This window comes from Streptomyces sp. NPDC048185 (genome assembly GCF_043202495.1).
In the GTDB taxonomy this organism is placed as follows: domain Bacteria; phylum Actinomycetota; class Actinomycetes; order Streptomycetales; family Streptomycetaceae; genus Streptomyces.
Genome location: NZ_JBIDAN010000005.1, coordinates 170,598 through 224,825 on the forward strand (window position 1 = coordinate 170,598; position 54,228 = coordinate 224,825).

Consider the following 54,228-nt stretch of genomic DNA (forward strand, 5'->3'; position numbering starts at 1 on the left):
ACCAGATTTGCAGGCCGCCGTCGTCGTTCTGCCACAGGATGTCTGGCCGGCCGTCGGAGTCGAAGTCTCCGGTCGCGACGATGCGCCAGGGTGGTGCGACGAGGATGTTCTCGCCGTTCTCGTCAACCAGCGCGGCGCGGTTCCTGATCCCATGGCCGTCCATGAACCAGATTTGCAGGCCGCCGTCGTCGTTCTGCCACAGGATATCCGTCATCTCTTCGTGGCCCCTTCAAGCGTTACCTCGCAGGCCTCAATGCGGAATTGAAGCCCTTTATCACCACTATGGCGGCTCCTAGACGTGCTCGCCAGGTGAGCCGGTTAGCGTAGTTGACTTCAGCGACTAAATAAATCGCCCAGATGTCACCTGCCGGACCAGCCCGCTGGTAGACCCCCGCGAGCGACTGATTCTCGCCTGGGCAGACGACGGGCAGAGGGGATGGGTCGGACGTACGTAAGCGCCCGCCATTCAAGGGATCATTTTCTGGCGCCACGTCAACACGCGCTCACCAACGGGAGAACGAATTCCATACACGGAGAAGCGAACGTCCGGTGGGCGACCATCTCGACCAGATCGGTGCCCCCCCTTGACCGCCTCCTCCTGGCGAGCACGGGCCAAGTTCCGGATCAGGCTCTGCTTCGTACCTCACGCCTCCGCATGCTGCGTCCATTCCAGCGGGTACCTCGCCTCCCACTCCAGGAAGAGCAACACATAGGGCAGCCCCACGACGTCAGATCCCCGCCCAGCCCCCCGGCTGGCTCGGCCGGGGCAGGCCCTGACCCAAGTCCTGTTGCGGGGCTTGCTCTATGGCGGGTGATGGTCGGCCCACACCGCACCGCATGGTCCGGGCCACCGCCCCAGGCCGGATCCCACGACAGAGAGATCCCTTGATGAACGTCACGCCCAGCCGCACCACCCACCTCTATGCGGGGGGGCAGATCCCTTCGGCCGCCGGGCCCGCCCCCCTTCCGGGGCGGGCCCGGCCCTCCGGCACCAACAGGCCCGGCACCAACCGACACCCCACCGCGAACCCACCACCCATCCATGGGTCGTTCGCCCCTTCCCGGAAGGACCACTCCCATGCCCCTGCCGTCCTGGCACCAACCCCACCTCCCCGCCGCCACACCATCGCCGTACACGTTCGAGTCGTTCGCTGACGAGGTGGCCCGCCTGATGGGTCTGCCCCCAGCCTGCGGACAGGGGATCGCGAGCTCAGCTCCGAGACCGATCACGTCTGGCTGCGTGGAAGTCGGACGTGGGCGGGACGATCCTCGTGCTGGACCGGCCACAGCAGAAGCAGCGCGAAGCCCTCGTCATCAAATTGACGTGGTGCCTCTCCCCGGACCCGGCGGATATCGCCGCGATGGTGCGGGTGTACCAGCGGCGCAGCCGCATCCGAGCACTCCGGTCCCGACTCCGTCGCCTACTGCGCCGTGACTGAGCTGGCGGCCGCATCTGTGAGCTGGCCTGACCGATGAGCCCACGGCCACGGCCACATCACCCCACGGCCCCGCTGTGCCCGGCCCTGCCCCCTGGACACCCTGTCTCGGGCGTGGGGCCGTCCGCCATTACCGAGCCCGGGCCCACCCCGCACCGCCGCGCCGCGCCGCGCCCCGCCGTGCCCCGTCCCACCCCTCCTGCCGTCCCGCGCACCGGCGCCCCGCTTCCCGACGCCCGGCCGTCCGCCGTCGCGGGCCCGGTCGCTGCTTGCCTGGCTTGCGACCGGTCGCTGCAGTGTCCTGCTCGTCAACCGCCACCCCCTTTGATGGGAGTTCCACTGTGACGACTGCCGTGTCCCGTCCCCGCCCCGTGACCGCCCGCATCACCACCCAGCCCGACACCCCTGACACCACCGCCGCCTCCGGTACCCCTGCCGCCGCCCCCGCCGTTGGTGATGGGCTGGGTGTGTACGCCGTCACCGTCTATATGAACACCGCCCCGCACAGCTTCGGCGGCTACCAGCCCCACCACCCCCTCGCCATAGCCGCCCGCTCCGACGGCACGCCGCTGCTTCTGGTCTTCCGCGCCAGTGACCGGATCTGCAGTCACGAGGCCGCCGCCGAAGCCGCGTTCACCGTCGGCAACCGCCAGGGCCCCGACGGCACCGGCCAGACGTGGCCCGCCGACATCCGCTCGGTCTCCGTCGGCGACGTCGTCAAGGTCACCAGCCCCGACCACTGGATCATCCACCTCTGCGTCGCGAACCTCGGCTGCACCCCGGTTGCCGAACCCACCCACCTCACCCCGCTGGCCGGGTCCCGCGTCACCAGCCGCCCCTGACCACCACACCCCGCCCCCGGCCCTGTCCGGCACCCGCAGGGCGGGGCCGGTCCGCGCACCCCGCCGGGCCTGCCCCCGGCACGGCTGGGCTTGTGCCCCTAACCGGCCCCTGTCACATGCTGCGTTCAGCCGGGGGCGCCCCCGCACGAACCCCCTTCTCGTGCGCCGCGCCGCCCCCGGCACGACCGGGCCGCGCCGGGTGCAGGATTCCCCCTTTCCTGCCCCGCGCGCGGCCCGGCCCCGTCCCCAGTCGAAATCCTGAAAAGAGTGCCTTTGCCGATGATGTCTCACACTCGTCCGCCCGCGCGCCGCGTCACCCGCGTCAAGGCGGCCCTCATGCTGGCCGGGCTCTGCGCCCTGACGTGCCTGGCGCTCACCGCGTCTCTGGGCCGCCTGCCCGTCTGACCAACCGCCCCGCCCCAGACCGGCCCCCGGGCCCGCCGCCCGCCGCCGAGGGCCCGCCCCCTCCGGGCCCGCCGACCGCGCCCACGCGGCCGACCCCCCCCGCGGCCGGCGTGCTCGGGCCGGTGCGCCCGGGTCGGCGTGCCCCCTGTTCTCCCGAACGCTTGAGAGGCGACCACCCAGATGAGGACTGCCCCCGCCCCGTTCTTCCCCAACCGGTTCGCCGAGCGCCGGCATGCCTGTACCACGTGCACCCTGGCCGCGGCCTCCGCCACCGCCGTCCAGGACATAGAGCGATGCTGTCCCGAGGGCCGACGCCTGTCGGCATGGACGGACACCCGTCACATCCGCACTGCGATGGGTCCGTACCCGCCGTCGAAGCCCAACGACACCCGCACCTTCCTGTGGTCCCGCTGCACCCGCTGCGGCTGGTACGCATGCTTCCTGGAGGACCAGCAGGCCATGGAGCACACCATGGCCGTTCAGGAGCACGCCCGCGATGCCTGCGAGCCGGACGGCCAGATGCTGCTGCCCACCGACGGGTGGTGACACCGACGACGAGTACACCGCCCCCGCACGGCCGCGGCCGCCCCAACACGCGGCCGTAGCGGCGGAGTTGTGCTGCTAACCGCACGGTGCCCCATCCTTCATTCAGCCGGAGGCGCCCCGCACGAATCCCCCTCTCGTGCGTCGCGCCGCCCGGCACTACCGGACACGAGCAGCGGCCACCCCCACCTCCCTCCCGACCGCGCCGTCCGGCCCGCCGGGCCGCAGGACCCCCACCACCCCCTTCCCTGCGGCCCGGCACCCCGCCCAGCGGCGCCTGCCATGCCCCCGCCGCGCCCGTGCCGCGCTGCTCCCGGCCTTTCGCCGGGACGTCGCCGGCCGTGCTGCGCGTCGCCGACATCGGACGCAAGTGCTGGCGGACGTACGAGCCCGCCCACCGGGTGACGCCGGCCTGGCAGACGATGCAGCTCCGCCCGTCCCTCGCTATGTGCTGGGGCACGAGCTGGCCCACGCCACCCGGCCAGCCGGAGCCCCGCACGGCATCCAGCGTGGCACTGCGCCGCCTCGCCCAGGAGGGGCGCACCGCCTGGATGGGCGACATCCGCCCCCAAAGCCCCCGCCGGAGCGCAGCACCCGCGCCCCGGCCCCACACCGCAGAGAAAGGGCGCCCCAATGCCGGAAGCCGAGTACGTGACGTTGACGGTCGTCGTGAAGAGGGGCGGCGACGAAGGGGACCCCTGTGACGTCCTGCTCGAAGCACACCTTGACGTGGCCTTCGTCGGCCAGCAGGACGGAGTCACCCCGACCGCGCACTTCCTCGGCGCGGACCCCCAGAGCTGGGTCTAGGGCCTGTCCGATGGGTCTGCAGAGCGACCTTGGTCGGCTCTTAAGCTGTGGCGCTATGGATAACCAGCTCACCCATGAGGCCAGTGCCTTCATCAATTTCCGGAACTATAAGTTCCAGGATCCGAGGTCACACGGCTATAGGTGGGTCGACATCAAGCATCTGCGGATCCCGGCAGAGTCCGACGACGCCCAGGAACTGCTCGCGGCGCTCATCGGGCATGAACAGTTCCGGGACGACTACGCAGGTGGTGGAGTCCTGCTGGAGGGATCCAGGCACGGCCCGTATTGGCTGAGCCTGATCACCCCCGACGTCTACGAAACCGTCAGCCGGGAGAAGAGCACGCACATCCTGTGGGGGTGGGCGAACAAGTTCGAGGACGTGCCTGCCAGGCTGGAGGCGGATCTGCAGCAGGAGGTGTTCGACCGCTTGGCAGCGGCCGAGCGCATCTACTACCCGAGCGGGCTCGGGGATGAGGCCATTCATGACTGGGGGCGTGTGCACGAGGACTTCCACGAGTTCGTGCTCATCGACCGCTCAGCTGGACGGATCACTCTCCTCGTCGCGGCCGACGACTGAGTCGGTGGGCATGGCTGCGGTGGAAGGGCATTCGAGGAATCAGGGGCGGAGCCACAGGCGAAGTGCGGCCAGAGTCACCGTGCCGTGGAATACGTAGGCTCTTTTATCGTACCGAGTCGCTACGGCCCTGGATCCCTTGAGAGCGTTGATGCACCGCTCGACCTCGTTTCTGCGGGCATACCGGGACCGGTCGAAAGCGATGGGGCGACCGCCTCGGCTTCCGTGTCGTCGGCGGTTGGCTCGCTGGTCTCGACGTTCGGGGATCGTGTGCTGGCTCTGCCGTCGTCGCAGGTACTGGCGGTTTCGACGCGAGCTGTATGCCTAATGGGACCTGAAGGTCGGCACGCGAGTCCTGATCACGGTTGAGCAGGCTGCCCTTCAGGGCGCGGAGCGAGCCTTTGAGTATGCCCGGACCATCGAGTCCTGTTGACAAGACGAGGTCGACTCCGCGCCCGTCACGCGATATTGCGACGTTTGGAGAGCCCAGACCGGCCTCCAAGAAGGCCGGAACGGTCGTGATGGTGCAGGTCATGGACGTCTTACGTCGTCGTACCCGCTCTCCGCTCCTGATGCGGTTCGCTGGTCGCAGTCCGAGCCGGTTGTGCGGACCACCTCTCTCCACTGCCTGAGCTCCAGCTCTGATGCAGACCGAGGGCCGCACGACTCGCTGGGGTTGCGAACGGCTGGTGGGATGACGTGCCTCGAGCACTTCCATTAGGGAGCACGCGCACCCTGCACAGGCTCTGACCTGAGGCCAAGAGCCATGACACAGGAGGGCTGCATGGAGATGACCGGGTTACCGACGCCCGTGTTCTGCGGAGTGGATTGGGCCGAAGACCACCACGACATCGCGCTGGTCGACGCCGGGGGAAAGCAACTCGCCAAGCAACGGATCAACGACGATGCGGAAGGATTCGCGCAGCTCACCGCGCTGCTGAGCGAACACGGTGATCGGGCGGACGCCCCGATTCCTGTCGCGATCGAGACTTCCCGTGGTCTCCTCGTCTCCTGCCTGCGGGCCACCGGACGGCCGGTCTACGCAATCAACCCGCTGGCAGTCGCCCGCTACCGGGACCGCCACTCCGTCGCCCGGAAGAAATCCGACGCTGTCGATGCCGCTGCCCTGGCGAACATCCTTCGCACCGACATGTCCGCCCACCGGCCACTGCCAGCGGATTCCGAGCTCGTCCAGGCCGTCGCCGTGCTCGCCCGGGCCCAGCAGGACGCCGTCTGGGACCGCGGCCAGGCACTGAACAAGCTCCGCTCCCAACTGCGCGAGTTCTACCCCGCCATCCTGGAAGCGTTCGCCGCCCACAAGCACGGTCTTTATGCCCGCGAGGCACGAGCGATCCTCGCTGCGGCCCCGACCCCGACAGCTGCCACGAAACTGACACGCCGTCGCCTGCAGTCCCTGCTCAAGCAGGCTGGCCGAGTACGCGGCATCCAGGCCGAAGCCGACAGGCTGCACGCAGTCTTCCAGCAGGAGTACCTCCACCAGCCCCCACTGGTCGAAGAAGCCCTCGGCCAGCAGACATCTGCCCTACTCAGGAGACTGAACACTGCCTGTCTCAATGCCGACCAGCTTGAGGAAGCCACTGCTCAAGCTTTCGAGAAACATCCGGACGCAGCGATCATCCGCAGCTTTCCAGGTCTCGGATCCTTAACCGGTGCCCGAGTCCTCGCGGAGATCGGCGATGACCGGGCCCGGTTCACGAGCGCGAGCTCGCTCAAGGCATACGCCGGAAGTGCTCCGGTCACCCGCGCCAGTGGCAAGAGCTGCAAGGTCATGAGCCGCAAGGTCAAGAACCAGCGACTGGCCGCAGTCGGCTACGTGTGGGCATTCGTCTCCCTCACCAAATCACCGCGGGCAAGGGCCCACTACGACCGCCGCAGAAGTGCCGGCGACCGCCACGTCGCGGCGCAGCGCAACCTGCTGAACCGCTTCATGGGCATGCTCTTCCACTGCCTCCAGCACTGCCAGGTCTACGACGAGACTCAGGCCTTTCCGAACCCACTACCGGAACACCTTTCCACCGCCGCAGCTTGACGCTTATCCGCGTGGGATGTCTTGTCGGCCAGGACCACCTCCGGCCTGGTGCGGGGCCGTCCCGAAGGGCGGGGAACGCGCAGGCGGGCCATGACGTCCGTGAAGGCGGGTGCGTCTGCGGCCTGACCGGCGGTGAGGACGAACGCCAGGGGCCGGCACCGGCCGTCGGCCGCGAGGTGGATCTTCGTGGTCAGTCCGCCGCGGGACCGGCCGGTGGCGTGATCGTCCGGCTCGCCGGCCGGGGCCCCTTTTGCGGGCCCCGGCCGCGTGCTGGTGAGCGCGCACGATGGTGGAGTCCACCGATACCGCCCAGCTGACGTCTTCGTCCGCGTCGGCCTGGGCCACCAGGGCAGTGAACACCCGCTCCCACGTTCCGTCGACGGCCCACATCCGCAGCCGGTTGTAGACGCCGCGCCAGTTGCCGTACTTCTCCGGCAGGTGCACCCACTGGGTACCGGTCTGGAACTTGAAGGCGATCGCGTCGATCACCTCACGATGGTCTCGCCAGCGGCCACCCCGCTTCAGCGTCCGGTCCGGGAGCAACGGCTCGATCCGCGCCGACTGCGCATCAGTCAACGGCACACCCGGACCAACGACCGGCTGATCCAAACGAAATGGCCTAGTGCCTGATCAGTGAGGCACTCCTGCTCGGCGCGTGCGCAGACTCCTTGAAGGCCACGTATGTCTCCGGCCAGCAGGCCGGAGACACTGACCACGATCAGGCCGGGAAGAATTCGCCGAACTTCACGAGCTGGGCCAGGTCGCCGCGCGCCTGCACACAGTCGCGCTTGTACTCCTTCGCTAGGTCCGTGCAACCGGCGACGATCTGCTCCAGGAGGCCCGAATCCATCGTGAAACGGCAGGTGGGCTTCGGGGGCCTTCCTTCCTGCAGATCGCAGGTCCCATCCTTGATGACGAGGTAGTAGTCCTTCCCTTCCCCCGTCTCTTCGTCCAGCACGTCGAAGGCAAGGGTCACGTTCTGGCCGCCAGCAGCCGACGGGTTGAACTTGTTCTGCAATGCCTTCATGGTTTCGGCTAGGGCCATGGTCTGTCCTACCTCTCACGGGTCACGGCCGGTCCGTCAGAACGGTCCGGTTCTGCACAAGATGGATCTTCGGCAGGCTTCGCCCGGATCATTAACGGCAGCTGTCTCCGGGGTGGGCGCCGGTGCTATTCCCAGGTGCCGTCGATGGCCCACATCCGGTTGTAGGCACCTCGCCAGTTGCCGTACTTCTCCGGCAGGTGAACCCACTGCGTGCCGGTCCGAAACTTGTAGGCGATGGCGTCGATCACCTCACGATGATCGCGCCAGCGGCCACCCTGTTTCGGCGTCCGGTCCGGGCGTGAAGGCTCGATCCGTGCCCACTGCGCTTCAGTCAACGGCAAACCCGGACCAACGACCGACTGATCCAGACGAAATTGCCTAGCCCGCGAGGCCCTCGCTCCTGATGGCGGATAGCGGCACCTGCGCACTCGGCAAGCGGGTCGTAGGAAAAGCAGATGCCGAATCACGGGCCGTGCGGGCAGCATGCGTGCATGTCTACCGAAGTCAGCGGGATGATCGAGTGCCGGCCAGGTGCCCGCCTCTGGGGCCCCGACGACGAGGACTCCGTGTGGCCCGCCGCCATCGACCTCTTCCTACTCAGCAACGGCAACGCCTACGACGCCCTCGCCTGCCGCTTCGGCATCCGGAACCACTTCGGCTTCCGCCCTCTGGCCGAAAGCCGCGGCTTTCCGAGCGACGCATCCGAGAGGCTTCAGACCGAGTACGCCGCGTACGGCGGATCTCCTGACACCCACGGCATGACATGGATCACGTGGGCCGAGCTCGCCTCGACCGACTGGCAGGAAACAGACAGCTCCGGCACGCGAAGCCGAGAATCGGTCGCCGGAAACGAGACCCACTGGGGGCCGGTCTGGAGCGTGATGCGGACACTCAGCGAACTCCATGGAGCAGAGCATGTGCGACTCGCTACCTGGTTCCACTGACCTCGACTCCGCGGCGAAGCGAGACGAAGCGCCGCTTGCCCGATGGGAGACCGGCGTGACCGAACGCGACGTCATACTCAACGAGCTTGCCCAGGGGCTCCGCCCGATGTCACAGGGCATCGCATGGTTCGACGCACTCGCCCCAGAGGAGCAGTCCGAGGCCCTGCTGTTTCTGCGCCACCACTGTGTCCAGGCACGTGCCGTGGCCGAGGACGGGCCGGAGGGCATCCGCCGTGCCGGTCTGCGCCCGACGCACACACCGGCGGTGCTGATCACACGTGGTCGGATAGACGATCAACTGGGGAAGATCGCCTCTCTGACTCCCCGCGACGAACGCCGGAAGGCCTTCCGGCTGCTGGTCGCGGTGCTAGCAATCGCAGACGGACGACGCCGCGAGCGCTACTGCTCGAACGGTTGCAGTCACTGGTGGCACAGGCTGTCCGCCGCTGACTGAACCCTCCGTCGGCATCAGCGCCCAGTTGGGCTCCCGTATCAGGCGCGTACGTAGCCCAACGGACCGGCAGCAGCGTTGGAGTCACTACCGCGGCAGCTCGGCCAGTTCACGTGAGGGTCACGCGCATCCCGCCCTCGGTCAGAACTTCGATCACCAGGGCGACCAGGTCATATTGCTCACCCTCTGGCGCCAGGACGCGGGACAGGTACTCGCGTGCAGTCGCAGCGTCCCGCCAGACCAAGGTCGCGACAGCGGTATAGCCGAAGTTGCCGCGCAGACAGTCCACGAGGGCGTCCAAGCAGCCGCCGAAGTAGCCGCCCGGCCCGTTGACGGCCTCGCCGAGTGCCAGGTAGAGGCCCGGTTCGTCCGTGATGTGCCGGCCATCCAGCTCGTACGCGTGTCCGGCACGGTTCTGGTGCTTGAGCCGACAACCCCGCTCCCGGACGAGATCGAGCCAGGCCCCACGCTGGCGGGTCTCGAGCCCGGCCCAAGCACCAGGGGCGTCCGGCGGGCCGGCAAGCCAGCGCTCCCATACTGGCCGGGCGTATCCCGGTACGGGTGCGAGGTATCCGTCGAGTTCCAGATCAATCAGCTCCGTCCCGCGGGAGGACGGCTGCCACGTACGGACTTTGGGTCGCAGCAGCCGATCGGTGAGCGGTTCGCCCCGGTCGTCCCGTATCTCAAGCCAGACCTCCTCCAGGTCCAGCGTGTGCCGGGTGCCCGTAGCCAGTGCCCGCCGTAGCCGATCACTCGGGACAAGCCCCCGCAGGACGAGAGGAGGTTCCTCTTGCTCGGGCGGCAGGACGCGGGCGAACTCCCGGCAGGACCCCAGCCACCGGTACCCGTCGTGCAGCCGGACAGGCCCCCGGTGCCCCTCGGGCGGGCCCACGTAGTCGTCCAGACCGGTGAGCACAAGACCGTCCGTTCCCGGGTACTGCCCGAGACTCTCCGCGTCCTCCAGCAGCCAGGCATCGAGCGTTCTGTCCTCCGGTACCAGCCACACCCTGCTTCCGACCCAGCCGCGCGGGACCTCAGCTCCATCCGGAGCCCAGCCGAACAGCTCGTACGTCCCGCGCAGGGGTTCCCGGAACAATCCCTCCACCTCGGCGCAGACGCCCCAGACGTGGCCGCTTCCTGTGTCCGTCAGCGCGTACCGTCCCTGCCCGCGATGGCCCCTGTCCATATGCACGGGGGGAATCATGTCCAGACCAGGGGTAGTCCGTGAAGCTCGTTTCGAGATCAGTCACGGTGAACCGTTCCGGGTCGGATGGAGGCTGAGCGCTCGATCTGGCGGATGGCGCCATCTGAAGCGCTCAGTGCACACCCGCCCCTAGCCGCAGGGTTGCGCCGCTAACCGCACCGTGCCCCACCCTGCAATCAGCCGGGCCCCGGGCAAGAGCAGCGGCCATCCCCACCCCCCTCCCGGCCGCGCCGCCCGGCCCGCCGGGCCGCAGGACCCCACCACCCCCTCCCTGCGGCCCGGCACCCAGCCCATCCCCCTCCCGGCCCCGCGCCCGCACCCAGGGCGCGGGGCCCTCCGCGTCCACGCGCCGCCCAGGCCGCCGGGCCACGCCCAGCCCAGCCCCGCTCTTCCGGTTGCCGGTTGCCGGTCTAACCCCCGGCACCCGCAAGAAGCAGCCCATGCACCCGATCCCTCAACGCTGCGCTCACCGCCCCGTCGCAGGCCAACTGGTCGTACCGTACGTATCCCTCATCCACGGCGGCCACGCGGCATTCGGCACCCTCGACGCCGACCGAGCCCGCACCGCCTTCCTCGACCGCCTCTGCCAGATCTGCGGCCACCGGCTCGACGAACGATGCTGGCTGATCGTCCGCCCCGCCGACACCGCCCGGAGCCACTCGCCAGAACCGGCACTGCACCCCGAATGCCTGCCCTACACCGCCGCAACCTGTCCCATGCTCAACGGCCAGGCCACCCACTACCGGCAGCGTTCCGTCCTGGCCAGCCACCCGGCCGGACGGCCCTGCACCGACCCGTCCTGCCCCTGCCCCTCCCGCACGCCCGACAACGGCCACGCCGCCCGCAGCGGCCGCCTGGCCGACCGGTACGAAGCATGGATGATCGACACCCGCCACTACCAGCTCGTACCGCAGCCGGACACACCCGACGTCCCAGCGGGCATCAGCCTCAACGTGCCCATCCTGCGCAAGCGCACCCTGCGCAAGCGCACCCTGCGCGAGGCCACCCCGACAGCCGCCCGGTCCTCCTTCCTCGACCTGATGCGCTCCGCTCTGGAACTCGGCATCGCGGCCGACTGCCCAGCCTCCGCCGATAGCGACAGCTGACCGGCGGCCCCTCACGGCCCCGTGCCCGGACCCCGTCCCGGCACGGGGCCGACGTGTTTCCCTCCGCCGGGCCGTGCCGGCCGACGTATCCCCGCCCCCGCCGTGCCGTGCCCGGCCGCCCTCCGGGCACGGCCCGCCCGCCCGCCGCCGTCCGCGCGCGCCCGGCACCGGCGTACGCCCCGCCCGCCGCCCGCCGCCCGCCGTCCGCCGCCCGCCGCCCGCCGCCCGCCGCCCGCCGCCCGCCGCCCGCCGTCCGCCGCCCGTCGCCCGCGCGCGGCTGCTTACGGGTTGGTTGCGGGGCTAACCCTTCGCCCGGTCACCGTCCTGCCACCGCCCCCCTGCCGCGCCTCTCCCAGGCGTCGGGGGACGGGCCGCCACCCACCAGGACCGAAAGGCCACCCCCTGTGACCACCCACACCGGCACCCACACCGGCACCCACCCCGGCACCGGTATGGACGTATCGGGCATCGCGATCCGTCCCGTGCACGCCGACGAGCTCGACACGTTCTTCGACCTCATCCAGCTGATCGACCTGCACATGCCCGCCGACCAGCTCCCCGCCCTGAAGAACACCATCAACACCGCCCTGAACATCCACGACGGCGGACCGTTCTCCCACGGTTACAACCACTTCCTGTTCGCCACCCTCCCCGACGGCACCCCCATCGCATCGGTTCACGTCGGTCCCGCCCGCTGGATGATCAACCCCCAGATCCCCGCCCGCATCCGCCGCACCTTGATCGACCGGGCCAGCAACATCGACACCATCGCCGTCCACCCCACTTATCGCGGCCACGGCATCGGCAGCCGCCTGATCACCCACATCGAAAACGACTTCCGCAACGCCGGATACCGCGCCCTGACCCTCCGCCACGAGTACGACAACAAACGCTTCTTCACCACCCACGGCTACACCAGCCTGCCCCGCCTCGCCGTCGACCTGGCGCCCGCCGGACTCTTCACCGACCACGACCCCGCCTGGAAGTAAGCCATCAAGCCCCTCACCCCCACCGCCCACTTCACCCGCCAGCGCGGCTACACCACCCTCACCGGCCTCCTCGACTAACCCCGCCAGGCCCCGCGGCCACCGGCCTCGTCCCCTGCCACGCCACGGGGGCGGGGCCGCACTCCTACGGCGGGGCAGCCGCACGAGCCTCGCCCGGCGCCCGCCACAGCTCACGCCCCGCCGCCCCACATCACGTCCGCACCGCGCCCGCGCCGCCCGTCGGGCGGGGGCTTGCCCCGCTAACCTCCCGCCCCCGCACCGTGACCCCACCAACCGGCCCCCACCAGCCGGGCCGGACCACCACGAAAGGCACCCGCCATGGACAGCACGACGACGGTCACCGTCGAAGACATCCCCCTCACCCCCGAGACGCCGTCGGCGAGCATCACCCCCGGCCGCCGCATCCGCCTGATCCGCATCACACCGGTCTGCCTGACCAACCTCACCGGCACCACCCAGGCCCTGCCAGACGGAAGCCGCAGCAAGACCCGCTTCGACGTCCTCCTCGACGAAAGCAGCACTCAAGCCCTGCGCCAGGACCACCGCGTCGACAACACCACCAGGATCGACCGCCCCGCCCCCAACATCGAGCGGTTCCTCCTGCACGGCATCCCCACCATCTGCATGCTCCTCGCCGAAAACGACAGCTGACCCCCCCGGTCCCGCACCCGGAACTGTCCGGGGCGGGACCGCCCGCACACCCCGCGCCCGCCGTCCCGCGCCCGCCTAGTGCTCTGACCGGGAAGGTTCGCCGGGTTGGCGATTGGAGCGGTTGGATGGGCGGCGACGTCCGTTCCGACCGCTGGAGGTGTGGTGGCTGAGCCTGTGCGCGTGCGCAGACTGACCGACCAGGAAGGGCAGAAGCTGCAGCAGATCGTGCGCCGGGGAAGTACCAGCTCGATGCGTTACCGGCGGGCGATGATGCTGCTGGCCTCGGCGGGCGGGAACCGTGTTCCGGTGATCGCCCAGCTGGTCCAGGCCGACGAGGACACGGTGCGGGACGTGATCCACCGGTTCAACGAGATCGGCCTGGCCTGCCTGGACCCTCGATGGGCGGGAGGCCGTCCCGGCCTGCTCAGCACTGACGACGAAGACTTCGTCGTCCAGACGGCCACCACCCGCCCCACCAAGCTCGGCCAGCCCTTCACCCGCTGGTCGATCCGTAAACTCGCCGCTTACCTGCGGAAAGTGCACGGACGCGTCATCCGTATCGGTCGTGAAGCGTTACGGTGCCTGCTGTTACGCCGCGGCATCACCTTCCAGCGCACCAAGACCTGGAAGGAGTCGCCCGACCCCGAGCGCGACGCCAAGCTCGACCGCATCGAGCACATCCTGGAGCACTTCCCGGACCGGGTCTTCGCCTTCGACGAGTTCGGGCCCCTGGGGATCCGACCCACTGCAGGCTCCTGCTGGGCGAAGCAGAGCAAGCCCGACCGTCTGCCGGCAACCTACCGCCGCACGCACGGCGTGACCTACTTCCACGGCTACTACTCCGTCGGCGACGACCGGTTGTGGGGCGTCAACCGCCGCCGCAAAGGCACCGCCAACACGCTGGCCGCGCTGAAGTCGATCCGTGCCGCCCGGCCTGACGGCGCCCCGATCTACATCATTCTGGACAACCTCTCCGCCCACACCGGAGCGGACATCCGCCGCTGGGCGAAGAAGAACAAGGTCGAGCTGTGCTTCACCCCGACCTATGCGTCCTGGGCCAACCCGATCGAGGCGCACTTCGGCCCGCTGCGGCAGTTCACCCTGGCGAACTCGAACCACCGCAGCCATCCCGCGCAGACCCGGTCACTGCATCGCTACCTGCGCTGGCGCAACGCCAACGCCCGCCACCCCGACGTCCTCGCCGCACAACGCAAGGAACGCGCCCGCATTCGCAGCGAGAAGGGCATCCGCTGGGGCGGCAGACCAGCCCTCGCGGCGTGATCAAGAACGGTCCACGCCTTCCTCGCTAGAGGCGGCGTGCCGCAACCACCGCTGAACTGGCGGGCGTTGTGAGTACTTCAGTGGCATCCAGGGCCGGATGAGTGAGGTAGAACAGGCGGAGCTCATCCACTTCGCCGCCGAAACGAGGCGGCCAATGGGGCGATGGGGTGAAGTCGTCCAGGATGAGAAGGCCACCGGGAGCCAGCAGCTCGACGACCTGGTCGGGGTCGTCACGCTTGCCTCCGCCGTCGCAGAAGAAGACATCGAAGGGTGCGTGCTGCTCAAGCAGCCGCCAGTCCCCGGTGAGGACGCTGACGCGGTTGTCGTCCGCGAAGAGACCAGCCGCTCGACGCGCAAGCTCCTCGTCCCGTTCCACGGTGACCAGGCGGGCACCGGCGCCAAGCCCGCTGTGCAGCCAGGCGGTACCCACGCCCGAGCCGGTGCCGCTCTCCGCACTGACTCCGTGGGGTTTCGCAGCAGCGGCCAGCCTGAGCAACCTGCCCACCTCAGGGATGCAGCTCTTCTTGAAACCCGCCTCTGAGGCGACACGCTCCGCGGCCACCACGCGAGACGGAACCGCACGCTCTGCCATGATCACGAATCCCCCTTCACCGTAAACATGACGCTATCCGCCGTCAGAGGCGTCCGTACGGAGTTTCGCCTGCCCAGACCCGGCAAACCTTCCCGGTCAGAGCACTAGGTGACCCACGCCGGCCGAGCGCGTTCCCCCTGCCACCACGGCCCCCGCCGGCGACCAGCCCCAAGGGGCGAACTGAGATGTGCGCGCGGGGGAGGCACGACGCCGTGCCCCCCCCAACCCGCACTCCCGGTTCAAGGGCGGGGCGACGATGGCTCGACCCAGGTACGGGATGTGTGCGCTCCTCGGCTACGGTCAGGCATTTCACCGGGTGGTGGAAAGGGCGGGCAGGAGGTGCGTGCGCAGGAAGGCCGAGAAGACCTCGGGCCGCCGGTAGGCGGCGAAGTGGCCGGCGTCCTCGATGAGGGTGAAGTGTTTGACCGGAGCGTGGACGTCGTCGAAGTAGGCGCGGGCACGCGCGGGCGTGTTCACCAGGTCGCATGCGCCCTGGACGATGAAGAACGGGACCTCGAAGGCGGTGCCGTCGGCCCAGTCGTCGAAGCAGGCGGTGTCCGGCAGCACAGCGGCGGAGACCATGAAACTCTTGAAAAAGGTGATGATCTCCCGCAGTGAGTGCTGGGGCGAGTACCACAGTGACTTCATCACCAGTGACTTCATCGCGGCGAAGGTGTGAGGGTCGGTGGCGGAGGCGAACCGGTTGAAGTGGCTGAACTGCTCGGCGCTCCAGGCCCGCTGGTCGTGGCCCATGTCCCGGACGGCGGCCCGTTCCTTCTTCTTGCCCGCCTGCTCCAGTCGGTCCAGAGCGGCGTAGTAGTCGAAGGTGTCCCGGCCGCCGTCGAAGATCTTCTGGTCGGTCCCGATGTAGGCGCTGACGAGTTCGGGATGGCTGCGGGCGAGACGCAGGGCTATCGCGCTGCCGAAGGAGCAGCCCAGCAGGACGACACGCTGCACGCCGAGGTGGGCTCTCACATACTCCACCACTTCGAGGGCGTCCTGGAGCAGCCGGTCGAAGGTCAGCTCGCCCTGGCCTTGCGCGCCGGAGCGGCGCAGGGTCTTTCCGGTGCCGCGCATGTCCCAGCGGACCAGCGTGATGTGGCGCTCCCAGGCGCGGGAGACGCCCGTCAGGATCGAGTTGGACGAGCCGGGGCCGCCGTGCAGTTCCACGACGACGGGGTTGGCGCGGTCCTCGCCGCGGATGGAGAGCCACTGCTCGAGGCTGCCGATCTCGACGAAGCGCTGCTCGTCGATGCCGTGGCTGCTGGTGATGCGGAGTCGGTGGGCAGCGCCGGCGCGCACGATCGCGCGGTGCGCAAGGGCGCCGGCCGCGGGGACGGCGACGAGTGCGGTGACGGCGGTGGTGATGACGGTTACGAGCATGGAATTCCTCCGGAGGCTGCAGCAGAAACTGTGTATGTGCTACACGATTAACTTCTGTGTATCTTATACACAGTTGATGGGCGGGCCGCAACACCCCTGGCTTCTCCAGGGCAGCCCGTCCGCGGAGAGGAGGCCGTGCCGTGCCGGGGAACAAGGAGAGCGACCGAGACCCGGGTGCCAGCCTCGCCCTGCTGTGGGGCGAGGCCGACAACCGCCCGAGGCGGGGACCGAAGCCGAAGTTCACCCCCGTCGACGTGGCCCGTCGCGGTGTGGAGATCGCCGATGCCGAAGGGCTCGAGGCCCTGTCCATGCAGAGGGTGGCCGAGCTGCTCGGGGTCACCACGATGGCCCTGTACCGCTACGTCCCCGGCAAGCCCGACCTCATCGACCTGATGGTCGACACGGTGCTCAGCAACCCGCCCGACCTCACCTGCGTCCCGGGCGGCTGGCGCCCCCGCCTCGAAGCCTGGGCCCGCGCCTGCCGCAACGTCTACCGCGCCCACCCATGGATCCTGACCGCGACGGGCCTACGGCGACACGCCATGGGTCCGCACCAGGTGGCCTGGCTGGAAACGGTCCTGGCCGCCTTGGAGCCGACCGGTCTCACCGCCCGCCGGCGCCACGACGCCGCGATCCTCATCCTCGGCCTGGTCCGCAACCTCACCCAGGAAGCGCTCGACAGCACCGAACAGGGCGACGAGGAATGGAACCGTCTCTCCGCCCACCAGCTCACCACGCACGCCGACCGCTACCCCGCCCTCACCCGGGTCATCGCCGAGGGCGCCTTCCCCACCGACGACGACCCCCTCGCCTTCGGCCTCGCCTGTGTACTCGACGGCATCCAAGCCCTCATGGATCGCTCCGACCGCATGAGCGGTTCGGCCTGACTGCCTGTCGGCGAAGGATCGAACGAGGCCTACGGAGCGTCCTCGCGGTCGTGCCACGACAGCGGGCCGCTACCCGGACACCGCCATGCCCGTCGTCATCGGCGACCCGCTCCCGTGTACCGCCGTCGCCGTCGACATGGTCCAGCTGCGCACCGACCGCTTCGACGGCGCGAAGCCATTCTGCACACCCACCGTATCCCGATGGCGGACAGCTGCACCGCCGCCCACTGCGCCGCCGATAGGGAAGGCGGTGATCCTGTTACGGCGCGGCGCCAGGGGCCACTGCTGGTCGGTAGGCCGTGATGGTGCTCGGGCTCGGCCGACCGTGACCGGCCGAGCCGGCTGACGTCAGCGTCGGCGCTGGTCGGTGCGGAGTTCGAAGTCGCCGTAGCTGTTGTCGACCGGGTTGACGGTGACGCCCGGTGCGACGATCTCGTCGATGGCGTCGAGGATGTCGGACGACAGGGTGACGTCGGCGGCGGGCAGGAACGCCTCCAGCTGCTCCATCGTGCGCGGCCCGATGATCGCGGAGGTGACGCCCGGGTGGTTGATCACGAAGGCGACGGCCAGCTCGATCAGGGTGAGGCCGGCCTTCTCCGCCAGGACGGCAAGCTGTTCGACGGCGTCGAGCTTGCGCTGGTTGGCGGGGGTGCCCGTGTCGAACCGGGCCTGGGGACGGGCCGCGGAAGCGGGTCCTTCGGTGACGTTCTTGCGGTAACGGCCGGAGAGCCAGCCGCCGGAGAGCGGGCTGTAGGTGAGGGTGCCCATGCCGTGGCGGCGCGCGGTGGGCAGCACGTCTTCTTCGATGCCGCGGACGAGGATCGAGTAGGGCGGCTGCTCGGTGACGAAGCGCTCGAGGTTCCGCTCGCGCGAGGTCCACTGGGCCTCGACGATCTGTGAGCCGGAGTAGGAGGAGGAGCCGATGTAGCGGACCTTGCCCTGGCGGACGAGGTCGGTGAGGGCGCCGAGGGTCTCGGCGACGTCGGTGTCGGGGCTGGGGCGGTGGACCTGGTAGAGGTCGATGTGGTCGGTGCCGAGACGGCGCAGGGAGTTCTCGACCGCGCGGATGATCCAGCGCCGCGAGCCGCCGCGCCGGTTGGGGTCGTTCTGGTCCATGGGCATGAAGAACTTGGTGGCCAGGAAGACGTCCTCGCGGCGGCCCTTCAGGGCCTTGCCGACAATCTCCTCCGAGACGCCGGCGGAGTAGACGTCGGCGGTGTCGACGAAGTTGATGCCCGCGGCGAGGGCGCGGTGGATGATCCGGATCGAGTCGCTCTCGTCCTCGTTGCCCCAGGGGCCGAACATCATCGCGCCCAGGCACAGCGGGCTGACCTGGACGCCGGTACGGCCCAGCGGTCGGTACTGCATGGAGTGGTGCTCCTCTTTCGTGTGGGGGTCAGTCGTTGCCGGAGGGCACGACCGTGCCGGTGGTCGCCCAGCTCGCGAGCAGGTCCAGAGCCTGCTGTTCCGGAGAGTCGGGCTCGGGTGTGTAGAAGTTCAGGCGCAGGCCCGGGTCGGACGGCAGGTCCATCGCCTCATAGGGCAGGGCAAGGTCGCCGACGAGCGGGTGGTGGAGGTTCTTCACGCCGGAGCGGTGGAACTTGACGTCGTGCCGGGCCCAGCGGCGGGCGAAGTCACCACTGCGGGTGGTCAGTTCGCCGATCAGATCGGTCAGCGCCCTGTCGTGAGGAGCGCGGCCCGTCTCGGTGCGCAGGAAGGCGACGGCATCGTCGGCGCCCTTGTCCCAGTCGGCCCAGAAGTCCTGGCTGGCGGGGTCGAGGAACATGAAGCGGGCGCTGTTGACCGGCCCGCGCTGGGCGAACAGCGGTGAGTCGTAGACCGGCGCGTACAGGGCCCGGCCCAGTGTGTTGGTGGCCAGGATGTCGAAGCGGGCGTTGCGGACGTAGGCCGGTACGTCGACCATGGAGTCGAGCAGGCGCATGATCGTCGGCCGTACCCGCGAGGAGGTCGTCGTCGGCCGCCGGCCGGACGGGGTGGAGGCGCGGGCCAGGTCGTACAGGTGGGTGCGTTCGGCCTCGTCGAGCTGCAGGGCGTGCGCGAGTGCCTCCAGGACCGAGTCCGAGGCACCGGCGAGGTTGCCGCGCTCCAGGCGGACGTAGTAATCGACGCTCATGCCTGCCAGCAGGGCGACCTCTTCGCGGCGCAGGCCGGCGACCCGGCGGTTGCCGCCGTAGACCGGCAGCCCCGCCCGCTCGGGAGTGATCCTGGCCCGCCGGGTGCTGAGGAACTCCCGCACCTCGGCGGCCACGTCCTTCTTGCTGTGGTCGGTCATGCTCATTTCCTGATGTCTTCCGCTGTCGCGCCCTGGGCGGACAGTTCCCGGCGGGAGCGGTCACGGAGCAAGTTCGTCTCGGGCGCCGCCCGGACACCGGCTGGCGCAGCGGCCCGGGAGCGGCATCGCGTCGACCGCCGGGCCGGACCTGGGATCGAGAAGAGGGGCAGCACGGCGGACTCCTCTCGATCGGCTGACGCGGTGTGCCGGCTTTTCCACGGTAGGTCGGCCGGGGCGGGCCTGCGAGGTACTGCCAGTACCTGGAAGAGCAGTGACTCCCACTGCCCCGTCGAAGTGCCGTTACCTGGGAGAAGCCACAGATTGGCGGCCCGGGATCGGGCCGCACCACCGATCGCGACGCGAGGAAGACCGTGCGCACAGCAGCCACCCACGACACCGGCAACCCTCACGCCGGGCCGGTCGCCGAATCGAGCCGTCCGGGCGGGCCGAGCGGCGGCAGGACCTCCGCCCCACGCCGCCAGGCGCGGCGTTCCTCTGGGGGACCGGTCCATTCGACGCTGATCCTGGCGATCATCTGCATCAGCTACTTCATGGTCATCCTGGACAACTCGATCGTCTTCACCGGGCTGCCGCAGATCCGCTCGGACATGGGGTTCTCCGAGACGGGCCTGTCGTGGATCACCAACGCCTACGTCCTCGTCTTCGGCGGGCTGCTGCTCCTGGGAGCACGCGCCGGTGATCTCTTCGGCCACCGCACGGTCTTTCTGTACTCCCTGGTGGTCTTCTCGCCGGCATCGCTGCTGGTGGGCGCCGCCCAGAGCTCCTGGTGGCTGATCGCGGCCCGAGCGCTCCAGGGCGTCGGCGCCGCCGTTCTTGCCCCGTCCGCGCTCTCCCTGCTCACGCGCAGTTTCGCGGAGGGCGAGTCCCGCAACCGGGCCATGGCCGCCTACAGCGCCGTGGCCGGCCTCGGCGCGGCGTGCGGGCTGGTCGTCGGAGGTCTGGTCGCGGACCTGATCTCGTGGCGGGCCGGGTTCTTCCTGAACGTCCCCATCGGCATCGTGATGATGGTGCTGGCGGTGCGGTTCCTGCCCGAGACCGAGCGGCGCGGCGGCCGGTTCGACGTGGCCGGGGCGCTGCTGGCGACTCTGGGCTCGACCGCGCTGGTGCTGGGTATCGTCGACGCGGCCGACCACGGCTGGACGGCACCGGCCGCCCTGCTCCCGCTCGCAGCGGGCGCGGCGCTGCTGGCCTTGTTCGTCGGGGTGGAGCGACGGGCCGCGCAGCCGATCGTGCCGCTGCGGCTCTTCGCGAGCCGCGAGCGGTCCGGCGCCTACGTCACCCGGATGCTCTACATGGGCGCAATGATCGGGTTCTTCTTCTTCACCGCGCAGTTCGTGCAGAGCGTCTACCAGTGGACACCGCTGCAGGCCGGCCTGGCCTTCCTGCCGATGACGCTGGTCAACTTCGTCTTCGCGGTCCGCGTACCCCGGCTGCTGGAGAGCTTCGGCAGGCCCCGGGTACTCGCCGCGGGGGTCGTGCTGACGACCGTGGGCATGGCCTGGCTGAGCCGCTGGACCTGCACACCCCCTACCTGACGGGAGTGGCCCTGCCCATGGTGATCATCGGTGCCGGCCAGGGTCTGGCGCTGGCCCCGATGACCTCCAGCGGCGTCGACGGCGTCGCGCCTGAGGACGCGGGGGCCGGTTCGGGACTGGTCAACACCGTGCACCAGATCGGCAGCGCACTGGCCCTGAGCATCCTGACGGCCGTGGCCGCCACCGTCTCAACCGGTCACGCGGCCGCCGACATCGCGGCGCGCTCCGGCACCGCCCTGACGGGGTCAGCAGTCCTGCTCGCGCTGGCCGTCGTCGCCGTCCTCGCCCTGATCGTGCCCGCACGGGCGCCCCGCAAGCAAAGGACTACGTGATGCAGACCCTCGCCCTCAACAACGGCGTCGAGATGCCCGCCCTCGGACTGGGCGTCTTCCGGACGCCGCCCGACGAGACGCAGGCGGCCGTCAGGGCAGCGCTCGACCCTGGCCACTTCGCCGCCGAGCACAAGGTCACCGCCGACATCGAGCTGATCGGCGCACAGGACGTCAACGCCGCCTACGAGCGGATCAACGCCTCCGACGTCCGCCACCGGTTCGTCATCGACGCCTCGAACTTCACCGGGCCGACGGCATGACGCGGCCAGCCCCTTCGGACATGAACCGCGTCCTGCTCATCGGCGGCACCGGCAGTATCGGACGCCTCGTCGCCGCCCGCCTGCTCGAGCTGGGTCACCTGCCACGCGTGCTCACCCGCGACCCCGACCGCGCCCGACGGTCGCTGCCCGACGGAGTCGAGGTGGTGACAGGCGAACTTGCCGACCCGACGGCTATGTGCGCCGCCGTCGCCGGCGCCGACGCCATCGTGATGACCCACGGAGCGCCCTACGGGTCCGACGACTACTCCGCGGTCGACTACGGCGCCGTGCCCGCGGTGCTCGACGCGCTGGACGGACATCGCGTGCCCGTAGTGCTGATGAGTTCGATCGGGGTCACGGCCAGCGGCGGGCAGTCACGAGAGCTGCTGGACTGGAAGCGACGCGGTGAGCGGCTCCTACGGGGCACCGGTCTGCCGTACACCATCGTCCGGCCCGGCTGGTTCGACGCCGCCGGCGGCCCGCAGCAGCGGGTCGACCTGCGCCAGGGCGACCTGACCGAGTACGGGCCCGTCCGCCGCGACCACGTCGCCGAGACGATCGTCCAGGCCCTGCTGACCCCGTACGCGACGGGCCGGACCGTTGAGGTCTTCTCCGTCGACGGCCCGGCCCGCACCGACTTCCCGAGCGAGTTCCGAGCAGCCGAACCCGACCGCCCGGGCGACCTCGACGGCGCCCGCGACCGGCCCGGACCATGGCCGAAGACAGAACCCGAACATGTCCGCGCAGACCTACGCCGTCACGCCCACATCCCCCCGACACCCGATATCTGAGGAGACAGTCATGAAGGCAGCCATCTTCCGAGGCGAGAAGCACATCGAGCCGGGGGAGCGCCCTGAGCCCACCGTCCAGGAGGCGACCGACGCCGTCGTCCGCGTCGTCCGCAGTTGCGTGTGCGGCTCCGACCTCTGGTACTACCGCGGCATCAGCCCCCACAAGGTGGGCAGCATCGGCCACGAGTACGTCGGCGTCGTCGAGGCGGTGGGCGAGGACGTGCAGACCCTGGCGGTAGGCGACTTCGTCATCGCCCCCTTCACCTACAACGACGGCACCTGCCCCGCATGCCGGGCCGGATTCGAGTCCAACTGCGAGCACGGAGGAGCCTTCGGCGACGGCGAGAGCGACGGCGGCCAGGGCGAGAAGGTCCGCGCACCCTACGCCGACGCGACCCTCGTGAAGGTCCCCGCGCCCGCCGACGGGTTCACCGACACCCAGCTCGCCTCCTTCACCGCACTCTCCGACGTCATGTGCACCGGTTACCACGCCGCCGTGAGCGCGGGCGTCAAGCAGGGCGACACCGTCGCCGTCGTCGGTGACGGCGCAGTCGGCCTGTCCGCCGTGCTGGCCGCCAAGCTCCTCGGCGCCGGTCGGATCATCGCGCTGAGCCGTCACGCCGACCGGCAAGCGGTCGCGGGAGAGTTCGGCGCCACCGACATCGTCGCCGACCGCGGCGATGACGCCGTCATGGCCGTGCTCGGCCTCACCGACGGCGCCGGCGTCGACGCCGCGCTCGAATGCGTCGGCACTGACCAGTCCATCGAGACCGCCGCCGGCATCGTCCGCGCCGGCGGCATGATCGGCGCCGTCGGCGTCCCGCTCTACGAGAAGTTCGAGTACCAGACCCTCTTCTGGAAGAACGTCGGCATCAAGGGCGGCGTCGCCCCCGCCCGCCACTACATCCCCGAACTGCTGCAGCACGTCCTCGACGGAACGATCAATCCTGGACGCGTCTTCGACTACTCCACCGACCTCGACCACATCGCCGACGCCTACGCCGCCATGGACGAGCGCCGCGCGATCAAATCGCTCCTCACGGTCAGCCAGCCGTGAGTCCGGCACCCTGCACCGGTTCGGCCCAGGGAGAGACCAAGCCAGGCGCCCACGAGGCCGGCGACCCGGATCACCTGATGGTGGCGACGGTCCGTTGCGTTGCCCACCCGTCGTTGCAACGGGCGTAGTCGGTGGCCCGGCGCAGGCGCCAGTGGCTTCGCACCGGAGAACGACCTCTCACGATCGCACTGTCACGGATGTGTGGGAAGCCCTGGCCGGGCTGCTCAGCCGGTAAGAGGCTTCTCACACCTCACGACCAGAGTTCAAAGGCACCTACTGAGCTTCTTCATGGTCTGACTTCGTGTGACCAGTCGGTGTAGCCGGCGGATGTCCATGAGCCGTGGCAGGTTGAGGACGGTCCAGACAGCATCAGCCGGCACACTGGGGAGAACCCGACCGTGGCACCTCTGGTTGGCCGGATGGTTCGCCGGACGTGTCGGTCCTAGCGTCGTCTCATGTCGATCATGCGGAGTCGGACCAGTCGCCGGACAGTGCTCGTGCTCGCTGTCGCCGTTCTGGCGTTGCTCGTTCCGGCAGGATCCGGAGCGGCGGCCCCCGATCGCCTGTCTCAACTGCAGCGTGATGCCGACGCACTGAGGGACGACGGCACCACAGGCGTATCGGTGAGACTGGAGACGCCCCACGGAGTATGGGCCGTCCGTAGCGGGGTCAGTAATCCGAGCACCGGCCAGCCTGTGGCCACGAGCGGCTACCTGCGGATCGGCAGCACCACCAAGACGTTCGTGGCGACCGTACTGCTCCAGCTCGCCGGTGAAGGCCACCTGTCGCTGGACGACACGGTGGACACGTGGCTGCCCGGCCTGGTCCACGGCCACGGCAATGACGGGCGCCGCGTCACGCTGCGCCAGTTACTTCAACACACCAGCGGGCTCCCCGACTACATCGGCGACGTCGTCCCTGATCTCAGCGCGGCCGGGTACCGCGCGAACCGCTGGACCACCTACACCTCCCGGCAACGTGTGGCCCTCGCGATGAAGCACCGGCCGTCTTTCGCACCGGATACCGGCTGGGCGTACTCCAACACCAACTACGTGCTCCTCGGCATGGTCATCAAGGCTGTCACGGGCCATTCGTGGGAGCACGAAGTCCGGACCAGGATTATTCGTCCGCTGCAGCTCACCCGCACTCTCACACCTGGCAACTGGCCGTTCCTGCCCGGCCCTCATGCCCGCGACTACCAGCAGTTCGAGCCGGGTGGTGCCCTGACCGACACCACGGTCGCCTACCTTCCCTTCGACGCCGACGCCGACGGGTCGATGATCAGCACAGCCGCGGACACCAGCAGGTTCATCACAGCACTGGTACAGGGCAGGCTTCTGGCCCCCGCACAGCTGGCTGAGATGCAGCGGACCGTCGAAGTCCCCGCCGACCGCGGCTTCCCACCGGACACGCGCGACGGGCTCGGCCTGTTCTGGACACCGCTGCCCTGCGGCGGCGGGTATTGGGGACACAGCGGCGACGGATTCGGATACCTGGTGTGGCCTGCCACGACTCCGGACGGCGGGACCACCGTCACAGTCTCCTTGCACAGCCGGCCGGGCGATGAAAGCACCGCCACGCGGCAGATACAAGACGTTACCGCTCTCGTCGACCGAGCACTGTGCTCCGCTCGTCGCTCTGCGGCATCTACGTGAACAGCACTCGTCCAACCGCGCTGAACAGAGGCGCTGCAACAAGCACAGCGCGCCCTGTCCACTGGTCGAACCACTCAGCTGTACTTGGCACGATGCCCCGAACGTAGGCGGCATCCTGAAGCCGGCGACGGTGATGTCCGGCGAGCGGCTCGACCCGGTGGTGCTGGGCGAGGCGGCCGCCATCAGCAAGGCGTGCCAGGTGTTCATCGCCGTCGGAACCAGTCTCCAGGTGCAGCCTGCGGCAGGACTCGCCGGTGTGGCCGCCGACCACGGCGCCCGCCTGGTCGTCGTCAACGCTGAGCCGACCCCGTACGACGAGCTCGCCGAAGAAGTCGTCCGGGAGCCGATCGGGACGGCCCTGCCCGAGCTGCTGCGCGGGCTGGAAGGCGGGAGGGACGGAGAGGACGACTGAGCACGTCGACGAGGAGGTCGTGCTGTGTCGCGCATCACATCCGGCCCATGTCACGTTCCGGCTGCCTGCTCCCATCTGGTGGGCGTCAGTAAGCGAGCCGAGGAGGACGAACGATGAGCGCAGGGCAGAAGACCGGTACGGCGGCCGCGCACCGCGTGGTGATCCTGGGGGCGGGATACGCAGGCATGGCCGCGGCCGTCCAGTTCGCGGCCCGGAGCAACCGGCACGAGGGCCTGCAGGTGACCGTGGTGAACGCGCAGGAACGGTTCACCGAGCGCATGCGGCTGCACATGACGGCGACCGGCCAGCGACTCGCCGAGCTGAGCATCCCGGAGCTGCTGAAGGGCACGCGCGCGCAGTTCGTACGCGGGTGGGTCACCGCGGTGGACGCGGACGCCAGGACCGTGCGGATCGAGGACGACCGGGTCCTGCACTACGACACGCTGGTGTACGGGCTGGGCGGGGTGGCCTCCACGTCCGCGGTGCCGGGGGCCGAGGACCACGCGTACACCCTGAACAGCGCTCAGGACGCCGAGCTGCTGGCCGACCGACTGCGGCGGCTCGGCAGCGGCACCGTGGTGGTCGCCGGCAGCGGGCTGACGGGCATCGAGTCGGCCGCGGAGATGGCTGAGCGGCACCCTGAGCTGAACGTCGTGCTGCTGGGCCGGGCCGAGCCCGGTGCGACCCTGAACGCCAAGGCCAAGGCGTACGTACAGGCGGCGCTCGACCGTCTGGGCGTCCAGGTGCGTGCCGGGGTCGAGGTGGCCAAGGTGCTGCCCGACGCAGTCGAGTTGGCGGGCGGAGAGAGCATCACCGCCGACGCGGTCCTGTGGACGAGCGGCACGCACATGTCGCCGCTGGCGGCCGCCGCCGGGCTGGCCGTCGATGACCGCGGACGCATCGTCACCGACGCCGCGCTGCGGTCGGTGTCCCACCCCGAGGTGTTCGCGGTCGGTGACGCGGCCGCCGTCCGCCAAGGGTACGGCGTCATGCACGGCACCTGCCAGGGCGGCATGCCGACCGGGGTGCACGCAGCACTGACGATCGACCGCGTACTCAGGGGCAAGAAGCCCAAGCCGTTCCGCTTCGGCTACTACCACACGCCGGTGAGCCTGGGACGCGCCGATGCTGTGGTGCAGTTCACGCGGCCCGACGACAGTCCGCGCCGACTCTGCCTGACCGGACGCACGGCCGTCCGGTACAAGGAGGTGGTGACCGCTTCGCCCTGGCCGACGTACGGCCGCATGAAGAAGATGCCCGCCTCGGGCGCGTTCTGGCCCCGCGGGGGCCGCTACACCCGAATCCGGGAGGCCCGGTGACCAACCTGACCGACCACCCCGACCAGCAGGTCTTCCACGAGCACCGGCGGCTGCTGTTCTCCGTGGCCTACCGCCTCCTCGGCAGCGCGGCCGACGCCGAGGACGCGGTCCAGGACGCCTGGCTCAAGTGGTCCGCCGCGGACCGCGCGCAGGTGGCCGACCCCAAGGCGTACCTGACGCGGATCGTGTCGAATGTGGCCCTGGAACGGCTGCGTTCCACCCGGCACAAGCGCGAGACCTACGTGGGGCCGTGGCTGCCCGAGCCCATCCTCACCGGCGGGGACGCCTCCGAGGCCGTCACGGACGCCGAGTCGGTGTCGATGGCCATGCTGGTGGTGCTGGAGACGCTCAGCCCGCTGGAGCGTGCGGTGTTCGTGCTGAAGGAAGTCTTCGACTTCAGCCACGCCGAGATCGCCGAGGCGGTGGAGCGCTCGGAAGCCGCGGTGCGGCAGGCCGCGCACAGGGCCCGCGAGCACGTACGGGCCCGGCGCCCGCGCTTCGCCGCCGACCGCTCACGGCAGCGCCAGGTCACGGAGCGGTTCTTCGCCGCCGCGACGGGCGGGGACGTCAACGCCCTGATGGAACTGCTCTCCCCGGACGTCACCCTGTGGACCGACGGCGGAGGCAAGGTCCGCCAGGCCCTGCGCCCGGTGGTGGGCGCCACCACGGTGGCCACCTGGTTCGCGGCCATCGGCACCGTCGCCTACCAGGGCGTCGAGCCCGCCGACATGAAGGCCGAACTCGTCGAGATCAACGGCGGGCCGGGCATGGTGTTCAGCGGGCCGGGACGCGTGATCGCCACCCTCACCTTCGACTTCGACACCGAAGGCCGTATCACCGCGCTCCACAACGTGGCCAACCCGGACAAACTCCGGGCCGTCGCCGACGGCACCACGTACGCCATCGGCACGCAGTGAGGGTCGCCACCGCGGTGCCGCCCCCGGGGCGCGAGCAGGCGGGTGAGTCGCCGATCGCCTCGCGCTGCAGGCCATAAGGCGACCGACCGCACTCCGCGAGGGTACGTCGGCGGCGACCGGCCGCTGGTGGGCGAGCCGCCGGGAGGGGGCGTCAGCCCGGCGAAAGCCAAGATACGGCGGGGTCCCCGCCCGACAGCGTGCCAACCGTACGCAGGCGTGTGGCCTGGTCCCTCGCATGGGGCGCAGCAAGGCACTGAACGGGCTCCGTAGCCGCTTCTCCTTCCGTGGCGTCACGGGCGCCAAACGGTGCGGCGGGGCAGTCTGGGAGCGCCCTGCGCATCTCCCAGGCGACCATTGGAGGCGCCGTGGCCGAGCCTCTACTACGTGTGCGCAGAGGTGCGCTACCGGAGGGCGAAAATCTCGGCCGGGAGGGGGGCCTCTCCGGCGGCGGAGCAAGGCAGCGTCAGGCGTTGAAGAAGTCGCCCAGGCTGGTGGAGAGCGGGCCGGGGGCCTCCTCGGCCACATGGTGACCGGCGTCGATGCCGTGGCCCCGGACGTCGCCGGCCCAGTCGCGCCAGATGACGCGCGGGTCGCCGTACAGGTCTTCCAGGTCGTCCCTCAGCGACCACAGGACCAGGACGGGGCAGTCGATCCGCGTGCCCCGGGCGCGGTCCGCCTCCTCGTGCCGGCGGTCCACGGTGAGCCCGGCGCGGTAGTCCTCCAGCATGGCGCGGACGACGTCCGGATTGCGGGTGGCGCTGCGCCACTCGTCGTGGTTCTCCTGCCCCATGACTTGGGGGTCGCCGCGGTACCAGGCGTCGGGGTCGGCGTTGATGACGCGTTCGGGGATCTCCGGCTGAGCGAAGAAGAACCAGTGCCACCACGCGGTGGCGAACCGGGCATCCGCACGGGCCAGGTGCTCACTCAGGGGCAGACCGTCCACGAATGCCACCCGGGTCACCGCCGAGGGGTGGTCCAGCACCATGCGGAGTGCCACGGCAACCCCCCGGTCGTGGCCGACTAGACCGAAGCGCTCGTGCCCGAGCGTCCGCATGACCTCGATCATGTCCCTGGCCACGGCGCGCTTGGAGTGCGGAACATGATCCGCAGCCGGCGCCGGGCCGCGAGAGCGCCCGTACCCACGCAGGTCCGGGCAGACGACGCTGAAACCGCGCCGCACCAGGACGGGCGCGACCCGGTGCCAGGTCGCCGACGTGCGCGGGTGGCCGTGCAACAACAGGAGAGGCGGGCCCTCGCCCCCGTACCGAACGAAGACGGACGCCTCACTGGTGGGCACCGTCCTGGTGGCGAACTCCTCGAACACGAGACGACCCTTCTGCTCCGGGGCCAGGCCGACGCTGATCCACCGTCCCGCCTGCCCATAATGAGCCCCGGCACTCCGTCCATCGCCAACCAGCGTGCTCAGGCGCGAGATATCGCGCTCGACACGGCAGCCTGCGGGGCCTACCGGGAGCACCTCACCTGGCGTTCCATTCTCCGTTCGAGGCGGTCGACGCCGACCGCCGAGTCGGAGAGCACGAGCATCCTGCGGGTACTTGAAGAAGCCAGGACGTGCCTGGAACGCATCCGACCACGCCTTCTTCGCGAGGACCACAGCGGCCCCGGACACCGACACGGGGGGCGGTTCCAGAGCCGGGCGAGATGGCGCAGGGCCCCCGCCCGCACCACCTGAAGGGCGAGCCGGCGCGGTGACGACCGAATGCTCGTCCAGGTCGAGGGGAGCGATCAGGCGGTGCAGCAGGCGGGCGTCAGCCTCGGGTCCGGGCCGCTTGGATCCGATCGGCAGTTCCTCACGCCGCCGGAATCGCCTACCCCGATACCCGGCGCCGCCTCGTCGGCCACATGCTCCGCTCATACGCCACCCCCGGCGCACTCCTCCCCACACCGGCCGTGCCGGGCTCCGAGGTGGAGCCCGGCACGGTACGCCCGGTCCGTCGGCGCGACGTGAGTGCGGACCGGGGTGCTCAGAGGTGTCGCCGTCGAGGCGGCGTCTCAGGTGTTCAGCGCGTCGATGAGGGCTTGGGTGACGTCATCCGTGGTGGCGCCACCGCCGACGTCGCGGGTGAGAATGCCGGCACCGGTGACCGTCTCGATGGCCTTGTTCAGTCGGGCGGCCTGGTCGGGCAGGCCGAAGTGGTCGAGCATCAGGGCGGCGCTGCCGACCGCGCCGATGGGGTTGGCCAGGCCCTGTCCGGCGATGTCGGGGGCGGAGCCGTGGACGGGCTCGAACATGCTGGGGAAGCGGCGCTCGGGATTGAGGTTGGCGCTGGCCGCCAGGCCGAGGCTCCCGGCCAGAGCGCTGCCGAGGTCGGAAAGGATGTCGGCGTTGAGGTTGGAGGCCACGACGACCGACAGATCCTCGGGGTGCAGGACAAACTTCGCGGACATCGCGTCCACGAGCACGCTCTCGGTCTCCACGTCAGGGTAGTCGGCTGCGACGCGCTTGAAGACGTCGTCCCACAGGACCATGCCGTACTGCTGGGCGTTGCTCTTGGTGACGGAGGAGACCTTGCGGCGGGTGCGGGTGCGTGCCAGGTCGAAGGCGAAGCGGATGATGCGCTCGCAGCCGACCTCGGTGAACAGGGCGGACTGTACGGCGACTTCGCCGCCGGGACCGCGGCCGGAGAGGTTGCGGCCGCCGAGCCCGGCGTATTCGCCCTCACTGTTCTCGCGGACGACGACCCAGTCGAGGTGCGTGTCGTCGGCCTTGCGCAGGGGGCTGGTGATGCCTGGCAAGAAGTGCACGGGGCGGACGTTGGCCCACTGGTCGAAGCTCTGGCAGATCTTCAGGCGCAGTCCCCACAGGCTGATGTGGTCGGGCACGGTGGGCCAGCCGACGGCACCGAAGTAGATGGCGTCGAAGTCTTTGAGCTGCTCCAGGCCGTCGTCGGGCATCATCTTCCCGGTGCGGGCGTAGTAGTCGCTGCCCCAGTCGAACTCCTGCCAGGCGAAGGCGAAGGCTCCTTCGGAGGGGCCTGCGAGGGCGTCCAGGACGGCGCGTCCTGACGCGACGACCTCGGCGCCGACGCCGTCGGCTGGGATGGCCGCGATACGGAAGGTTCGGGTCTCGGGCACGGGGGCCTCCGGTTCTTGGACAGCGCCCGTGCTCAGCCGGGCAGGGCGAAGGGTGATCGAGTGCTGATCTGGTGTGCTCTCGAGTCAACCGGTCGGCAGCGCCGTGCGTCCAAGACGTGCTTTCGATACGACTCATAGGGATGGCCGATTGGTGCAGTGGCAGTGGCAGTGGCAGTGGCAGTGGCAGTGGCAGTGGCGTTCCGTCATGCCTGGGGGTCGTGCCCCCGTCGTGCGGCCAGTGCGCGGGTCAGATCGAGGAAGGCCCGCGCCCCGGGGGTGAGGTGGTCGGGCAGGCTGATCATCGCGACGTGGAGGTGGGCGGTCGGTGCGAGGGAGGCGACTACCAGTCCACAGCGGCGGGCCAATCGGGTCCAGGCAGCCGGTAGCACGGCGACGCCCACGCCTGTGAGCACCAGCGGGAGGATGGAGGTGCGGTGGTCCACGACGGCGACGATCTCCGTGCTCCCGCTGCGGGCCGTGATGTCGTCGACGATGGTCCGCATCAGGCTTCCCGGACGGGAAGCGATCAGCTTGTGCCCGGCCAGGTCCTCCGGGCTCAGGACGTCGCCTTCCTCGAAGCCCGCGTCGGCCGCGGTCACGACGACGAACGGTTGTTCCTCCACCGGCAGGACCGCGATGCCGGTCGCGGTCACCGGCCGGGCGGCTCCCAGCAGCCCCAGCTCGCAGGCCCCGTTGCGCACCAGGTCGATGGTCTCCTCCGGGGTGAAGGCCGCCTGCGTGTTGATGGTGACGGCCGGGTGCAGCTCGGCGAACCGGTGGATCAGCGTGGTCAGCGGCTCGATGCCCGGTGAGGGCATGGCGGCCACCTCGACCGTGCCGCGGCCGAGCCCCGCCAGGTCGGCCGCTCGCGCCCGCACGGCGGCCAGGTCGCGCAGGACGCGGCGGCTCGGCTCGAGGAGTTGGGCACCGGCCTCGCTCAGGACTACGCCCCGGCCCATGCGGTGGAACAGGGAGACCCCCAGATCGGCCTCCAGATTGGCCATCGCCTGGGACAACGACGGCTGCGCCACGTGGAGCGCGGCGGCGGCCTTGCTGAAACCGCCGTGCTCCACGATGGCGAGGAAGTACTGCAACTGCCGGGCGTCCACTCTGCCTCCTCTGCCTCGTGCTATAGGTTCAGCCTATCGAGCGGGGGGACGGTGACCCGGCTCGGGCAGGGAAGCCGGTTCGCCCCTCAGGCCGGCCGCGAAGGCACGGCGGGGGGCATGTCGCCGGCCGGGCTTGGTCCCGGGCTCCGCTGGCCGGCGCTCCGTTCATCCGGGCTCGCGGCGTCTCGTTCCTTCCGCAGTGACATCGCTCCGTCTTGTTCAGGCCTGTCCTGTACCGCCCCCGGTTCGGGCAGGTCCTCCACGGGCTGTCCGGCCAGCACACTGCGAGCCCGTTCGAAGTCCAGTCCGTTCTCCCAGCGCGCGACGAACAGGGTGGCGACCGCGTTGCCGCAGAAGTTGACGATGGCCCGGCACTCGGACATGAACTTGTCGATGCCGAAGACGAGCATGATGCCCGCGGCGGGGACATGGCCGACGGTGGACAGCGTCGCGGTCAGGGCGATGAACCCGCCACCGGCAACGCCGGCCGCGCCCTTGGACGTCAGCAGCATCACGGCGAGCAGGCCCAGCTGCTGGCCCACGGACAGCGGCGTGTCGGTGGCCTGGGCGATGTAGAGGGTGGCAAGGGAGAGGTAGATCGCCGCGCCGTCGAGGTTGAAGCTGTAGCCGGTCGGCACGACGAGGCCGACGGTGGGCCGGTCGACCCCCATGAACTGCAGCTTGCGCATCAACCCCGGCAGCGCCGGCTCGGCCGTCGAGGTACCCAGCACCAGCAGCAGCTCCTCCTTGAAGTACCGCAGCAGCTGGAAGATGTTGAGCTTCACGTAGGCGGCCAGCACAGCCCCGAGTACGACCACCACGAAGAGGACCGAGGTGGCGTAGAACAGCAGGATCAGCGAGCCGAGGCTCGTCAGGGTGGACAGTCCGAACTTGCCGATTGCGAAGGCCATCGCGCCGAAGGCGCCCAGCGGGGCCGCCTTCATCACGAACGCCAGAACTGTGAAGACGACCTCGGTCAGCCGGTTGACGGACGCGATGATCGGCTCGCCGGCCTTGCCCACCATCTTCAGCGCGATGCCGAAGAGCACGGCCAGGAAGATGACCTGAAGGATGTCCCCGTCGACGAATGCGCCGAAGAAGCTGTCAGGGACCAGGTTGGTCAAGAACTCCCACCAGTGCTGGTGTTCGCCTTTCTCGATGTACTGGCCGGCGTCCCCGGAAGTGTCCAACTCGCCCACGTCGGCGTGCACGCCCTTGCCGAGCGGGAAGAGGTTGATGGCCACGAGGCCCGCCGCCATCGCCACGACGGTGCCGATCTGGAAGTAGGCGAGCGCCTTGACTCCCGTGCGGCCCACCTTCTTCAGATCCGCGACCCCGGCGATACCACCGATGATGGTCAGGAACACGATCGGGCCGATGAGCATCTTCATGGCGGTGACGAACGTCGTACCGATCGGCTCCATCGAAGTGCCCAGATCCGGCCACCGCCAACCGAGCACGATACCGACGACGATGGCCGCCAGGACCTGTACGTAGAGCTGTCGGTACCAGGGTTTGGCCCTCACCACGCCGGTGCCGCCCACGGCTTCATCCGGGGTGTGCGTCATTGCAACCTCCATCCAGGCACGGCTGAACATCACCGACGCGCCACGAGCAGGTCCCATGCGGACGGCCACGACGACGATGTCTTGCGGCGCCGGGCCCGACCGACACCGCCCTAACTAACGGGTCAGTGAAGCCGGTCACATGCGGGGAGGTCCACGACGAAAAATCGATGCCCTGTATAGGCGCAACCTATGGGGCCGCCACCCGCGGTTTACCACGGTCGGCCGCTGCTGTACCTCAACGCGAAGACCACTGTTCCGCAGTCAGGACTTGTTCGGTCGGTCATGGGACGCATCCGTCCGGGTCGTTGACGTGGATACGGGGCGAGGGACTCCTCAGGCTGGCCGAGTTCGACCGCTGCACCGTGACGGGATGCCGCGCACGGTGCAGCGGACCGGGACACAGCCGCCCCCCTGTCTCACGTTCAGCCCAGTCCGCAGCGGTCGCGTGCAGCACGAACCTGGTTGAGGCCCTCCACTCTCCAGTGATTCCGGTCGGGCATCTGGTCGTCCCGGCGCCAGCGCCAGGTGGAGAACATCGCCCAGTTCAGGGCGCGGCATCGGTGGACCAAGTCGTGGTCAGCCCCCGGACAATGCTTTCCCACGTCTTCGGGCGCATGGGCGAGGTCGAACTCGATCGGCCCGCGGCAGCAGGTGGCGAGGTCCACGAAAAGCGGCCCTCTCCTCGTGTTCAGGAGGTTGCCCGGGTGAGGCTCACCGTGCAAAAGCTGGTCGCCGGCTCTTTCGGTGCTGATCGCGGCGCTCAGTCCACTGAGCGTGTCGGTGAGGAGTGCCCGGTCAGCATCGGATAGCTCGGGAGACTGCCCCCGGTCGTTCACCTCTCTCAGTGCCACGGCGACGCGATCGGAGAAGTGCGGTGCGTCCAGATCGATCTGCCGCAGGGCGGCGTGGTGCCACAAGAACGCGTCTGCGTAGTCGGCCGGCGCGATCTCTGATCCCACCGGTTCGTAGTAGGCCCAGAGGGAGACGGCGAAGGCGTCACGCACATAGACCAGGGGCTCGACCCGACGCTCGAGCTCAGCCACCGGCGCGTCAACGTCGGCGAGACGGCGAGCAACCTCTACTTCGAACTCGGAATCAGCCAGTTGCCCCAACGGCGCGACCCGAGCCAGAACATCGCAAGGGACCAGGCGCAGCGCGACGCGGTCCGAGTTGTGCATGACGATCGCATCGTCGACCTGAAGGCCCAGCTCCGAAGCAGTCGCCCGCCCTGCCTCGACTGCGCGGTGGAGTTCCCATGGCTCCATGCCGTTCTCCCTCATTGCTGAGTCACACGTCCCGGGACCGGCCACAAGCATCGCAAAGTGGGACCTGCACAGGCACTGGGGTTTGTTCGGCCGATCATGTGACTGGCCCGTGTCCGGGTCGTCGGCGCGAGGGCGTCTGGCGGATGTCGAGTGGGAACGGATGCGGCCGCTTCTGCCGGTCAGCAACGGTCATGGTGGCCGGTGGCGGATCACCGGCAGGTGAACGACGGGATCCTGCACCGGGTCCGGACCGGCGTGCAGTGGCGTGACCTGCCAGAACGCTTCGGTCCGTGGAAGACCGTCTACGAACGCCACCGGCTGTGGTCCGCAGACGGAACGTGGGAGCTTCTGCTCCAGCAAGTCCAGGCCGCCGCCGACAAGGCAGGTGAGATCGACTGGGACGCGCTCACCAACATGTGGCCGCCAGCGTACGCAAAGGCTCACGCGGCGGACGGCCACCCTGCTCCGACGAAGGCCGCGACCTGATGCAGCGCGACGGCTGCCGCGATGCCCAGCGGGTGGGCGGCCGCGGCGATCTGGGCGCGGACGTGAAGGCCACCGACCCGTTCGGACGGCGCTGGGTGATCCAGTGCAAGCACCGCCGCAACGGCGCTCAAGGCTCACCGGTGGGCACACCTGACCTGCAGGTACTCAACGGAACGGCCCGGCAGGTGCACGGCGCGGACGTCGCGGTCATCGTCACCAACGGCCGGGTGACCGGCCCGGCCGTGACCTTCGCCAAGCAGCAACGGCTCCACGTCGTCGACCGCCGGACACTCGCCGTATGGGCGTCCGGCTCACGTCCGCTCTGGGAACTGCTGCGGGCGGTTCCCCCGCCGCGCCGCGCATCGCCCACCAGTGGGGGACCGCCTACGCCTCGGTCCGCCGGCCCGACCAGGCCGACCAGCGGCCGTCGCGCCGGGCCACCGTGATGTCGCGGCCGAAGCACGTGGTCAGCAGGGGGTCGGTCAGGACCGCGTCCACCGGCCCCCGGGACAGGATCCGGCCCTCCCGCAGCAGCAGGGCGTGGCTGACCGCCGGGAACAGCTCCTCCAGATGGTGGGTGACCGTCACGGTGGCCAGGTGCGGGCGCCCCTCGGCCAGCTGGTGCATGGCCTCCACGAGGTCCTCGCGGGAGGGCAGGTCCAGCGCGTTGAACGGCTCGTCCAGGAGCAGCAGCGCCGGATCGGCCATCAGCGCCCTGGCGATCAGGATGCGCGCCCGCTGCCCGCCGGAGCAGACGCCGTACGGCCGGTCCGTCAGCTCCTTGATGCCCAGTTCCGTCAGCAGGTCGTGGGCGCGGACCCGGACCTCGTCGTCGTACGTCCGCCACAACGGCTGCACCGTGCCGCTGTGACCGGTCAGCACGACCGTGTGGGCGGTGAGGTCCTGCGGCACCCGCTGGGCCGAGGTGACGTGGCCGATGCGGGCCCTCAGCTCCCGCACGTCCACACGGCCGAGCCGGCTGCCCAGGACCTCCACGCTCCCGGTCGTGGGGTGCATCAGGGCGCCGAGCAGCCGCAGCAGCGTCGTCTTCCCGGCCCCGTTGGCACCCAGCAGGGCCCAGTGCTCTCCCGGACGGACCGTCCAGTCGATCCCGGCGAGGATCAGCTGGTCCGTGGTGAGGCGTCGTACGCTCACGTCCTCGAGGCGGAGCACGGCCGCCTCGGGACCGTTCACGTGGGTCTGTGCCGTCTGCCCGGTCATGCAGGAGCTCCTCCGCTCGCGACGCCGTCGTTCACCGAGCACGGTAAATGCATCCACCATGCTTCCGTCGTGGCGTCCGCTCCCTGGACGCCCGCCCCCGTCGGCGAGGGCGGGCGCGGAGAGGAGGGGGAGTGGTCGGAGGGGGAGTGGTCAGACGCCCGCCATGGACCGTATCCACGAGCGGTAGGCGGTGACGTTCGTGTACGCCGTCGTGGTCTGCCGGTCGCTGGTCGAGGCCACCCCGACCTGGACGCCGCCTGTCATCATCGGGCCGCCGGAGTCGCCGCCGGCGGTGATGCCGTCGACGGGACGCGCGCAGATCGCCGAACCGTAGGAGGCGTCGTAGCAGCCGTTGGTCACGCTGACGTCGGCGACCTTCAGGTACGGGGACTGGCAGTTGATCTCCGAGCCGCACCGGGAGGTGGCGCCCCAGCCGTAGACCTGCACGGTCTGACCCACCCGCACCGTGCCCGGCTGCCCGAGCCGTGCGTAGGAGGCGGAGACGGAACGGTCCAGCCGGACCAGCGCCAGGTCGGCCGAGGGGTGGGTGGTCGTCTGCACGCCGTTCGCCACCGTGCCGCCGGAGCGCTGGTCGAGGCTGCCGATGCGGAAGGCCAGTCCACCGCCGCCGACGCAGTGCTTGGCGGTCAGGATCCAGTCGGGGGAGATGATGGTCGAGGTGCAGGTCTCGGCGCCGTTGGAGAAGAGCCGGGCTGCCCAGGGGGCGTTCTGCGCGTACCCGCCGCCGATGATCGGCTGGGGTCCGCCGGTGCCGGGCCGCTGCTGTGCGGCGGAGGCTCCTGGTGCGAGGGCGAGAACGGACAGCAGGGCGGCCAGGACGGCGGGGACGATTCTGGTTGTTCGCAAGGCTCCTCGATTCCGACGACACGCACCGTGGCGCGTGGGGTGTGTGGGGGCGCCCCAGCATCCCGGTCGGCGCGTCGGCACCGCCACTACCGGCTTTCCATAACGCGCCGTTATGGCCCGGGACTTGGCGGACGAGGAGCACGGTGAGGAGGCCGCCTGAGGGCGATACCCACCCCAGGGTCCTGGCGTACCTGCGGGCGTGCGACCCGCGGGGCCGGTCAGCGCAGCAGCTGGACGAGCGCGACGGTACCGATCACCACGACGAGGGCCCGTAGCACCGCGGCGCTGAAGCGGCGGCCCACCTTGGCCCCGACGTAGCCGCCGAGCCCGGAGCCGGCCGCGATGAGCACGACGGCCGTCCAGTCGAAGTCCGCGGCGAAGAGGAAGAAGAGCGCGGCGACGGAGTTGACGACGGCCGCCAGGACGTTCTTCACGGCGTTCAGGCGCTGCAGGGGCTCGTCGAGGAGCATGCCCATCAAGGACAGGTAGATGATCCCCTGCGCGGCGGCGAAGTACCCGCCGTAGACGCTGGCCAGCGTCAGTCCGCCGAACAGCAGCGGGCCGCCGTCGCGCCGGGCGACGTCGCCCGTCCGTTCGCGGTGCCGGCGCACCAGGGTGCTGAGCCGGGGCTGGAACGCGACCAGCACGAGGGCGAGTCCCACGAGGACCGGCACGATGGTCTCGAACGCGTCGGCGGGCAGGGACAGCAGCAGCGTGGCCCCGGCGAGTCCCCCGATCAGGGCGCCGGTGCCCAGCTTCAGCACGCGCCGGCGCTGGCCGCGCAGTTCGGCGCGGTAGCCGATGGCGCCGCTGACGGAACCGGGGATGAGCCCGAGGGCGTTGGACACCGTCGCGGTGACGGGTGGCAGCCCGGCCGCCAGCAGGACGGGGAAGGTGATCAGCGTCCCCGAACCGACGACGCTGTTGACCGCCCCGGCCCCGACGCCCGCGGTGAACACCGCCGCCATGGCCTCCGGCGTCACGCCGTACCGTCCGGGACCGGCCGGTCGCCGCGCCGGAAGGTTTCCTGTGCATCAGTCACGCGGCCGACTGTACCCATCGCAGGCGACGCGATCCCCGACGATCCCCAACCGGTCCTGCACGCACAGTTCTTGACGTAAATTCACAAGATCCGGCGATGATACGATCACCGCGTTTTGCGGAGCGGGCGGATGGGTGAAAGAGGGCATCCCCGACTTCAGGGACGGCCCGGGCGGAAAGCCGGTGCGGGCGGTCCGCCGGGCCGCCCGCACGGACGGGAATTCAGCAAGCCGTCAGTCGCCTGAAGAGAGTCTTATGACGGAATACACAGGGAACCCACTGGTGTGGGTCCTGCTCGTCGCCCTCGTCGCCGCCGCCGTGCTCATCAGCCGTCAGCGCAGGGCGGCCCGAGCACTGCGGCAGGAAGTGCGGGGACTGAAGGACCACTACACGGAGCTGGAGAACGATTACGGGAAGTCCGTGCAGGCGGCCCAGGAACGGGCCGAGGACGAGACGAAGACCGTCCTGAAGTCCGCCATGCGCACCCTCCAGGGCCTGGCCGCGGAACAGCAGCTGGTCCTCACCCGGCTCCAGACCAAGTACGGCGACTCCGCCCTGCTCCAGGACCTGCTGGAGATCGACCACACCAACTCGCAGTTCGGCCGGCGCGCCCAGTCCATCGCCGTGCTGTGCGACGGATGGCTGGGCGGCCGGCGCGACACCGCCTCCGTGTACGACGTCGTCCGCAGCGCCCAGGGCCGGATCCGCCACTTCCGGCGGGTGGAGATCCTCTCCCAGGTCGACTTCGGCATCACCAGCCGCGCCGTGGAACCCGTCGCCCTGGCCCTCGCCGAACTCCTCGACAACGCCACCAGCTACTCCAGCCCGGACACCGTCGTCGAGATCAACATCCGCACCGTGCCCAAGGGCATCTGCGTCGTCGTCGACGACGCCGGTGTCGGCATGAGCGACGAGGAGCGCACCCGCGCCGAGAAGCTGCTCGCCAGCGAGCGTGCCTCGGGCGTGGCGGGGCTCGGCAACCCTCCGCAGTTCGGCTTCGCGGTCATCGGACTGCTGTGCGAGCGTTTCGGCTTCGAGGTGTCGGTGGACTCCTCCTCCCCCTACGGCGGCGTGCGCGCGGTCGTGCTGCTGCCGCACGAACTGCTCACCGCCATGCCGGAGAAGAAGCCGGCCCCGGCCGCCCAGGGAACGGCCCGGCCGGTCCTGGACGGCGGGCCGGAAGCCGCCCTCGCCCCGTCCCGGACCAGTGACGGTCTGCCCCGGCGGCGGCGCAAGCGGCCGATGGCCATCGTGCCCGGCAACACCTCGGCCCCGCGCCCCGCGGGCCGCTCCGAATCCGAGCAGGCACAGATCATGGGTGCCTTCCAGCGGGGCACGCAGTCCGGCCGGGCCGGCCGGCCGGAGGACCCGGACCGGACGAGCAGAACACCTGGTGCAAGCAGCGAAGGACATGGAGTCTCGTGAACGACGATCTGTCATGGATGCTCGACAGCGCCCTGGAGATTCCCGGGGCCCTGCACGCGGTCCTGATATCCGCCGACGGTCTGCTGATGGCCCGGACGCAGGACTTCGACAAGGACGACGCCGACCGGGTCGCCGCCGCGATGAGCGGCGTGCAGTCGCTCAGCCGGACGCTCGCCTTCTTCTGTGAGGACCCGCACCAGGCCTGGCGGCAGACCCTGGTCGAGTTCGACGGCGGCTGGGTGTTCCTGATCTCCGCCGGCGAGGGCGCCTACCTCGGTGTCTCCGCCTCTCCCGAGGTCGACATGGCGGACATCACCTTCCGCATGCAGCAACTCGTCGCCCAGCTCGGCAAGCGACTGACCACACCGCCGCGCGAGAACCTCGGCGCCCGCTCATGACCGGCCACGACGGCTGGGAGCCGGAAGCCGCGGAATTAGTCCGGCCGTACGTCATCACCAAGGGGCGCGGCCTGCCCGACGACGAGCAGCTCTCCCTCATCACCCTCGTCACCGCGTCCGCCGATCACGCGCAGCGGCCGACCCGGCTGTCACCCGAGGAACAGAACCTGCTCGACCTCTGTTCCGCCGGCTACCTCTCGGTCGCCGAGATCGCCGGGCACAGCCACCTGCCGCTGGGCGTGGTGCGGATCCTGCTGGCCTCCCTCATGGACGGCGGCTACCTCACGACCCGCCCGCCGGTGGCCCGTGCCCGCCTGGCGGACAAGGAGATCCTGGAGGAGGTGCTCAATGGTCTCCGCGCCAAGTTTGGATGAGCGCGCCTACGTGCGCGGCGGAGCGACCCAGACCGCGGTCAAGATCCTCGTCGTCGGGCACTTCGCCGTGGGCAAGACGACCCTCATCGGGTCCATCTCGGAGATCGAGCCGCTGTCCACCGAGGAGACGATGACGCAGGCCGCCGAGGCGGTCGACGACCTCAAGGGGGTCCAGGGAAAGACCACCACCACGGTCGCCATGGACTTCGGCCGCCTGACCATCAGCGACCGCGTCGTGCTCTACCTCTTCGGCACGCCCGGCCAGCAGCGCTTCGTCCAGATGTGGGAGGACATGGCCCGCGGCGCGCTCGGCGCCCTGGTGCTGGTCGACCCCGAACGGCTGGCGGACTCCTTCCCGGTGATCGACCTCATCGAGCAGTACGGACTCGAGTACGCCATCGCCGTCAACCACTTCGACGGCGCCCCGCTGCGCGACGAGGCGGCGCTGCGTGAGGCACTGGACCTGCTCGACGACACCCCCGTCGTCACCTGCGACGCCCGCGACGAGAGGTCCTCGGCCGCCGCACTGACCACTCTGGTCCGCTACTTGCTGGACCACACCCGCTAGGAACCGAGAACAACATGGACGCTCACGACACGGTCCCGGTGCCCCCGCCCGGCTGCCCTGCCCACGGCTCCGGCGGCCGGGTGCCGCTGTACGGGCCGGAGTTCGCCGCCGCCCCCCAGGCGTACTACGACTACCTGCGCCACTACGGGCCCGCCGCACCCGTCGAACTCGCCCCCGGTGTGGAGGCGACGCTGGTCACCGACTACGCGGCGGCTCTGCAACTGCTGCAGAACTCCGGGACCTTCCGCAAGGACGCGCGCCGCTGGCGGGCCTTCAACGAGGGCAAGGTCAGCCCCGACAGCCCGGTCGTGCCGCTGCTCGCCCACCGGAACAACTGCATGTTCTCCGACGGCGCCGACCACCTCCGGCTTCGGCAGGCCGTCACCGACAGCATGGCGCGCGTGGACACCCGGCGGCTGACCCGGAGCACCGAGCAGATCTCCGGCTACCTCATCTCCCAGTTCGCCGCCCGCGGTTCGGCGGACCTGCTCGGTGACTACGCCAAGCAGCTGCCGCTGTTCGTGTTCAACGAACTCTTCGGCTGCCCCGCCGGCATCGGCGACCGGGTGCTGTTCGGCATCTCCGGAATGTTCGACGGGGTCAACGCGGAGAAGGCCACCGAGGTGCTGTTCGAGGCCGCGGGCGAACTCGTCGCGCTCAAGCGCGGCAAGCCGGGCGACGACGTGACCTCCTGGCTGATGCAGCACCCGGTGGGTCTCACCGACGAGGAGATGGTCCACCAGCTGGCGCTGCTGCTGGGAGCCGGCGCGGAACCGCTGCGCAACCTCATCGGGAACACCTTGCACCGGCTGCTCACCCACGACCGGTACGCCCGGGAGGGCGGCCTGATCGACGAGGCCCTGGACGACACCCTGTGGGAGAACCCTCCCATGTCGAACTACGCACCGCACTACCCGGCCGACGACGTCGAACTCGCCGGGCACCAGCTGCAGTCGGGCGACCTGGTGCTGGTCAGCTTCGCCGCGGCCAACACCGGGCCCGCACTCCAGGCCGCCCGGCAGGCCGGCAGCAACCGCGCCCACCTGGCGTGGAGCGCGGGCCCGCACGCCTGCCCCTCCAAGGAACCGGCCCGGCACATCACCGTCACCGCCGTCGAGAACCTGTTCAACGAGCTGCCCGACCTGGAACTCGCCGTCCCCGAGGACAGCCTGACCTGGCGGCCGGGCCCGTTCAACCGCGCCCTCGCCACCCTCCCGGCCCGCTTCACCCCGGCGCAGCCGAACCGGCGCTCCTTCCCTCGGAGCGGTCCGGAAGCAGCCGCGCGGGAGGCCACGGCCGGCCCGGCACGCACACCCGAACGAGGGGGCATGTGGAGCCAGTTCCTCAACTGGCTCACACGGTGATATCCGCAACACCCGCCCAACCAGGCGTTATCGCATAAACGTTCAACGGCACGGGTAGTGAGCACGCGGTTCGAAGTTGCTCACGAGTAAAAGGAGGTGTCGTGGACCACATATCCACGAACGCCGCTTCCCCGTCGCCGATCTCCCCGATACCCGCCCGAACGGGCGGGTATCGTCTTGTGCGCCTGCGACGAAGGACAGGCCTGTGACGGGGGGGTCCACGATCGGCGGGCTGCCGGGCACCGGAACCCTCGGCGCCCTCACGAGCGGTCAGTTGCGAAGACTCGGCCTGGTCGCGGGCCTGTCCGAGACCGACATCGACACCTACGCACGCGTCCTGACGGACACTCTGGGGGCGTCGGGAGACCGGACGTTGGCCTTGCCGCCTCCCAACCGCACCTTCCTGTCCGACGACCACACCCCGGTGGAGTTCTCCCTCTCCTTCCAGCCGGGCGCGGCCCCCGCCCTGCGGGTGCTCCTGGAACCCGGCTGCGGCGCAGACAGCCTGGCTCACAACGGCCGCGTCGGACTCGAGACGGTGCGGGCGATGGCGAAACGCTGGAACTTCACGACCGGCCCGCTCGACGCGGTCCGGGACCTGTTCCTGCCGCGCGCACCGCACGGGCCGCTGGCCCTGTGGTGCGCGCTGGAGCTGCGGCCCGGCGGCGTGCCCAAGGTCAAGGTGTACCTCAACCCGGCCGCCTCCGGGCCGGAGCGCACCGTCGAGACGGTGCGCGAAGCCCTGTACCGGCTGGGGCACCGGCAGGCCTTCGCGACGCTCCCCGCCGCCGACGGGTACCCGTTCGTCGCGCTCGACCTGGGCGACTGGGAGGAGCCCCGGGTGAAGGTCTACCTGCGGCACGACAACCTGACGGCCGGGCAGGCCGGGCGGCTGTCCCGCATGGACCCGGGTCCCCACCCCGCCGGCGTCGAGGACTTCTTCCTCACGGCCGCGGGCGCCGCCACCCGGGTGGCCCGCCTCGCAGGGCGGCCCGGCCTGACGTGCCACTCCTTCACCGACACCGGCACGGCACGGCCGAGCGGCTTCACCCTGCACATCCCCGTCCGGGACTACGCCCGGCACGACGGGGAGGCCCTCGCGCGGGGCGTGAGCGTGCTGCGCCGGTACGGCGTGGACAGCCCCGTGCTCGGCCGGGCCCTGGCCGCCGTCACCGGGCGCCGGCCGGAGGACGGCGTGGGCCTGATCGCCTACCTGGCGCTGGCCCACCAGCAGGACCGCGCGCCGCGGGTGACGGCGTACCTCTCCTCGGAGGCGTACGCGGTCAGGCCACCGGCCGCCCGGGAGACCCGGGACGCCGTGGCGGTGCGCTGAGCGAAGCGCCCGTCGACGCCGAGGGCCCCGCGGTGGACGCCACCGAGGGGCCCTCGGCGCGCAGGGAACGCGTGGCCCGCGGGGCGGCTACACGTTGAGCGTCTCGCGGAACTCGCTCAGGTACGGGCCCACGTCGACCTGGATCGAGGCACCCTGGGTCCTGCCGTAGCGCTGGGCGATCCCGTCGAGGTACGCGCCGATCTCCTCGCGCATCTCGTCCGCCCCGGGCAGCGCGGCCTCGCCGTCGATGACCCGCGCCACCCAGTGCGCCTGGGCCTCCACCAGCCGGGTGATCGCGCCCACGGGCCGCACCAGGCCCACGAAGTACAGCCCGGACCGGCCGGCCGGGACGACCCGCCGGTACAGCTCCACCGAGCCGTCCGGCCCCAGCGGGCAGCCCGCGGGCAGGAAGGGGAAGGTCATGCGGAAACCGGTGCAGTAGACGACCGTGTCCGCCTCCACGGCGGTGCCGTCGGTGAAGACGACCCGGCTGCCGTCGAAGGAGTCGATCGCCGGCTTGGGGGTCACCGCGCCGTGCCGGATGCGGCTCAGGATCTCGTCCGAGAGGGTCACCGCCGAGGAGAAGACCGGATGGTCGGGCTCGGGCAGCCCGTAGTCGGCGAGCCTGCCCCGCGCCACGAGCAGGGCCTGCTCCACGAAGCGACGCTGCTCGGCGAAGGACATGGCGGACCACCAGGGCGCGTCGGCGATCTCGTCGACCGACATCCCGAAGAGCTGCTTGGGCACGATGTGCAACCCCCGGCGCACCGACAGGACGGTCTGCGCGGCGTGCCGGGAGAGGTCCGCCGCGATGTCCACCGCCGACGCGCCCAGGCCGACGACGACGGTACGCCGTCCGGCGAAGTCGCTGCCGTCGCGGTAGTCCAGGGAGTGCAGGATCGTTCCGGTGAAGGAGGCGGCGCCCGGCGGCAGGGGGTCGGGCAGCGCGGGCTCGCTGTGGTGTCCCGAGGCGACGATCACGTGCTCGAACCGCCGTGACGTCACCTCTCCGTCCGCCACCCGGCTGACGACCGTCCACAGGCCGTCCGCGTCCTGGCGCGCCGAGACCACCTCGGTGCACAGCTCGACACGGTCCAGCACCCCGGCCCACTGGGCGAACGACCGCAGATAGGCGGCGACATCGCTGTGCCGCGGGTAGAGGGGGTACGACGACGGCATCGGGAAGTCGGCGTAACAGGTCAGCTGCTTGGCCGTGTTGAGGTGCAGCGACTGATACCCCGGGCCGCGCTCACCCGCCTGCGGCTGACGCCAGATCCCCCCGACGTCGGGAGCCTTCTCCAGGCAGACGAACTCGATGCCACGGTCGTTGAGGGCACGGGCCGCGGCCAACCCCGACAGACCGGCACCGATCACACACACTCGCACGGGTTTTCCCCTCAGAACGGACACAGACCTCCCCCGATCATGCATTGATTGCCCATCCGGATCTCCCTGCACACCAGTGCGCAGGTCGAACCGCTGTGTCCGTGCTCACGTTTCGCCCGGCGCGGCCGGCGGCGCGCCGGGCCTCCGGTCACGACCGGCGGAGGTCCTTCACCCGGCGGAGCTTGCCGACGGAGCGCTCCAGCGTCTCGGGGTCGACCACGGTCACCTCGACGGTGATGCCGACACCGTCCTTCACCCCCTGGGCGATCGCCCTCGCCGCCGCCTGACGCTGCTCGGGACCGGCGTCCGGGCGCGCTTCGACCCGGACGACCATGTGGTCCATGCGCCCGCGCTCGGTGAGCTGGATCTGGAAGTGCGGGGCCACGCCGGGGGTGCGCAGCACGATCTCCTCGATCTGGGTGGGGAAGACGTTCACCCCGCGCAGGATGATCATGTCGTCGCAGCGGCCGGTGACCTTCTGCATCCGGCGGAAGGCGGGCCGCGCGGTCCCGGGCAGCAGCCGGGAGAGGTCACGCGTGCGGTAACGGACGACGGGGAGCGCCTCCTTGGTGAGCGAGGTGAAGACGACCTCTCCCTCCTCGCCCTCGCCCAGCACCGCGTCCGTGAGCGGATCGACCACCTCGGGGTAGAAGTGGTCCTCCCACACGTGCAGCCCGTCCTTGGTCTCCACGCACTCCTGCGCCACACCCGGGCCGATCACCTCGGACAGGCCGTATATGTCGACGGCGTGGATGTCCATGCGCTCCTCGATCTCGCGGCGCATCTCCTCCGTCCACGGCTCGGCGCCGAAGATGCCCACCTCGAGGGAGCTGGTGCGCGGGTCGATGCCCTGCCGCTCGAACTCGTCGAGCAGGGTGAGCATGTAGGACGGCGTCACCATGATGATCTCCGGACGGAAGTCCTGGATGATCTGCACCTGGCGGGCCGTCATGCCGCCGGAGGCGGGGATCACGGTGCATCCGGCGCGTTCGGCGCCGTAGTGCGCGCCCAGGCCGCCGGTGAACAGGCCGTAGCCGTACGAGATGTGCACCTTGTGGCCCGGCCGGCCGCCGGCGGCCCGGATGGAACGGGCGATGACGTCCGCCCACATGGACAGGTCGTTGTCCGTGTAACCCACGACGGTGGGGCGGCCGGTGGTGCCGCTGGAGGCGTGGACGCGGCGCACCTCGGACATCGGGACGGCGAACATGCCGAAGGGGTAGGTGTCCCGCAGGTCGGCCTTCGTGGTGAAGGGGAACCGGGACAGGTCCGCCAGGGTGCGGCAGTCGTCGGGCTTCACCCCGGCCGCGTCGAACTTCTTCCGGTACAGCTCCACGTTCTCGTAGGCGTGCCGCAAGGTCGCGCGCAGACGGTCGAGCTGGAGTTCGCGCAGCTGCTCGCCGGTGAGACGCTCGCCGTCGTCCCGAAGGTCCTGGGGGAGGGGTCCCCCGAGCCGGGAGGCGGGGGCCGCGGTGGCCGTCGGTCCGCCGGTCGTCGGTTCGCTGCTCATCGCGACTCCTTCGTCGTGCCCGGCGTCCCGTTCGCAGCCGGTTGTGCCGTCGTGTCCTTCGTCGAGTCCCGGACGCTGCGGCTGCGCCCGCGGAACTCCGCGATCACTTCCTCGCCGCGCCGCACGCTCACGTCGTAGACGCCGCTGCGGCCGTACCGGGTGCGTTCCTCGGCGGTCGCCACGAGCACGTCGCCCTCGTGGGCCGGGGCGACGAACACGATGTCGGCGCCGGCCGCGACGGTCACGGGTCCGTGGCTGTTGCAGGCGCAGGCGAAGGCGGTGTCCGCGAGCAGGAACAGATAGCCGCCGTGGGCGATCCGGTGGCCGTTCACCATGGCCGGGGTCACGGTCATGCGGACCACGGCGGTCCCCGTGCCGCGTTCGAGCAGCTCGATGCCGAGGCGACGGGACGCCTCGTCCGCGGCGAACATCACCTCCGCCGACGTCGTCGTCCCAACGGCCTGTGCCACGCCTTCCACCACCTTGTTTCCCGACCGAACATTCGGTTACCTTGCGGCACGGCCCAGTAATCCAGCCACATCGTGGCCTGTCAAGAGCCCGTACTCCCGTGCCGCGCCCCTGGGCCACGGAGGTGATCGGCCCCGGGTCTTGCCCGCCCCGGGGAAACGCGTCAGACTGATACCGAACGAATGGTCGGTAGGGGAAGCTGGTATCGATGACCACGACACACGCCGGTGAGGCGCCGCCCCCCGAGGGGCTGCCGGAGCACTTCGACGCGACGATCGCGCACGACCAGCGCATCGAGCCGCGCGACTGGATGCCGGACGGCTACCGCAGGACCCTGATCCGGCAGGTCGCGCAGCACGCGCACTCGGAGATCATCGGCATGCAGCCGGAAGGCGAGTGGATCACCCGCGCCCCGTCGCTGCGCCGCAAGGCGATCCTCTTCGCCAAGGTCCAGGACGAGGCCGGCCACGGGCTCTACCTGTACTCGGCGGCCGAGACGCTCGGCGCGGACCGCGCGGACCTCACCGAGCGGCTGATCGAGGGCCGCCAGAAGTACTCGTCGATCTTCAACTACCCGACCCTCAGCTTCGCCGACGTCGGCGTGATCGGCTGGTTCGTGGACGGCGCCGCGATCTGCAACCAGGTGCCGCTGTGCCGCAGCTCCTACGGGCCGTACGCCCGTGCCATGGTGCGGATCTGCAAGGAGGAGTCCTTCCACCAGCGGCAGGGCTACGAGCTGCTGATGACGATGATGCGCGGCACCGACGCCCAGCGCGAGATGGTCCAGGACGCGGTGAACCGCTGGTGGTGGCCGTCGCTGATGATGTTCGGCCCGCCCGACGACGCCTCGCCCAACTCGGCGCAGTCGATGGCCTGGAAGATCAAGCGGCACAGCAACGACGAACTGCGGCGGCGCTTCGTCGACATGACCGTCCCCCAGGCCGAGAAGCTCGGCGTCACCCTGCCCGACCCCGAGTTGCGGTGGAACGAGGAGACCGGGCACCACGACTTCGGCACGCCCGACTGGGACGAGCTGATGCGGGTCATCAAGGGCGACGGCCCGTGCAACGCACAGCGCATGGAGCGGCGGCGCACCGCCCACGAAGAGGGCGCCTGGGTCCGCGAGGCGGCCACCGCACACGCGGCCAAGCAGGCCGCCCGCACGGAGAAGGGAGCGGCGGCATGACCTCCGCGAAGCAGGACTGGCCGCTGTACGAGGTGTTCGTGCGCGGCAAGCGCGGACTGAACCACGTCCACGTCGGCTCGCTGCACGCCGCCGACGACACGATGGCGCTCACCCACGCCCGCGACCTGTACACCCGGCGCAACGAGGGCGTGAGCATCTGGGTGGTCCGCTCCGAGCACATCGCCGCATCGACCCGCGACGAGAAGGACCCCTTCTTCGCCCCCAGCGCCGACAAGGTCTACCGCCACCCCACCTTCTACGACATCCCCGACGACGTCCCCCACATCTAGGAGCAGGGCATGAGTGACGACCACGTCTACATGACCCTCGCCGAGGGACACGAGGACGACACCCGCTGGGCCTACGGCACCGGCTTCGAGGACCCGCTGCACGGCGTGGACACCACCGTGCCCGAGGGCGTCGACGCCGGTGAACTGGCCGCCCAGTGCGTGGCGCTCGCCGACGACGCCCTGGTCTCGGCCCAGCGGCTCGCCGAGTGGGTCACCCGCGCACCCGAGCTCGAGGAGGAGGTGGCGCTGGCCAACATCGGCCTCGACCTCCTCGGCCAGGCCCGCCTGCTCTACTCGCGGGCCGGCCAGACCGACGGCACCGGCCGCGACGAGGACGCGTACGCCTACTTCCGCGACGCGGACGACTTCCGCAACGTGCGCCTGGCCGAACTGCCGCGCGGGGACTTCGCGTTCGCCGTCGTCCGGCTGCTGGCGCTCTCCGCCTGGCGTCTCGCCCACTTCGAGCGCCTCGCGTCCCATCCCGACCCGGTGCTCGCGGCGGTCGCGGCCAAGGGCGTCAAGGAACTGACGTACCACCGGCAGTACGCGGCCGAGTGGGCCGTGCGCCTCGGCGACGGCACGGACGAGTCCCGCCGCAGGATGCGCACGGCACTGGAGCAGGTCGCCCCGTACCTCGAAGAACTGCACGCCGCGTACGACGCGCGCGACGAGCTCACCGACGTCCTGCGCCAGGTCACCGAGGCGGCCGGACTGACCGTGCCCGTGTCCCGGGCACTGCCCGGCTCCGGCCGCGACGGCGAGCACACCGAGCACCTCGCGCCCCTGCTCGCCGAGTTGCAGAGCGTGGCCCGCGCCCATCCGGAGGCGACATGGTGACCACCCGGCCGGACATCCGGCGCGCCCGCCGCATCGCCGAGCGCGTGCCGGACCCCGAGCTGCCGATGCTGACCCTCGCCGACCTCGGTGTCCTGCGGGACGTCGAGACGACCGAGGACGGCACGGTGGTCGCGAGCCTGACCCCCACCTACTCCGGGTGCCCCGCCATGGCCGAGATGCGGGCGGACGTCGCCGCGCGGCTGCGGGACGCGGGATACGCGAGGGTGGAGATCCGCACGGTGCTCGACCCGCCCTGGACGAGCGACTGGATCACCGAGTCCGGTCGCCGCAAGCTCACCGAGCACGGCATCGCCCCGCCCGGCGCCGCGCCCCGCGGCCCGGTCCCCCTCGTGCTGTCGCCCACCCGGCGCACGGTGCCCTGCCCCCGGTGCGGTGCCGTGGACACCGAGGAGACCTCCAGGTTCGCCGCCACGTCCTGCAAGGCGCTGTGGCGCTGCCGGGCCTGCCGCGAACCGTTCGAGTACGTCAAGGAGATCTGATGGCCCCGACCGCCCCCGCCTCGGCCGTCCCGGCACGCGTCCGCCGCCGCCCGGCCTTCCACCGTCTGCGCGTCGCCGCCGTCCAGCGGCTGTGCGCGGACGCGGTGGCCGTCGGCTTCGACATCCCGGACGAGCTGGCCGGGGAGTTCGCCTTCGCGCCGGGACAGTCGCTCACGCTGCGCCGCGAGATCGAGGGCCGCGACGAGCGCCGCTCCTACTCGATCTGCTCGCCGGCCGGTACCGCGCCGCGCATCGGGGTCCGCGTGGTGCCGGGCGGTCTGTTCTCGTCGTGGCTCGTCAACGACGTGCGGCCCGGTGACACGGTCGAGGTGATGGCCCCCACCGGTCTGTTCACGCCCGACCTCACCGCCCCCGGCCACCACGTGCTCATCGCCGCGGGCTCGGGCATCACGCCCATGCTGTCCATCGCCGAGTCGGTGCTGGCCGCCGACGACCGCTCCACGGTCACTCTGTTCTACGGCAACCGCCGCACCGACACCGTGATGTTCGCCGACGAACTGGCCGACCTGAAGGACCTGCACCCCGCCCGCTTCCAGCTCGCCCACGTGCTCTCCCGCGAACCGCGGGAGGCCGAGGTGCTCTCGGGCCGGCTGGACGCCGAACGGCTCTCGGCGCTCGTCGACGCCCTGGTCGACGTCCCGAACGCCGACCACTGGTGGCTGTGCGGCCCGCAGGGCATGGTCCTCGACGCCCAGCGGGTCCTGACCGGCCTCGGCGTGCCCGCGGACCGCGTCCACCGGGAGCTGTTCTTCGCCGACGACGAGCCGGTGCGCGAGGTCCACCACGAGGAGGCCGGACCCGAGGGGCCGGTCAGCGAGGTCACCATCACCCTGGACGGACGGTCCACCACGGCCTCCCTGTCCCGGGAGCGGACCGTCCTCGACGGAGCCCAGCAGACCCGCCCCGACCTGCCGTTCGCCTGCAAGGGCGGCGTCTGCGGCACCTGCCGCGCCCTGGTCACCGACGGCAAGGCCGACATGCGGCGCAACTATGCCCTCGAACCCGCCGAGGTGGACGCCGGCTACGTCCTGACCTGCCAGTCGTACCCGGCGTCCGACACGCTCACCGTCGACTACGACAGCTGACCCGGCGTCACGGGGTCGCGCAGCCCGGTCTCCTCCAGCACCGCCCGGATCACGTGCCGGGCGGTGCGCGCCATCGCCGGGTTGCTCTCCCGGTGGTACGGCAGTGCGATCAGGGCCTGGGAGAGCGTCCGGCCCCGGCCGCGCCGCCAGGTCGCGTCGTCCACGCCGAGCGCCTCACGGAAGACCTCCCTGGCACCGGCCGGCAGCAGATTCCATGCCGGGAACAGGTCGCAGGCCGGGTCGCCCACGCCCGCGCAGCCGAAGTCGATGACGGAGGAGAGCCTGCCGTCCCCGACCAGGAGATTGCCCGGCATCAGGTCGGCGTGCAGCCACACCGGCGGCGCGTCCCAGGCAGGGGCGCGCAGGGCGTCGTCCCAGACCGCGGTCACGGCATCGCCGTCGACGCCCTCCTGCGGAATGCGCCGCAGCTCCTCGATCGCCGCCCGCGTCGACGCGTCGAGCGAGGCGAGCGGACCTCCGCGGTACGCCGGCGGCGCCCCCGGCAGGGTGATGCTCCGCATCGCCGCCACGAACCCGGCCAGATCCCCGGCCAGGCCCACCGGATCGCTCAGCGCCCCCTCCTCGGGGATCTCCCCGGGCAGCCACCGGTACACCGACCAGGGCCACGGGTATCCCTCGGCCGGTTCCCCCGCACCCAGCACCTCCGGGACGGCCACGGGCAGCAGGGGCGCGAGGCGGGGCAGCCAGTGACGCTCCGCCACCACGTCCGCCGCGCCGCCCTCCACGAGCGGCAGCCGTACGACCATCCGGTCGCCCAGCCGGAACATGGCGTTGACCGTCCCGACCGACGGGAACCGCCGCACCGGCAGACCGGCCCACCGGGGGAACCGGCCGGCGACGAGCCGCCGTACGAGAGCGCCGTCGACGGGGTGGGTGCCGGGACGTGCCTGCCCTGAACTCATGGGCGCCATCCGATCGCCGGGCGCCGAGGCGCGTCAAACCCTTTCCCGTGGCGGCGGCCCGGCGGGCCTCAGACGCCGAACTCCGCGGGAGACAGTCCCAGCGCCGTGCACGCCTCACGCACCGCCTGCTGTTCGGCCGGCTCGAAGACCCCGTCCGCGCCGGCGACGACCATGCCGGTCTGGACGACAGCCCGGGCCTCCGCGGGCTTCTTGGCGGCCTTGGCGATCACCTGCAGCGCCTCGGCCCTGCCCGCCTCGAAATGGCCCAGGAGCCGGTCCACGTGCTGGTTGAACCGCTGCCGGAGCTGGTCCGCCGGGAAGTTCTGCAGGACCTCGTTGGAGACGATGAGCTCCTCCACGCGCTGCCGCTCCGCCGGTTCGACCCGCCCGTCGGCCGCCGCCACCAGCGCGCACATGGCCATGCTCGCGTCCCGGTAGGCACCGCTCTTGAGCTCCGTCTTCACCGACGCGAGCTGGGACTTGAACATCCCGATCAGCTGGGCCCTGGAGCCGCCGGAGGACGACGAGCCCGGCCGGCCGGACGCCTGCTGTCCTTGCCCGGTCCCGTGCCCGCCCGTGCCCCGGGCGCCCTGGGACTGCTGGAGCGTCCTCGCCTGGTCCTTGATCCGGTCCCACATCGCCACTCGTGCCACCTCGGCTTCTGGTGCGTGTCCGTCCTGGTCTGCGGTCGCGTCACGCGCGGTCCATCAGGTCGAACGCTTCCGGGCCGGGAGCGGTTCCCGGATCGTAAAAGAAAAGCAAAACGGCCTGTGGGGCGGTGTCCGGCCGGGCCGCGGGCGGACACCGCGGGCGCCGGTGGAGGGCCCGGTGTGCGTCCCCGGAGCGCCTGCGTTAGAGTCTTCCCAGGTCGTCCAGCCACCACCCGGTGGATGTCCGCGCGTTGGTCGTCTAAGGCAAGACGTCCCGCTTCCTGCGGGGAAATGCAGGTGCAAGGCCTGCCCGGCGCTCCGTGCCGAACCCCCGTCCCTGGGTCCCAGGGGCGGGGGTTCTCGCGTGCTGCGCTCAGAAGGCGATCGCCGCGGCCACCGGCAGGTGATCGCTCCCGGTGGCGGGCAGGGCGCGGATGTGACGGACCGTCGCCGAACGCGCCATGACCTGGTCGATCCTGGCGATCGGGAAGCCGGCCGGGAAGCTGAAGGCGAGGCCGCGTTCCGCGGTGTTCAGGCGGGCGGTCAGCGGGTCGAGCCCGCGGTCGTCGACCGTGCCGTTGAGGTCGCCCAGCAGCAGCGTCCTCTCCCGTTCCTCGGCGCCGACGACCTCGCCCAGCAGACGGGCGCTCTCGTCGCGCCACGACGAGGCGAGCCCGGTCGCCCGGACGCGCACCGACGGCAAGTGGGCGACGTAGGCGGCGATCTCGCCGTGCGGCGTGTGGACCACCGCCCGCAGCCCGCGGTTCCAGCCCTCCGCGATCCCGCGCGGCCTGATGTCCACCGGCCGGGCCTCGGTCAGCGGATGCCTCGACCAGAGCCCGACGGTGCCCTCGACCGCGTGGTACGGGTACCGGGCGCCGAGGGTCCTCTCGTACACCGGCAGCGCCTGCGGCACCAGTTCCTCCAGCGCGATGAGGTCCGGCCCGGGGCCGGCCAGGGCGCGGGCCGTGCCGGCGGGATCGGCGTTCACGTCGCTGACGTTGTGCTGCACCACGACCAGGTCGTCACCGCCCGCCTGCCCCGCGGGCAGCAGCAGCCCGCCGAAGTGGTGCGTCCAGGCGGCGACCGGCAGCAGCACGGCCACCAGCGCGGCGGCCGAACGGCGCAGCAGCGCCAGGCCGAGCAGCACCACGACCACCGGACCGAGCCACGGCAGGAAGGTCTCCAGCAGACTGCCCACCCGCCCGACGGAGTTGGGGACCGCGCCAGGGAAGGCCAGCAGTCCCGCCGTCACCACCGCCGACGCGGCCACGGCCCGGCCCTTCGTCCAGGGCGGTGTGCCCGTCGGAGCGAGGGGTGAGCGGCGGCCGGTCGCGGAGGTCACGGCTTGCGGGCCAGGCCGCCGTGCTCACCGATGGGCTCGGGGGCGGGGGAGAGGACGTCCGGGCGCCACAGGGTCACCGGCACGACTCCGGGCTCGACGAGTTCCAGGCCGT

The 54,228-nt window shown here is 70.5% G+C and carries 56 protein-coding genes and 5 pseudogenes (1 of these 61 cut by a window edge); 35 read left to right on the plus strand and 26 right to left on the minus strand.

What is annotated here, in order from left to right; genetic code table 11:
* Positions 1-214: FG-GAP-like repeat-containing protein (locus tag ACGF3H_RS16795; RefSeq protein ID WP_362497696.1), on the minus strand; the 214-nt coding region annotated here is incomplete at its 3' end.
* A gap of 1,563 nt (positions 215-1,777) precedes the next feature.
* On the opposite strand from ACGF3H_RS16795, the gene ACGF3H_RS16800 reads away from it, so the two are divergent.
* The 5 genes from ACGF3H_RS16800 (at position 1,778) to ACGF3H_RS16820 (ending at position 4,610) form a co-directional block, all read left to right on the plus strand.
* Positions 1,778-2,278 carry a hypothetical protein gene (locus tag ACGF3H_RS16800; RefSeq protein WP_362497699.1) on the plus strand — a complete coding sequence of 167 codons (501 nt, stop codon included), beginning with the start codon at positions 1,778-1,780 and terminating at the stop codon, positions 2,276-2,278.
* A gap of 279 nt (positions 2,279-2,557) precedes the next feature.
* Complete coding sequence (locus ACGF3H_RS16805) at positions 2,558-2,683, plus strand: hypothetical protein (RefSeq protein ID WP_362497702.1); 126 nt, start codon at positions 2,558-2,560, stop codon at positions 2,681-2,683.
* 180 nt (positions 2,684-2,863) lie between these two features.
* Positions 2,864-3,229 carry a hypothetical protein gene (locus ACGF3H_RS16810; RefSeq protein WP_362497704.1) on the plus strand — a complete coding sequence of 122 codons (366 nt, stop codon included), beginning with the start codon at positions 2,864-2,866 and terminating at the stop codon, positions 3,227-3,229.
* Positions 3,230-3,859: 630 nt separating this feature from the next.
* A complete protein-coding gene (locus ACGF3H_RS16815) occupies positions 3,860-4,033 on the plus strand; it encodes a hypothetical protein (RefSeq protein ID WP_362497707.1) in 174 nt (57 codons plus the stop codon).
* A 55-nt stretch (positions 4,034-4,088) separates the two neighbouring features.
* A complete protein-coding gene (locus ACGF3H_RS16820) occupies positions 4,089-4,610 on the plus strand; it encodes a hypothetical protein (protein WP_362497710.1) in 522 nt (173 codons plus the stop codon).
* A gap of 39 nt (positions 4,611-4,649) precedes the next feature.
* On the opposite strand, the pseudogene ACGF3H_RS16825 reads toward ACGF3H_RS16820, so the two are convergent.
* A pseudogene (locus ACGF3H_RS16825) lies at positions 4,650-4,931 on the minus strand (IS5/IS1182 family transposase); the annotation flags it as partial.
* 466 nt (positions 4,932-5,397) lie between these two features.
* Here ACGF3H_RS16825 and ACGF3H_RS16830 point away from each other — a divergent pair.
* A complete protein-coding gene (locus ACGF3H_RS16830; protein ID WP_362497729.1) occupies positions 5,398-6,657 on the plus strand; it encodes an IS110 family transposase in 1,260 nt (419 codons plus the stop codon).
* Here the strand turns inward: ACGF3H_RS16830 and ACGF3H_RS16835 are convergent.
* From ACGF3H_RS16835 to ACGF3H_RS16850, 4 genes and pseudogenes are all read right to left on the minus strand, one after another.
* A complete protein-coding gene (locus ACGF3H_RS16835) occupies positions 6,606-7,010 on the minus strand; it encodes a transposase (RefSeq protein ID WP_362497731.1) in 405 nt (134 codons plus the stop codon). The two genes, ACGF3H_RS16830 and ACGF3H_RS16835, sit on opposite strands and share 52 nt — an antisense overlap.
* Positions 6,931-7,239 (minus strand): annotated as a pseudogene (locus tag ACGF3H_RS16840) (transposase); the annotation flags it as partial. The pseudogene ACGF3H_RS16840 and the gene ACGF3H_RS16835, both read right to left, overlap by 80 nt.
* 136 nt (positions 7,240-7,375) lie before the next feature.
* Positions 7,376-7,702: an SCP2 sterol-binding domain-containing protein gene (locus ACGF3H_RS16845; RefSeq protein ID WP_362497712.1), complete on the minus strand. Its 327-nt coding sequence runs from the start codon at positions 7,700-7,702 to the stop codon at positions 7,376-7,378.
* Positions 7,703-7,827: 125 nt separating this feature from the next.
* The gene (locus ACGF3H_RS16850) at positions 7,828-8,187 is read right to left on the minus strand and encodes a transposase (RefSeq protein ID WP_362497715.1); all 360 of its coding nucleotides are present in this window, start codon (positions 8,185-8,187) and stop codon (positions 7,828-7,830) included.
* Between the two features lie 6 nt (positions 8,188-8,193).
* Here ACGF3H_RS16850 and ACGF3H_RS16855 point away from each other — a divergent pair, with 6 nt between their 5' ends.
* Positions 8,194-8,646, plus strand: coding sequence for a hypothetical protein (locus tag ACGF3H_RS16855; RefSeq protein ID WP_362497718.1), 453 nt, complete (start codon positions 8,194-8,196; stop codon positions 8,644-8,646).
* A 55-nt stretch (positions 8,647-8,701) separates the two neighbouring features.
* Positions 8,702-9,100 carry a DUF5958 family protein gene (locus ACGF3H_RS16860; RefSeq protein ID WP_362497720.1) on the plus strand — a complete coding sequence of 133 codons (399 nt, stop codon included), beginning with the start codon at positions 8,702-8,704 and terminating at the stop codon, positions 9,098-9,100.
* A 106-nt stretch (positions 9,101-9,206) separates the two neighbouring features.
* On the opposite strand, the gene ACGF3H_RS16865 is transcribed toward ACGF3H_RS16860, so the two are convergent.
* Complete coding sequence (locus tag ACGF3H_RS16865; RefSeq protein ID WP_362497722.1) at positions 9,207-10,301, minus strand: barstar family protein; 1,095 nt, start codon at positions 10,299-10,301, stop codon at positions 9,207-9,209.
* A 440-nt stretch (positions 10,302-10,741) separates the two neighbouring features.
* On the opposite strand from ACGF3H_RS16865, the gene ACGF3H_RS16870 reads away from it, so the two are divergent.
* The 4 genes from ACGF3H_RS16870 to ACGF3H_RS16885 all read left to right on the plus strand — a co-directional run bounded on the left by ACGF3H_RS16870 (position 10,742) and on the right by ACGF3H_RS16885 (position 14,346).
* Positions 10,742-11,407, plus strand: a complete 666-nt coding sequence (locus ACGF3H_RS16870; RefSeq protein WP_362497724.1) for a cell envelope biogenesis protein OmpA — start codon at positions 10,742-10,744, stop codon at positions 11,405-11,407.
* A 404-nt stretch (positions 11,408-11,811) separates the two neighbouring features.
* On the plus strand, positions 11,812-12,396 hold the full coding sequence (locus ACGF3H_RS16875; RefSeq protein ID WP_362497968.1) for a GNAT family N-acetyltransferase: 585 nt from the start codon (positions 11,812-11,814) through the stop codon (positions 12,394-12,396).
* A gap of 336 nt (positions 12,397-12,732) precedes the next feature.
* On the plus strand, positions 12,733-13,065 hold the full coding sequence (locus ACGF3H_RS16880; protein ID WP_362497971.1) for a hypothetical protein: 333 nt from the start codon (positions 12,733-12,735) through the stop codon (positions 13,063-13,065).
* A gap of 162 nt (positions 13,066-13,227) precedes the next feature.
* Positions 13,228-14,346 carry an IS630 family transposase gene (locus ACGF3H_RS16885; protein WP_362497973.1) on the plus strand — a complete coding sequence of 373 codons (1,119 nt, stop codon included), beginning with the start codon at positions 13,228-13,230 and terminating at the stop codon, positions 14,344-14,346.
* Between the two features lie 25 nt (positions 14,347-14,371).
* On the opposite strand, the gene ACGF3H_RS16890 is transcribed toward ACGF3H_RS16885, so the two are convergent.
* Complete coding sequence (locus ACGF3H_RS16890; RefSeq protein ID WP_362497974.1) at positions 14,372-14,944, minus strand: class I SAM-dependent methyltransferase; 573 nt, start codon at positions 14,942-14,944, stop codon at positions 14,372-14,374.
* A 303-nt stretch (positions 14,945-15,247) separates the two neighbouring features.
* Positions 15,248-16,321: an alpha/beta hydrolase gene (locus ACGF3H_RS16895; protein WP_362497976.1), complete on the minus strand. Its 1,074-nt coding sequence runs from the start codon at positions 16,319-16,321 to the stop codon at positions 15,248-15,250.
* 140 nt (positions 16,322-16,461) lie between these two features.
* Between ACGF3H_RS16895 and ACGF3H_RS16900 the strand changes: the two genes are divergently transcribed.
* Entirely contained in the window at positions 16,462-17,208 is a 747-nt protein-coding gene (locus tag ACGF3H_RS16900) for a TetR/AcrR family transcriptional regulator C-terminal domain-containing protein (protein WP_362497979.1), read from the plus strand.
* Positions 17,209-17,556: 348 nt separating this feature from the next.
* Here ACGF3H_RS16900 and ACGF3H_RS16905 read toward each other — a convergent pair whose 3' ends face one another.
* Both ACGF3H_RS16905 and ACGF3H_RS16910 read right to left on the minus strand, forming a co-directional pair.
* Entirely contained in the window at positions 17,557-18,576 is a 1,020-nt protein-coding gene (locus tag ACGF3H_RS16905) for an aldo/keto reductase (protein WP_362497982.1), read from the minus strand.
* 28 nt (positions 18,577-18,604) lie between these two features.
* Positions 18,605-19,501: a helix-turn-helix transcriptional regulator gene (locus ACGF3H_RS16910; protein WP_362497984.1), complete on the minus strand. Its 897-nt coding sequence runs from the start codon at positions 19,499-19,501 to the stop codon at positions 18,605-18,607.
* 371 nt (positions 19,502-19,872) lie between these two features.
* Between ACGF3H_RS16910 and ACGF3H_RS16915 the strand changes: the two genes are divergently transcribed.
* From ACGF3H_RS16915 to ACGF3H_RS16955, 9 genes and pseudogenes are all read left to right on the plus strand, one after another.
* Positions 19,873-21,057, plus strand: coding sequence for an MFS transporter (locus tag ACGF3H_RS16915; protein ID WP_362497986.1), 1,185 nt, complete (start codon positions 19,873-19,875; stop codon positions 21,055-21,057).
* A gap of 17 nt (positions 21,058-21,074) precedes the next feature.
* On the plus strand, positions 21,075-21,389 hold the full coding sequence (locus tag ACGF3H_RS16920; RefSeq protein ID WP_362497988.1) for a hypothetical protein: 315 nt from the start codon (positions 21,075-21,077) through the stop codon (positions 21,387-21,389).
* On the plus strand, positions 21,389-21,649 hold the full coding sequence (locus tag ACGF3H_RS16925) for a hypothetical protein (RefSeq protein WP_393816497.1): 261 nt from the start codon (positions 21,389-21,391) through the stop codon (positions 21,647-21,649). The genes ACGF3H_RS16920 and ACGF3H_RS16925 overlap by 1 nt, the downstream gene beginning before the upstream one ends.
* Before the next feature lie 20 nt (positions 21,650-21,669).
* The gene (locus tag ACGF3H_RS16930) at positions 21,670-22,440 is read left to right on the plus strand and encodes an SDR family oxidoreductase (RefSeq protein WP_362497991.1); all 771 of its coding nucleotides are present in this window, start codon (positions 21,670-21,672) and stop codon (positions 22,438-22,440) included.
* 10 nt (positions 22,441-22,450) lie between these two features.
* Positions 22,451-23,497, plus strand: coding sequence for a zinc-binding dehydrogenase (locus ACGF3H_RS16935; protein ID WP_362497993.1), 1,047 nt, complete (start codon positions 22,451-22,453; stop codon positions 23,495-23,497).
* Between the two features lie 455 nt (positions 23,498-23,952).
* Positions 23,953-25,152, plus strand: coding sequence for a serine hydrolase domain-containing protein (locus ACGF3H_RS16940; RefSeq protein ID WP_362497995.1), 1,200 nt, complete (start codon positions 23,953-23,955; stop codon positions 25,150-25,152).
* A pseudogene (locus ACGF3H_RS16945) lies at positions 25,139-25,564 on the plus strand (NAD-dependent deacetylase); the annotation flags it as partial. The gene ACGF3H_RS16940 and the pseudogene ACGF3H_RS16945, both read left to right, overlap by 14 nt.
* Before the next feature lie 113 nt (positions 25,565-25,677).
* Positions 25,678-26,883 carry an FAD-dependent oxidoreductase gene (locus ACGF3H_RS16950; protein ID WP_362497996.1) on the plus strand — a complete coding sequence of 402 codons (1,206 nt, stop codon included), beginning with the start codon at positions 25,678-25,680 and terminating at the stop codon, positions 26,881-26,883.
* The gene (locus tag ACGF3H_RS16955; protein WP_362497997.1) at positions 26,880-27,800 is read left to right on the plus strand and encodes an RNA polymerase sigma-70 factor; all 921 of its coding nucleotides are present in this window, start codon (positions 26,880-26,882) and stop codon (positions 27,798-27,800) included. The genes ACGF3H_RS16950 and ACGF3H_RS16955 overlap by 4 nt, the downstream gene beginning before the upstream one ends.
* Positions 27,801-28,263: 463 nt before the next feature.
* Here ACGF3H_RS16955 and ACGF3H_RS16960 read toward each other — a convergent pair whose 3' ends face one another.
* The 5 genes from ACGF3H_RS16960 to ACGF3H_RS16980 all read right to left on the minus strand — a co-directional run bounded on the left by ACGF3H_RS16960 (position 28,264) and on the right by ACGF3H_RS16980 (position 34,838).
* Positions 28,264-29,124, minus strand: a complete 861-nt coding sequence (locus ACGF3H_RS16960; protein WP_362497999.1) for an alpha/beta hydrolase — start codon at positions 29,122-29,124, stop codon at positions 28,264-28,266.
* A gap of 689 nt (positions 29,125-29,813) precedes the next feature.
* Entirely contained in the window at positions 29,814-30,896 is a 1,083-nt protein-coding gene (locus tag ACGF3H_RS16965; RefSeq protein ID WP_362498002.1) for a tartrate dehydrogenase, read from the minus strand.
* A 203-nt stretch (positions 30,897-31,099) separates the two neighbouring features.
* Complete coding sequence (locus ACGF3H_RS16970) at positions 31,100-32,005, minus strand: LysR family transcriptional regulator (protein WP_362498003.1); 906 nt, start codon at positions 32,003-32,005, stop codon at positions 31,100-31,102.
* Between the two features lie 86 nt (positions 32,006-32,091).
* Positions 32,092-33,573, minus strand: coding sequence for a C4-dicarboxylate transporter DctA (gene dctA / locus ACGF3H_RS16975; RefSeq protein ID WP_362498189.1), 1,482 nt, complete (start codon positions 33,571-33,573; stop codon positions 32,092-32,094).
* Between the two features lie 422 nt (positions 33,574-33,995).
* Positions 33,996-34,838, minus strand: a complete 843-nt coding sequence (locus ACGF3H_RS16980; protein WP_362498005.1) for a phosphotransferase — start codon at positions 34,836-34,838, stop codon at positions 33,996-33,998.
* Between the two features lie 160 nt (positions 34,839-34,998).
* On the opposite strand from ACGF3H_RS16980, the pseudogene ACGF3H_RS16985 reads away from it, so the two are divergent.
* Together ACGF3H_RS16985 and ACGF3H_RS16990 are read left to right on the plus strand one after the other, a co-directional pair.
* Positions 34,999-35,288, plus strand: a pseudogene (locus ACGF3H_RS16985) (transposase); the annotation flags it as partial.
* Positions 35,289-35,305: 17 nt separating this feature from the next.
* Positions 35,306-35,770: pseudogene (locus tag ACGF3H_RS16990) on the plus strand (restriction endonuclease); the annotation flags it as partial.
* Here ACGF3H_RS16990 and ACGF3H_RS16995 read toward each other — a convergent pair.
* The 3 genes from ACGF3H_RS16995 to ACGF3H_RS17005 all read right to left on the minus strand — a co-directional run bounded on the left by ACGF3H_RS16995 (position 35,709) and on the right by ACGF3H_RS17005 (position 38,380).
* A complete protein-coding gene (locus ACGF3H_RS16995) occupies positions 35,709-36,545 on the minus strand; it encodes an ATP-binding cassette domain-containing protein (RefSeq protein WP_362498006.1) in 837 nt (278 codons plus the stop codon). The pseudogene ACGF3H_RS16990 and the gene ACGF3H_RS16995 sit on opposite strands and share 62 nt — an antisense overlap.
* A 150-nt stretch (positions 36,546-36,695) precedes the next feature.
* Positions 36,696-37,412 (minus strand): trypsin-like serine protease, encoded by a 717-nt coding sequence (locus ACGF3H_RS17000; RefSeq protein WP_362498008.1) that lies wholly within the window; start codon positions 37,410-37,412, stop codon positions 36,696-36,698.
* A gap of 218 nt (positions 37,413-37,630) precedes the next feature.
* Positions 37,631-38,380: a sulfite exporter TauE/SafE family protein gene (locus ACGF3H_RS17005; protein WP_362498192.1), complete on the minus strand. Its 750-nt coding sequence runs from the start codon at positions 38,378-38,380 to the stop codon at positions 37,631-37,633.
* A gap of 328 nt (positions 38,381-38,708) precedes the next feature.
* Here ACGF3H_RS17005 and ACGF3H_RS17010 point away from each other — a divergent pair, with 328 nt between their 5' ends.
* From ACGF3H_RS17010 to ACGF3H_RS17035, 6 genes are all read left to right on the plus strand, one after another.
* Positions 38,709-39,878 carry an ATP-binding protein gene (locus tag ACGF3H_RS17010; protein ID WP_362498011.1) on the plus strand — a complete coding sequence of 390 codons (1,170 nt, stop codon included), beginning with the start codon at positions 38,709-38,711 and terminating at the stop codon, positions 39,876-39,878.
* Positions 39,875-40,276, plus strand: coding sequence for a roadblock/LC7 domain-containing protein (locus ACGF3H_RS17015; protein ID WP_161164406.1), 402 nt, complete (start codon positions 39,875-39,877; stop codon positions 40,274-40,276). Before ACGF3H_RS17010 ends, ACGF3H_RS17015 begins: the two co-directional genes overlap by 4 nt.
* A complete protein-coding gene (locus ACGF3H_RS17020) occupies positions 40,273-40,650 on the plus strand; it encodes a DUF742 domain-containing protein (protein WP_362498013.1) in 378 nt (125 codons plus the stop codon). Before ACGF3H_RS17015 ends, ACGF3H_RS17020 begins: the two co-directional genes overlap by 4 nt.
* Positions 40,625-41,218, plus strand: a complete 594-nt coding sequence (locus tag ACGF3H_RS17025) for an ATP/GTP-binding protein (protein WP_362498016.1) — start codon at positions 40,625-40,627, stop codon at positions 41,216-41,218. The genes ACGF3H_RS17020 and ACGF3H_RS17025 overlap by 26 nt, the downstream gene beginning before the upstream one ends.
* A gap of 14 nt (positions 41,219-41,232) precedes the next feature.
* The gene (locus ACGF3H_RS17030; protein WP_362498018.1) at positions 41,233-42,582 is read left to right on the plus strand and encodes a cytochrome P450; all 1,350 of its coding nucleotides are present in this window, start codon (positions 41,233-41,235) and stop codon (positions 42,580-42,582) included.
* 205 nt (positions 42,583-42,787) lie between these two features.
* Positions 42,788-43,915, plus strand: coding sequence for a tryptophan dimethylallyltransferase family protein (locus tag ACGF3H_RS17035; protein WP_362498021.1), 1,128 nt, complete (start codon positions 42,788-42,790; stop codon positions 43,913-43,915).
* Between the two features lie 87 nt (positions 43,916-44,002).
* Here the strand turns inward: ACGF3H_RS17035 and ACGF3H_RS17040 are convergent, their stop codons facing one another.
* The 3 genes from ACGF3H_RS17040 to paaI all read right to left on the minus strand — a co-directional run bounded on the left by ACGF3H_RS17040 (position 44,003) and on the right by paaI (position 47,242).
* Positions 44,003-45,301: an FAD-dependent oxidoreductase gene (locus ACGF3H_RS17040; protein WP_362498024.1), complete on the minus strand. Its 1,299-nt coding sequence runs from the start codon at positions 45,299-45,301 to the stop codon at positions 44,003-44,005.
* Between the two features lie 148 nt (positions 45,302-45,449).
* Entirely contained in the window at positions 45,450-46,811 is a 1,362-nt protein-coding gene (paaK, locus tag ACGF3H_RS17045; protein ID WP_362498026.1) for a phenylacetate--CoA ligase PaaK, read from the minus strand.
* On the minus strand, positions 46,808-47,242 hold the full coding sequence (paaI, locus tag ACGF3H_RS17050) for a hydroxyphenylacetyl-CoA thioesterase PaaI (RefSeq protein WP_362498194.1): 435 nt from the start codon (positions 47,240-47,242) through the stop codon (positions 46,808-46,810). Before paaI ends, paaK begins: the two co-directional genes overlap by 4 nt.
* A 245-nt stretch (positions 47,243-47,487) precedes the next feature.
* Here paaI and paaA point away from each other — a divergent pair, with 245 nt between their 5' ends.
* Genes paaA through paaE form a run of 5 tightly spaced genes read left to right on the plus strand, consistent with a single transcriptional unit; the run spans position 47,488 to position 51,198 of the window.
* Complete coding sequence (paaA, locus tag ACGF3H_RS17055; RefSeq protein ID WP_362498029.1) at positions 47,488-48,465, plus strand: 1,2-phenylacetyl-CoA epoxidase subunit PaaA; 978 nt, start codon at positions 47,488-47,490, stop codon at positions 48,463-48,465.
* Positions 48,462-48,755, plus strand: coding sequence for a 1,2-phenylacetyl-CoA epoxidase subunit PaaB (gene paaB, locus ACGF3H_RS17060; protein ID WP_359406601.1), 294 nt, complete (start codon positions 48,462-48,464; stop codon positions 48,753-48,755). The genes paaA and paaB overlap by 4 nt, the downstream gene beginning before the upstream one ends.
* Before the next feature lie 9 nt (positions 48,756-48,764).
* Positions 48,765-49,592, plus strand: coding sequence for a 1,2-phenylacetyl-CoA epoxidase subunit PaaC (gene paaC, locus ACGF3H_RS17065; protein ID WP_362498033.1), 828 nt, complete (start codon positions 48,765-48,767; stop codon positions 49,590-49,592).
* On the plus strand, positions 49,586-50,092 hold the full coding sequence (gene paaD, locus ACGF3H_RS17070) for a 1,2-phenylacetyl-CoA epoxidase subunit PaaD (RefSeq protein WP_362498036.1): 507 nt from the start codon (positions 49,586-49,588) through the stop codon (positions 50,090-50,092). Before paaC ends, paaD begins: the two co-directional genes overlap by 7 nt.
* A complete protein-coding gene (paaE, locus tag ACGF3H_RS17075) occupies positions 50,092-51,198 on the plus strand; it encodes a 1,2-phenylacetyl-CoA epoxidase subunit PaaE (RefSeq protein ID WP_362498039.1) in 1,107 nt (368 codons plus the stop codon). The genes paaD and paaE overlap by 1 nt, the downstream gene beginning before the upstream one ends.
* On the opposite strand, the gene ACGF3H_RS17080 is transcribed toward paaE, so the two are convergent.
* The 4 genes from ACGF3H_RS17080 to ACGF3H_RS17095 form a co-directional block, all read right to left on the minus strand.
* Positions 51,186-52,121 (minus strand): aminoglycoside phosphotransferase family protein, encoded by a 936-nt coding sequence (locus ACGF3H_RS17080; protein WP_362498041.1) that lies wholly within the window; start codon positions 52,119-52,121, stop codon positions 51,186-51,188. The genes paaE and ACGF3H_RS17080 overlap by 13 nt on opposite strands.
* 68 nt (positions 52,122-52,189) lie before the next feature.
* Positions 52,190-52,765 (minus strand): TerB family tellurite resistance protein, encoded by a 576-nt coding sequence (locus ACGF3H_RS17085; RefSeq protein WP_362498044.1) that lies wholly within the window; start codon positions 52,763-52,765, stop codon positions 52,190-52,192.
* A gap of 379 nt (positions 52,766-53,144) precedes the next feature.
* Entirely contained in the window at positions 53,145-54,116 is a 972-nt protein-coding gene (locus tag ACGF3H_RS17090) for an endonuclease/exonuclease/phosphatase family protein (RefSeq protein WP_393816498.1), read from the minus strand.
* Positions 54,113-54,228: the 3' portion of an SAM-dependent methyltransferase gene (locus tag ACGF3H_RS17095; protein WP_362498046.1), read on the minus strand. It continues 697 nt past the right edge of the window; only the last 116 of its 813 coding nucleotides appear in the window; the start codon falls outside the window, past its right edge; its stop codon occupies positions 54,113-54,115. Before ACGF3H_RS17095 ends, ACGF3H_RS17090 begins: the two co-directional genes overlap by 4 nt.

What these genes read in the sequence shown, in the direction of transcription:
- ACGF3H_RS16910 (WP_362497984.1), bottom strand. Translation starts at nt 19,501, where the DNA reads ATGACCGACCACAGCAAGAAGGACGTGGCCGCCGAGGTGCGGGAGTTC.
- ACGF3H_RS16920 (WP_362497988.1), top strand. Translation starts at nt 21,075, where the DNA reads ATGGTGATCATCGGTGCCGGCCAGGGTCTGGCGCTGGCCCCGATGACC.
- ACGF3H_RS16855 (WP_362497718.1), top strand. Translation starts at nt 8,194, where the DNA reads ATGTCTACCGAAGTCAGCGGGATGATCGAGTGCCGGCCAGGTGCCCGC.
- paaD (WP_362498036.1), top strand. Translation starts at nt 49,586, where the DNA reads ATGGTGACCACCCGGCCGGACATCCGGCGCGCCCGCCGCATCGCCGAG.
- ACGF3H_RS16995 (WP_362498006.1), bottom strand. Translation starts at nt 36,545, where the DNA reads ATGACCGGGCAGACGGCACAGACCCACGTGAACGGTCCCGAGGCGGCC.
- ACGF3H_RS17020 (WP_362498013.1), top strand. Translation starts at nt 40,273, where the DNA reads ATGACCGGCCACGACGGCTGGGAGCCGGAAGCCGCGGAATTAGTCCGG.
- ACGF3H_RS16940 (WP_362497995.1), top strand. Translation starts at nt 23,953, where the DNA reads ATGTCGATCATGCGGAGTCGGACCAGTCGCCGGACAGTGCTCGTGCTC.
- ACGF3H_RS16830 (WP_362497729.1), top strand. Translation starts at nt 5,398, where the DNA reads ATGACCGGGTTACCGACGCCCGTGTTCTGCGGAGTGGATTGGGCCGAA.
- paaK (WP_362498026.1), bottom strand. Translation starts at nt 46,811, where the DNA reads ATGAGCAGCGAACCGACGACCGGCGGACCGACGGCCACCGCGGCCCCC.
- ACGF3H_RS16820 (WP_362497710.1), top strand. Translation starts at nt 4,089, where the DNA reads ATGGATAACCAGCTCACCCATGAGGCCAGTGCCTTCATCAATTTCCGG.
- ACGF3H_RS16950 (WP_362497996.1), top strand. Translation starts at nt 25,678, where the DNA reads ATGAGCGCAGGGCAGAAGACCGGTACGGCGGCCGCGCACCGCGTGGTG.
- ACGF3H_RS16880 (WP_362497971.1), top strand. Translation starts at nt 12,733, where the DNA reads ATGGACAGCACGACGACGGTCACCGTCGAAGACATCCCCCTCACCCCC.
- ACGF3H_RS16895 (WP_362497976.1), bottom strand. Translation starts at nt 16,321, where the DNA reads ATGCTCGTAACCGTCATCACCACCGCCGTCACCGCACTCGTCGCCGTC.
- ACGF3H_RS17010 (WP_362498011.1), top strand. Translation starts at nt 38,709, where the DNA reads ATGACGGAATACACAGGGAACCCACTGGTGTGGGTCCTGCTCGTCGCC.
- ACGF3H_RS16925 (WP_393816497.1), top strand. Translation starts at nt 21,389, where the DNA reads ATGCAGACCCTCGCCCTCAACAACGGCGTCGAGATGCCCGCCCTCGGA.
- ACGF3H_RS17005 (WP_362498192.1), bottom strand. Translation starts at nt 38,380, where the DNA reads ATGGCGGCGGTGTTCACCGCGGGCGTCGGGGCCGGGGCGGTCAACAGC.
- ACGF3H_RS16980 (WP_362498005.1), bottom strand. Translation starts at nt 34,838, where the DNA reads ATGGAGCCATGGGAACTCCACCGCGCAGTCGAGGCAGGGCGGGCGACT.
- ACGF3H_RS16815 (WP_362497707.1), top strand. Translation starts at nt 3,860, where the DNA reads ATGCCGGAAGCCGAGTACGTGACGTTGACGGTCGTCGTGAAGAGGGGC.
- dctA (WP_362498189.1), bottom strand. Translation starts at nt 33,573, where the DNA reads ATGACGCACACCCCGGATGAAGCCGTGGGCGGCACCGGCGTGGTGAGG.
- ACGF3H_RS16845 (WP_362497712.1), bottom strand. Translation starts at nt 7,702, where the DNA reads ATGGCCCTAGCCGAAACCATGAAGGCATTGCAGAACAAGTTCAACCCG.
- ACGF3H_RS17030 (WP_362498018.1), top strand. Translation starts at nt 41,233, where the DNA reads ATGGACGCTCACGACACGGTCCCGGTGCCCCCGCCCGGCTGCCCTGCC.
- ACGF3H_RS16905 (WP_362497982.1), bottom strand. Translation starts at nt 18,576, where the DNA reads ATGCAGTACCGACCGCTGGGCCGTACCGGCGTCCAGGTCAGCCCGCTG.
- ACGF3H_RS16935 (WP_362497993.1), top strand. Translation starts at nt 22,451, where the DNA reads ATGAAGGCAGCCATCTTCCGAGGCGAGAAGCACATCGAGCCGGGGGAG.
- paaI (WP_362498194.1), bottom strand. Translation starts at nt 47,242, where the DNA reads ATGTTCGCCGCGGACGAGGCGTCCCGTCGCCTCGGCATCGAGCTGCTC.
- ACGF3H_RS16865 (WP_362497722.1), bottom strand. Translation starts at nt 10,301, where the DNA reads ATGATTCCCCCCGTGCATATGGACAGGGGCCATCGCGGGCAGGGACGG.
- ACGF3H_RS16850 (WP_362497715.1), bottom strand. Translation starts at nt 8,187, where the DNA reads ATGCTGCCCGCACGGCCCGTGATTCGGCATCTGCTTTTCCTACGACCC.
- ACGF3H_RS17080 (WP_362498041.1), bottom strand. Translation starts at nt 52,121, where the DNA reads ATGAGTTCAGGGCAGGCACGTCCCGGCACCCACCCCGTCGACGGCGCT.
- ACGF3H_RS17025 (WP_362498016.1), top strand. Translation starts at nt 40,625, where the DNA reads ATGGTCTCCGCGCCAAGTTTGGATGAGCGCGCCTACGTGCGCGGCGGA.
- ACGF3H_RS16930 (WP_362497991.1), top strand. Translation starts at nt 21,670, where the DNA reads ATGAACCGCGTCCTGCTCATCGGCGGCACCGGCAGTATCGGACGCCTC.
- paaE (WP_362498039.1), top strand. Translation starts at nt 50,092, where the DNA reads ATGGCCCCGACCGCCCCCGCCTCGGCCGTCCCGGCACGCGTCCGCCGC.
- paaB (WP_359406601.1), top strand. Translation starts at nt 48,462, where the DNA reads ATGACCTCCGCGAAGCAGGACTGGCCGCTGTACGAGGTGTTCGTGCGC.
- paaA (WP_362498029.1), top strand. Translation starts at nt 47,488, where the DNA reads ATGACCACGACACACGCCGGTGAGGCGCCGCCCCCCGAGGGGCTGCCG.
- ACGF3H_RS16870 (WP_362497724.1), top strand. Translation starts at nt 10,742, where the DNA reads ATGCACCCGATCCCTCAACGCTGCGCTCACCGCCCCGTCGCAGGCCAA.
- ACGF3H_RS16805 (WP_362497702.1), top strand. Translation starts at nt 2,558, where the DNA reads ATGATGTCTCACACTCGTCCGCCCGCGCGCCGCGTCACCCGCGTCAAG.
- paaC (WP_362498033.1), top strand. Translation starts at nt 48,765, where the DNA reads ATGAGTGACGACCACGTCTACATGACCCTCGCCGAGGGACACGAGGAC.
- ACGF3H_RS16810 (WP_362497704.1), top strand. Translation starts at nt 2,864, where the DNA reads ATGAGGACTGCCCCCGCCCCGTTCTTCCCCAACCGGTTCGCCGAGCGC.